Origin of the sequence: Micromonospora citrea (assembly GCF_049629545.1) — a bacterium.
Taxonomy (GTDB): Bacteria; Actinomycetota; Actinomycetes; order Mycobacteriales; family Micromonosporaceae; genus Micromonospora; species Micromonospora citrea_A.
Window position 1 is genome coordinate 132,929 of record NZ_JBNADX010000007.1, and the last position, 55,724, is coordinate 188,652.

The following is a 55,724-nucleotide window of genomic DNA, read 5'->3' on the forward strand; positions in this document are numbered from 1 at the left end:
CAGGCGGCCATGTTGTCGCTGGGTTTGGGCAGCCTGCCGTTCTGCCTGGCCCTCCACCGGCAGCGCTGGGTGCCGCGCCCGCTGGCGATCTGGGGATTCGCCGGGTACGCGCTGCTGGCGACCGGCGCGGTCGCCGAGCTGACGGGGGCCTCGGTCGGGGTCGTGCCGGCGATCCCGGGAGGCCTGTTCGAGGTCGTCTTCGGCGTGCTGTTGCTCGTCCGCGGCTTCGCGCCCGCCACCACCGGGCAGCCGGCCACCCCCGCCGGGCCGCCGGGCGCAGGGGCGGGCGCGGACGGCGACCTCCGGGTGAGTCGGGCGGCGCTGGCCGCCGGGCTCGGCCTGCTGTCGATGGCGGTCCTCGCGGGGCTGGCCATCTTCGGCGTCGTGGATCGGCTGGTCTCCACCGACGCCGTCGAGACCACCACCCGACTGCTGTCGAACCAACGGGCCCTCGTCCTCGCCGTCGTCGCCCTGTTCGCGGTGGCGGGCCTCGACGTGCTGGTCGCCTGGGCGCTGCGGGCGTTCTTCGCGGACACCCACCGCGCCGTCGCGCTGCTCTCGGCCTGGTGCCGCACCGCGTACGCGGTCGTCTTCGCCGTCGCGATCACGCACCTGATCGCCGCCGCCGGTCTCCTGCGTGGCGGTGCGGCGACCGACCGGATCAGCCCCCGGGTGTATGCGCGGATCACCGAATTCGAGGACATCTGGAGCCTGGGGCTGACCATCTTCGGCGTCCACCTGATGCTGGTCGGGTGGCTGGCCTGGCGGTCCTCCACGGTGCCGAGGTGGGTGGCGGTGCTCGTGGCGGTCGCCGGTGCGGGCTACCTCGCCGACTCGGTCGGCGCGCTGGTCTCGGCCGGGTACGCGATCGAGGTCGCCGCGGTCACGTTCGCCGGCGAGGTCGTCCTCATGGTGTGGCTGCTCGTGTTCGCCGCGCGCTCGCCCCACCGGCGCCGGTCCACCCCGGACGGGGACCACGCCCGCCAGGTGCAGCTCGCGTGACGGTCGTCGCCGTAGGCGCCCGGCCCGGGATCGGATGATCCAGGGCCGGCGCTCCCGGCTCATTCGAACGCGGCGGCGAACATGCCCGGCTGGTAGGAACCGCCGCGCTGGTGCACGATCACGGCGAGCCGATTGGCCGCGTTGATCAGGGCGACCAGCGCGACCAGCGCGGCGATCTGGTCGTCGTCGTAGTGCTTGCGTACCCGGGCCCACGTCTCGTCGGACACGCCCTGATGGGCGTCGGCGAGCCGGGTGCCCTCCTCGGCGAGTGCCAGCGCGGCCTGCTCGGCCTCGGTGAAGACGCTGGACTCGCGCCAGGCGGCGACCAGGTGGAGCCTTACCGCGCTCTCGCCGGCCGCCACGGCGTCCTTGGTGTGCATGTCGATGCACCAGCCGCAGCCGTTGATCTGGCTGGCCCGCAGCGACACCAGCTCCTGCGTGGCCCTCGGCAACGGCGACTGCTGGATCGCGAGACCGGCGTTCGCGAACCGCTTGAAGAACTTCATGGCGAGCTCGTTGTCGAGCATGTTGAATCGGGCGTCCATGGCTCGGTCCTTCCCTCTCGGTGTCCGGTGGGACGAACACGAGATGCCGGCCGCCGGGCGCCCGTGACAGCGCCGCCGGGTGACGACTGCCACAGCGTGAGGTGTCACAGAGCGGCCGGGCCCGGCATCTGATGGGTGACGCAGTCGAGCGAACAGGAGCCACCCATGGTGGGTACGCCGCAGACCGCCGCCGACGACCGCCCGGACCCGGCCACCGAGGCGTTCGTCGCCCACCGCAACCTGCTCTTCACCGTCGCGTACGAGATGCTCGGCTCGGCCGCCGACGCGGAGGACGTCCTGCAGGAGACCTGGCTGAAGTGGGCGGGCGTCGACCTCGGCGCGGTCCAGGACCAGCGCGCCTACCTGGTCCGCGTCACCACCCGACAGGCACTCACCCGCCTGCGTACGCTCAGCCGCCGCAAGGAGTCGTACGTCGGCCCCTGGCTGCCCGAGCCGCTGCTCACCGCTCCCGACGTCGCCGAGGACATCGCGCTGGCCGACAGCGTCTCGATGGCGATGCTGCTGGTGCTGGAGACCCTCGCACCGACCGAACGGGCGGTGTTCGTGCTCCGCGAGGTGTTCGACCTCGGGTACGACGAGATCGCCGAAGCCGTCGACAAGAAGCCCGCCGCCGTCCGACAGATCGCCCACCGGGCACGGGCACACGTCGCGGCGCGCCGGCCCCGGCAGGTCGTCTCCGCGACCGAGACCCGATCCGCGCTCGAGGCGTTCCGGCGGGCCGTCGAAACCGGCGACCTGCAGCACCTGCTCGACATCCTCGCGCCGGACGTTGTCCTGCTCGGCGACGGTGGCGGCGTCAAGCAGGCCGTGCCGCGGCCCATCCTCGGAGCCGACAAGGTGGCCCGCCTGCTGACCGGCGGGTGGGACAAGGTCGCGGGCAGCACGTCGTGGCGGCCGGCGCAGGTCAACGGCGTGCCGGCGCTGATCCTGCACCTCGACGGCGAGCTGGACACGGTCCTGGCGCTGCGTGTCGACGACGGCCTCATCACCGGGATCTACGCCGTGCGCAATCCCGAGAAGCTGTCCCACATGGAACGGGAGACCGTCCTGAGCCGGTGAGCCGGCGTGATGTCGTCACGCCACGCGGGGCACCCGTTGCGGTCGGGGCTCGTCAGGGCCGCCGCAGCCACGGCAGACGCCGGGAGCAGGCCGAGGTGTGATCCACCGGCAGCGCACACCGCCCGCCGCCGGGCAGCAGCCGGTCGCAGAACACCCAATGGCGTACGCCCTGCTGGTCCTCGGCCGAGACGGTCACCCCGCCCGGCTCGACGCGGGCGCTGAGCCGGGCCAGCACCCTCGCGGCGGTCCGGGCGAAGATCCGGGCCCGGAGCAGGTCGGGTGCGGTGACCGGCAGGTGGATCACCCAGCGGTCGCTCATCGGAAGCGGTGGCTCGCCGACTGGGCGCTCTGCCAGGCGCGCAGCGCGTTCTTGATCCGTACGTTCTCCTCCTGCACCGCGACCAGGGCGGTCTGCGCGGCGGTGAGTTCGTCGGCGACCCGGTGCAGGAAGGTGCGGATCTCGACGGGGTCGAGGCCGCGTCGGCGTCGGTTGAAGCAGCGTTCCCGCACCTGCCAGGGGCGCAGTGGTCCTTGTGGCGTCAGGTCCGCCGGCGCGGGTGGTTGCGGGGTGCGGGGCCGCCGGGTCAGCCGGCGGAGCAGGTTGCGCACGAGATGACCGCCCTTCGTGGAGGTCGCAGGTCGTGGGGGAGGGGCGATCCCCGCCGCTTGCGACCGGCGGAGACCGCCCCGGCCGCGCCCGGGGGAGCGCGGAAGGTGTGAGGTCTCGACGGCGATGCGAGACCGGTACGAGAGGCGCCAACCGACCGCAGCAGCACCGCATCACCGAGAGCGACGCTATTGCCACCGATTCACCTATGTCAAGCATGTCTCCGAGTCAGTTGCCCACCTATGTCAGCACTGCTACGTGCGTTGCCTCTGCCCGGTCCGTTGATTGATACTGGGCGGGCCAACCGACTGCAAGGGGCCTGACGTGCCTATTCCGCCCACGATGGACGAACTGCTCGACGACCTGCTGAAGAAGATCAAGAACGGGACCTACCCGCCCGGGTCTCAGCTTCCGTCTGGGCGGGAGCTGGCGAATGCGTATGACGTCTCGCAGTCCACGATCAGTCGTGCGGTGGCGAGGCTGCGGGAGCAAGGGGTGCTGATTGGGCGCCCGGGGCGCGGCGTCTTTGTCGCCGAGTCTGGGAGGCTCTGACGTGTAGCCGGCTGGCGCTGGAGGTTGGCCGTAGCAGTATCGCCGCTGGAACCCTGGAGCCGTTGTCCGTCGTGGTCCATCTTGTCTCGTAGAGGTACCTTCAGAGTTCATTGGGCAGGATGGGCGCATCCTTGCAGGCTGCTTGCCGAGACTGCTCTATTCGTAGGGAGAGGGGATGAGTATGGCCGGACTGAACGTAGTGGGCCAGGTCATTGGGGATATTGACCTCGGAGGGTTTGATGCTGAGTCCGATCCTCGCCTTGAGGAAGATTTCATCACGACTCCCTACGCTAAACGAGCCGTGGCTGGCCCCCCGTACATATTTCTTGGACGTAAGGGTTCGGGCAAATCTGCTCTTTTTAGCCAGTTGCCGCGGCTTGCTGTCGAGCAGGGAAAGGGAACTCATGTTGTCGATGTGACGGTGAACGATTATGCCTGGAATGCCCTCAAAAACTACCGAGAGCAGGGCCTGTCGTCAGATCTTTCGCATTCCAACGCTTGGAAGTTGACTCTAGCCATTGAGGTGGCTGCGGCACTGTTGTCTCTAGAAACCAAGCAGTGGTCGGCGGCAACGTACACGAAGGTGGCCGCTATTCATAATTTCATGAGGGACAACTTCGGGGAATTCAAAGCGAAGGAATTGAACTCCGCCACCTCGATACTGAAAGGCTTGGATAGCTTTAATTTAGGTGCTTTCGGTTTCTCCGCCGGTGCGACATGGAAAGATCGTGGCAGGCAGCCCCTAACGCCTCACGTGCTAGAGGTCTTCCTTGATCACTTGAGGGCGCCCCTCGGTGAGCAGAAGGTTATCGTCGAGCTCGATCGCCTCGATGATGCATGGGATGGGACGGAGGACGCAAAGTCTCTCCTTGTGGGCCTCCTGAAAGCCGCAAAGGAGTTGAATGACAGCTTCAGGCGGGCCAAGTCGGGCGGCTTGCGCATTGTGATTTTCTTGCGAACCGATATCTATGACGTTCTGCGCTTCGACGATAAGGACAAGCATAGGCCATATGAAGAGCAGATCTTCTGGGAAGCGGACGATTTGCGTGACCTTGTGAGTCGCCGGCTACCAAAAGATGTGACGGTAGATGAGCTGTTCGAAGACGGCAAGATGCGGGGATCGATCTTGCCTTTTGATCACATATTGAAGCGCACCTTCCTTCGCCCTCGGGAAGTTCTCCAGTTCATGGATCAATGTCTCCGGAGGGCGGACCCCGATGGCACGGAAATTCTTAAGGAGCACGTTCGCGGCTCGGAAAGCATGTTCAGCAACTGGAAGGTTGAAGATCTCAAGCAGGAGTTCTCTAAGGCGATCCCAGAGTTCGAGCCGTTGCTGGAAGCGCTTCGTCAGCAAGTTCATAGGTACGACAGGTTTAGCGAGCTGGAGGCGATCCTGCAGGAGCGGGCACCGGGTGTTGTGGGTGACATTGGAGTGCGGCGGGCGTTGGAAATTCTTTTCGATACATCCGTTATTGGCATCCGAATTGCTGGCGCAGGCTCAACTCGCTACAAGTCTACCGACCCTAGCCTGACATTGCCGGCAAGTGGCGTCCTTTACGTCCATCAAAGTCTTTATAAGGGTCTCAACATCACGGAGACCAGAAAGTCCTTACAAGGAGATGCCGATCCGGCGGATGAGGATGGGCAGTTCGAATAAGCTCAGGCCCGAGTATGGCGGCGCGAGCAACGATAGCGGCAGCCCTCCGGCGGCACTTCTCACCGTCTATCATGGCGGGCAAGAGTGATGCCACAGCGTGCTGACTGATCTCCGTGACCCTGCTGTCCTTATGCTTGTCGGGTGAAGGCGGTGGCAGTAGGGAAGTCGCAGCTCGTGCACGGCGAAATGCTGTCGCCACTGTCCGCCATCCCGGCGAAGTCGATCGAGCACGGCGAGGTCTTCACCCGCCGCTGGGTCGTCGACCTGATCCTCGACCTGGCCGGCTACACGCCTGACCGGGAGCTCGCCGCACTGACGGCGGTCGAGCCGGCGTGCGGTGGTGGGGCTTTCCTGGCCGCAATGGCCACCCGAGTCAGCACCTCGTGTCGGAAGCACGACCGGCCGCTCCTCGACGCCAAGCCTGCGCTGCGCGCCCTCGACCTGCTGGCCTGGAACGTGACCGTCAGCAGGCGGCTCGTACGGGAGGTACTGGTCAACGAGGGTTGGTCGCTTCCCGAAGCACGCGAGGTGGCAGCGGTGTGGGTGCGGCAGGGGGACTACCTGCTCGACCCACACGGCCAGCAGGACTTGGACTTCGTCATCGGCAACCCGCCGTACGTCCGGCTGGAGGATGTGCCCGCGGACCGGATGCTTGCCTATCGCTCCGCATGTCCGACCATGACCGGCAGATCTGACCTCTACGTCGGCTTCTACGAGCGTGGGCTGCGTTCCCTCCGGCCGGGCGGGACGCTCGCCTTCATCTGTGCCGACCGTTGGATGCGTAACCAGTACGGCCGGCAGTTGCGAGAGTTCGTGGCCGGCAGCTACAGCGTCGATGTCACCGTGACCATGCACGACGTTGATGCGTTCGAGGAGCACGTCTCGGCCTATCCGGCCGTCACGGTGCTGCGCCGTGCTGAGCAGGGTGCCGCTGTCGTAGTCGACACCCGGCGAGGCTTCGGGTGGCGGGACGTCCCGGAGCTGGTGGAGTCGATCACTGCTGCGGATCCTTGGGTGCCAGCTGCTGGCCATTTCGAGGTTGCCCGACTGCCTCACTGGTTCAGCGGGGGCGACTCCTGGCCGGCAGAATGAGGGGTAGTCGGCCCCCCGGCGCTGACGTTCAAGGGCTCGCGAAGCGAGGCGCTCGATGTCGGCGATGCGCGGTATCGGAGTGGCCTGACATCGCCATATCGCCGACATGGAGTCGATCAAGCAACCCGCCGACCGGTGCCGGCCACGGAAGCCGCCGACCGGAGTCGATCAAGATGCGTCAGTCGAACGTCGGCAGGGACGGTCCCAGGACGTCGTCGGCGTCCACGATGGTGTACGCGTACCCCTGCTCGGCCAGGAAGCGCTGCCGGTGTGCCGCGTACTCCGTGTCGATCGTGTCGCGGGAGACGACGGTGTAGAAGTGCGCCTGCCGCCCGTCGGCCTTCGGCCGCAGCACCCGCCCCAGCCGCTGCGCCTCCTCCTGGCGCGACCCGAACGTCCCGGACACCTGGATCGCCACCGCCGCCTCCGGCAGGTCGATCGAGAAGTTCCCCACCTTGGAGATCACCAGCGTCCGCAGTGAGCCGGAGCGGAACGCGTCGAAGAGCCGCTCCCGCTCCTTGTTGGTGGTCGAGCCCTGCACGATCGGCGCGTCCAGGTACTCCCCGAGCTGGTGCAACTGGTCGAGGAACCCACCGATCACCAGCACCTGCTCCTGCGGGTGCCGCTCCACTAGGGCGCGCACCACCGGCAGCTTGGTACGAGCCGTCGCCGCCATCCGGTAGCGCTCCTCGGACTCCGCCGTCGCGTAGGACATCCGCTCCGCGTCGGTCAGGGTGACCCGTACCTCGGTGCACTGTGCCGGGGCGATCCAGCCCTGCTGCTCGATGTCCTTCCACGGCGCGTCGTACCGCTTGGGCCCGATCAGGCTGAACACGTCGCCCTCCCGGCCGTCCTCGCGTACCAGAGTCGCCGTGAGGCCGAGCCGGCGGCGGGCCTGGAGGTCCGCGGTGAACCGGAAGATCGGCGCGGGCAGCAGGTGGACCTCGTCGTAGACGACCAGGCCCCAGTCGCGGGCGCCGAACAGGTCCAGGTGAGTGAACGCGCCGCCGCGCCGCGAGGTGAGCACCTGGTACGTGGCGATGGTGACCGGCCGGATCTCCTTGCGCTCGCCCGAGTACTCGCCGATCTCGTCCTCGGTCAGCGAGGTGCGGGCGATCAGCTCCCGCTTCCACTGCCGGCCGGCGACCGTGTTGGTGACCAGGATCAGCGTGGTCGCCTTCGCCTCGGCCATCGCCGCCGCGCCGACCAGCGTCTTGCCGGCGCCGCAGGGGAGCACCACCACGCCCGACCCGCCGGCCCAGAACGCCTCCACGGCCTCCCGCTGGTACGACCGCAGCGTCCACGGCTTCCCGCCGTCCTTGCCGGCCTCGGCCAACTCGATCGGGTGCGCCTCGCCGTCGACGTACCCGGCCAGGTCCTCGGCCGGCCAGCCGAGTTTGAGCAGCGCCTGCTTGAGCCGGCCCCGCTCCGACGGGTGCACCTGGATGGTGTCGTCGTCGATCTTGTTGCCGAGCATACCGGCGAGCTTCTTGCTCTTGGCGACCTCGATCAGCACCATCCGGTCCAGCCCCCGCAGGACGAGGCCGTGCGCGGGGTCGTTGGCGAGCTGGAGCCGGCCGTACCGGTCCATCGTGTCGGCCACGTCGACCAGCAGGGCGTGCGGCACCGGGTAACGCGAGTACTTGATCAGGGAGTCGACCACGCCCTCGGCGTCGTGGCCGGCCGCGCGGGCGTTCCACAGCCCGAGCGGGGTGAGCCGGTAGGTGTGCACGTGCTCGGGGGAACGCTCCAACTCGGCGAAGGGCGCGATCGCCATCCGGCATGCCTGCGCGTCGGGGTGGTCGATCTCCAGCAGCAGGGTCTTGTCCGACTGCACGATCAGTGGTCCACCGCTCACGCCAGCGTCCTCTCCTCGGCCGGGTCGTCGGCACTTCTCGCCGCAGGTGGCACCCGCCGCAGGCCGACCATCCAGTGTTGCACGAGGTCACGTACGTAAAGAAAATTGCCCGAACGACGCAACGTTTCCGGAGCCCCGCACGTCTACCAATGGGACGGCCGATTCGGGAGGGCACCATGAGACACACGGGTTTGACCATCCGAATCGCCGCCCTGGCCGTGGTCACGCTGGTCGGTGCGGGTGGATGCGCGCTCGATCCGCAGGCCGACCCGGGTGGCACTGGAGGAGGGCTCGCCCCGGTCGGCAAGGCGGAGCAGGTAACGGGGGCGAGTGGCGTCTCCCCGACCGACCAGCGGGCCCGTCCGACGCCGTCCGTCGCCCCGACGACGAAGCCGGCGACACCGCGCAAGGCGGCCGCGACGTCGACGCGGACCAAGACCCCGCCGACGCCGGCGCAGAAGCGGCGGGCCCCCAACGCCCCCGCGCCGGCCAACAAGACCCGCTGCGCGCAGGGCGAGTACCAGCGCGAGGTCGAGGCGTACCTCGCCCGCCTCGGTGGCTTCGGCAAGCTCACCGTCGACGGCCGGCAGACCGACGCCGACTGCGCCGCGATCAAGAAGTTCCAGCAGCGGTACGACATCCGCCCCGCCGAGGGTCGCGCCGGACCACTCACGTACGACGTGGCGAAGCGGCTCGCCACCACCGACACCAGCCGGTGCGACGCCGGCTCGGGTATCACCTTCTGCGTGGACCTGACCCGGCAGACGACCTGGGTGATGAAGGGCGGCACGGTGGTGGCCCGCCCGACGGTGACGCGGACCGGGATGGCCGGCTTCGCCACCCCCAGCGGGACATACAAGATCAATTTCCGGAACCTCAAGGAATGGTCGGACCCGTACGACGTCTGGCTGCCGTACTGGCAGCGCTTCAACGGCGGGATCGGGTTCCACGAGACCACCACCTACCTGCACAACTCGTCGATCGGCTCGCACGGCTGCGTCAACCTGCTGCACGCCGACGCGGTCCGCTGGTGGGAACTCGGCTCGGTCGGCTCCCGGGTGGTGCTCGTCGGCCGCCGCCCCGGCACCTGACCCACCGCCCACCCCCGGCCAGGACGGGCCGGGGGCCGGCGACACGGCCGACTCAGGGTCTTATCCCCTGGGCGCTGCGCCCCTGCGGTGTCACCCTGGGAGCACGGGCCGTACGGGCGGGGGAGGCTGGATGAGCGTCGACCAGGAACGGGTCACCGACGACGACGGCCCGGCCGACGAGATCTCGACAGCGACCCTCGTCGGGTACGCCACCGCCGCGTTCGCCCTGCTCGGGTGGTTCCTCTTCGGCTGGCTGGTGCAGCGGCAGGGTTTCGTCGCCTCGGTCGGCGAGACGGCGGGAGCCGCGTTCGGCCTGCTCCTCGCCGTCTCCGTGATCGGCACCTTCCGCCGCGACCGGCGCTGACCGGTCAGTCCTCCCGCACCGCGGCGGTGATCCGGTGCAGCGCGAAGGTGTGCAGCATCTCCGTCCGCTCGTCCTCGGCGCGCAGGTAACCCGCGCCGATCGACACCGGCCGGACCAGCCGGGACGCGGTCGCCCCGTGCGCGTCGACGTACCCGACCCAGACCAGCGCCTTGTCCCGCAGCGCCTGCTGCAGCACCGCCAGCGCGTCGCTGTGACTGTGCGCCGGCATCGGCCCGGCCGCCGCCCGCGCCGCCCCGGCGCGGACCACCGCCGGGGCGCGTCGGGCCGCCCGCGCCGCCGCGTCGCCCCGCCGGATCTGCTCCACCACGCCGAGCAGGCGCGGCATCGCCAGCTTCGGCGCCGCCAGCGGGTCGACGCCCCGGGTGCCCACCGACGCGCGGGCGGGCGCCCGGCGGGTCTTCGGCCGGGCGAGCACCGCCGAGCCGCTGGCGTCCTCCGGCACCGGCGCGTACCCGGCGTCGCGCAACGCGATCAGCATCCGCTGCACCTGGTACGGGGTGACCAGCACCGTCGGGGCCAGCCGGCGGAACGCCAGCGGCTCCAACCGCTTGTCGGCCAGCACCTCCGCGAGCAGCGCCTCGTCGTCACTGCGCACGTACCCGCCGGCGGAGCCGACCCGCAGCCCGCCGTGCTTACGGGCCACGTCGTCCACCAGGTACGTGAGCCCCTGCGGGACCGGGGTACGCGACCGGCGGCGGAACAGGGCGTGCAGGTCCTCGGCGGTGTAGCCCGCGTCCAGGGCCCGCCGGACGCTCGCCGTGGTGACCCGGTGCACGCTGGCCCCACCCGCCGACTCGTGCTCGGCCACCACGTCCAGCTCGGCGGCGAGCGTCGGATCCGGCGGGCCGGGCACCACCACGGACAGGTCGGCCTGCACCAGGAAGTGGTCGACCGGGGCGGGCAGCAGGGCGTCCAGCGCCCGCACCGCGCTCGACGGGTCCCCGCTCTCGGCCTCGGAGCGCAGGCCCAACGGGTCGTCCCCGCCCCGCTCGTCGGCGTCGCTCACGTCGGCCAGCAGCAGCCGCGCGTACGAGGTGAGCGCACCGAGCCCCGTCACGCCGAGCTGCGCCGCCTCGGTCAGCACCTCCCGGTGCGCGGCCTCCCGCCCCCGGCTGCGCCGGGGCGCCCGCCAGTCCAGCAGGGCCAGCACCTCGTCCGGGGTGGGCGCGGTGGCCGGCTCCAGGTCGGCCAGCACCCCGAGCACCGCCCGGCGGGCGGCCGGCGCGCCGGCCCGTTCCGCCTCGGCGGAGAGCACACTGATCGGGCGGTCCCGGTCGTCGCGCTGGCCGACCAGGCCGACCTGGCGGCTCATCGTGAGCCAGGCCCGGGCGAGCTGCTCCCAGCGGTGCGCCAGCGACATCGCCCGCCACACCTCGTACCCGCCGGTGGGCAGCACCTGCTGGTCGGCGCCGTACCGGCCGGTGGTCGCCCCGGGCAGGTCCGCCTCACCGGCCAGCCCCGCCGCGTACGCCACCTCGAGGACCAGCGCGGTGTTCGCCTCCTCCAGCCCCGTCGTGCGGGCCAGCCGGCGCAGGTCACGTACGCCGACGCCGCCCGAGCGCAGCACCGGGGCCGGCTCGGCGGCCAGGCTCTCCAGCAGCGCCTCGGTGTGGCGTACCAGCTCCATGGTCTGCCCGGCCCCGGCGGAGTCGGCCAGCTTCGCCTCGCGGGGCGCGGCGGCCACCGGCGGCGGGCTGGTGCGCAGCGGGCCGAGCGGGCCGCTGTCGCGCCGCAGCAGCAGCCCCACCTCGCGGGGCAGTTCCACGGTGCCGGTGGAGACCCGGACCAGCAGCCGGGCGTCGACCAGCCAGCGCACCGGTGAGCCGGTGGGCGCGCCGCCGTTGGTGGTGTCCGGGGGGAGGTCGTCCTCCGCGCCGACGGCGGGGGCCTGGAGGGCGCCCGGCGGCACGCTGCCCACCGGCGGGCCGGCGGCGAGCCGGTCCAGGACGGCGCGGGCCGACGGGGGAGCGGCGAGCAGCGTCCGGCGCAGCTTCGCGGCGTCCGCGCAGAGCGCCGCCGCCCGCGGGTCCAGCTCCGCGGCCGGTCGCCCCAGCCCCGCCGGGTACGGGGAAACCTCGTCGACGCTGCCGGCGACGCGCAGCGCGTGCTCCGGGCCGTACAGCAGGAAGAGCGCGCGCAGCTTGTCCACCGCGCGCCGGACGGTGGTCGGCGCGGGCGGACGCGGCCCGGCGGTGGCCATCGCCAGCAGGGCCTCGACGGAGGTGGTGCCGTCCTGCGGGTGCCGGGTGAGCCGGGCGGCGTCGAGGACCTGGAGGGTGAACTGGTCCAGCCCGTCCAGCGCGCGGGCCACGGAGACCCGCGACTCGGCCCGGACGGCGAGGGCGGAGACGTCGGCCGGCACCGGCACGACGAGGTCCGGCCGCAGTTGCAGCAGGGCGGCCAGCGACTCGTCGGGCAGGGCGCGCAGGTGGTCGGCGAGTGAGGTGGTCATCGTCGTTCCACGCTAGCCCGCTGCGGGGTGGTCCCGCCCCTCGGACGTCCGGCTGGGTCTCCCGTCGACAGGTACCTTCTCCGGGTGCCCTCTCTGATGGTCGGCTTCGACCTCGACATGACCCTGGTCGACTCACGCCCCGGCATCGCCGCCTGCTACCGGGCCCTGACCGCACGCACCGGTGTGCCGGTCGACGCGGAGCTGGCGGTGTCCCGGCTCGGCCCGCCGCTGCGCACCGAGATCGCGCACTGGTTCCCGCCGGAGCAGGTGGAGGAGGCGGTGACGCTCTACCGCGAGCTCTACCCGGCGTACGCGATCACACCGACGGTGCCGTTGCCGGGCGCCCGGGAGGCGGTGGACGCGGTGCACGCCCGGGGCGGACGGGTGATGGTGGTGACCTCGAAGATCGGCCGGTTGGCCCGGCTGCACCTGGACCACCTGGGGCTGCCCGTCGACGAGCTGGCCGGCGACCTCTTCGCCGAGGAGAAGGCGGCCGCGCTGCGCGCCCACGACGCGACGCTGTACGTGGGCGACCACGTGGCGGACATGGTGGCGGCGGCCGCGGCCGGGGTGCCCGGGTTCGGCGTGGCCACCGGCCCGTGCGACCGCGACGCGTTGCGGGACGCCGGGGCGTACCTGGTGCTGGACGATCTCACCGGATTCCCGGCGGCGCTGGACCGGATCATCGGGCTAGCCTTGGAGCAGTAGACGTTCCGAGCGAAGCAGAGGTTCTTCAGGTGCCGACGGGTCGAGTGAAGTGGTATGACGCGGCCAAGGGATACGGGTTCGTCACCAGCGACGAAGGTGGCGACGTGTTCCTGCCCAAGGGCGCGCTACCGGCGGGTGTCACCGACCTCAAGGGTGGGCAGCGGGTCGACTTCAGCGTGGTGGACAGCCGCCGGGGCGCCCAGGCCATGGGGGTCAAGCTGCTGGAGGCCCCGCCGTCCGTGGCGGAGCTGCGCCGGCGACCGGCCGAGGAGCTGCACGGCCTGGTCGAGGACATGATCAAGGTGCTGGAGGCGAAGGTCCAGCCGGACCTGCGCCGGGGTCGGTTCCCCGACCGCAAGACCGCGCAGAAGATCGCTCAGCTGGTCCACGCGGTGGCGCGCGAGCTGGAGGTCTGAGGTACGAGCCCGGCGTCGGTGGCCCGGCCCAGCAGCGCCTCCACGGCGGCGAACCCCGCGTCCCCCAGGTCGGCGGTGAACTCGTTGACGTAGAGGCCGATGTGCCGGTCCACCACGTCGGGCTCCATCTCCTGCGCGTGCGAGAGCACGTAGTCGCGGCTGGCCTCCGGGTCGGCCCAGGCCTGCCGTACCGACTCGCGGATCCAGCCGGCGGCCTCGACCGGGTCGACCGTGCCCCTGCGGGCCAGGATCGCGCCGAGCGGGATCGGCAGGCCGGTGTCGCCCTCCCACCACTCGCCCAGGTCGACCAGCGCGGTCAGCCCGTGCCGGGGGTAGGTGAACCGGGCCTCGTGGATGACCAGGCCGGCGTCGTACCGCCCGGCGGCCACGGCGGGCATGATCTCGTGGAACGGCACCACCTCGATCCGGGCCGGTGGCCGGCCGGCGGACCAGAGCCGGAAGAGCAGGTACGCCGTGGTCCGGTCGCCCGGCACGGCGACGGTGGCCCCGCTCAGGTCGGTGCGGTCCGGCCCGGTGCCGGAACTGGAGCCGGAGCCGGAGCCGCCCGCGCCCCGGGTGAGGACCAGGGGCCCGCAGCCCCGGCCGAGCGCCCCGCCGCACGGCAGCAGGTGGTAGTCCTCCAGCAGCCAGGGCAGCGCCGCGTAGCTCACCTTCACCAGGTCGAACGCGCCGCGCTCGGCGGCCGTGTTCGTGACGTCCACGTCGGCGTAGGTCACCTCGACCTCCGGTGCGCCGGGCACCCGGCCGTGCACCAGGGCGTGGAAGACGAAGGTGTCGTTGGGGCAGGGCGAGATCGCCAGGGAGAGCGCCACGATCCCCACGGTAGCCCGCTCCCGGGCCGAGGCCCCGCCCGGTGCGCGGTCATCCGGTCGCCTCGCGCGGTGCGGTGCGGTGCGGCGCGGCGCGGTGCGGTGCGGTGCGGTGCGGTGCGGTGCGGTGCGGTGCGGCGTGATCCTGGACCGGAGCCGGGCCGGCGTCACTGCCGGCGTCGGTCGGTCGGATGCTCGGCCCCCCGGCCTCCCACACCACCAGCGGGTGGAGGGTGGAGTACCTGTTCGGGCACTACAGACTTGATCGCACGGATGGATCACGGCGGTGGGTGGGTGCGCTCATCGGCCCCGCGGACTCTGGCGGTCTACGTCCTGCGTGCTGGTGGCCGGTAAGGACGCCCGGTTCATCGCCGAACACCTACGAGCGGGTCCACGTCCTGCGATCACCTACGGGGCGATCCACTCGTGCGATCAGGTCCGTAGCGCGTGAGGGAGACGCTCTGTCCCCAGGCCACCGACTTGTCCACAGGGTTTTCCACAGGCTGGCGGTGGGTGTTGATGACGGCAGTTCGGAGGTCGAGCATGGTCGCCGTGACGTCACCTCCCGCACCCGTCGACCTCGGTGCCACGCTCCGTGCCCTGCGCCGGCGGGCCGACCTGAGCCAGCGTGAGCTGGCCGCGCGGTCGGGGGTGCCGCAGTCGACGATCGGCCGCCTGGAGTCCGGGCAGACCGACGACCCCGGGTTCCGGACGGTCGAGCGGCTGGTACGGGCCGTCTCGGGCTGGCTGGCGATCTGGCTGCCGGGCGCGGAAGACGTGGTCGACGGACGACCCCGCGGCGAGGCGCGCAGTCCTGACGACGGACGCGCCTGCGACGAGGCGCGCAGTCCTGAGGACGGGCAAGGCCGCGACGAGGCGCGTAACCCCGACGGTGGGCGAGGCGGCGACGGCGCGCCGGAGACCTGTTTCCTGCCGGCCGTACCGCACGAAGGGCTGCGGGACGCCGCCGACCGGAACTGCCCGGCCCACCTCGACGCCCGGGAGGTCCGTGAGCCACGGGACTGGCCGGGTGCCTGGTGGACCCCCTGGTTCAACCTGCCGCCCGCGCAGTGGCCGCTGCCGCTGCCCGCGATCACCTACCACCGCGACCGGGAACGGCGGGACCGCCGGCGCAGGTCGGAGCGGGTCCGGCGGAAGTGCGTGGTACGCCGGGTCGAGGACTTTCGGGCACCCACCGGCTGGCGGTTCGTCGCCGAGCTGCCCGATGGTGAGCTGGTGGGTGAACTACGGGCGTACGAGCGAACCCCGCACCTGGCGTACGGGGACGACGAGTCGATGTGGCCGCGTGAGCTGGTGCTCGACGGCATCCTGGTGACGCCTGAGCACCGGGGACTGGGGATCGGGCGGCGCCTGGTGCAGGCGCTGCTCCGGCAGATGGACGAACGGGGTGTCCGGGTGGTGTCCGGAGTCGCCGAGTGGCCGGGGGCGCGGCTGCTGGCGGGCTGCGGCTTCGAGGTCACCCACCGGGCGCCGGTGATGCGGCACGTTCGCCCGTCAGGCCAGCGCCCGGGCCGCCCCGGTCAGGGCCCGGGCCGCCTCGGTCAGGGCGCGGAACGCCTCGGCCATCCGCCACGACCCCCGGTCACGCGGGCCGATCGGGTTGGAGACCGTCCGCAGCTCGACGAAGGGTAGGCCGGCCTGGGCGGCGGCGACGGCCACCCCGTACCCCTCCATCGCCTCGGCGACCGCGGCGGGGTGCCGGTCGGCGAGGGCGCGGGTGCTCGCGGCCGTGCCGGTCACGGTGCTGACGGTCAGGATCTCGCCGGCGGTGGCTGCGGGCAGCGCCGCGCGCAGGGCGGCGAGCAGCTGCGGGTCGGCGTCGACGGCCGGTCCGCCGCCGAGCAGCTCCGGCGGCATGCCCAGCTCGTCGATCGGGATGAAGCCGTCGGGCGACTCCGCGCCCAGATCAGCGGCCACGCTGCGGGTCCCGACGACCATTGCGCCGACGGGTACGCGTCCGGCGAAGCCGCCTGCGATCCCGGTGCTGACCACCGCTCGGTACGGCCGGCCCGCCGCCTCGGCCAGGGTCAGCAGCCGGGCGGTCGCGGCCCCGGCCACCGCCGGACCCACCCCGACCGGCCGGACGGTCACCGCCGGATCGTGCAGACCGGCCCGGACCGCCTCCGCCTCGGCCGGCACGGCGGTCAGCACCAGCAGTCCGGTCACGACACCGGCCCCGGCGACTCCCGCCGCCGTTCGTCGTCAGCGTCACCGGCACGGGGGACGGCCGACGACGGCCGGTAGATGTGGTACCCGGGCGGGGCCAGCCCGGCGTCGTCGGACGGCTGCCCGGTCGGGGCGGGCGAGGTCGGCGCGGCCTGCGCCGCAGCCTCCGCCGCGTCGTCGTCCACCCGGGCCCTGTCCACCAGGGTGTCGCCCCGGCGGTGGCCGTCCCGTTCGGCCTCCTGCGCGGCGGCGGCCCGGTCGGCGGCGGCCTGCGCGGCGGCGGCCCGGTCCGCCTGGGTCGCCTCCCGATCGCGGTCGGCCAACTCCTCGTCGGTGAGCGGCCGGCCCATGAGGCGTTCGGCGCGCAACCGGCCGGCGACCAGCGCACCCCGGGCGGCGGCGAGCACCCCGACCCCGGCGACCACCGCGATGCCGATCCGCCCGTCGAAGGGGACGAGCCCGAGGCCGCCGCCGGCGACGAAGGCGAGCATCAGGGCGGTCTCCGAGTGGGCGAACGAACTGGCCCGCAGCCGCTCCGGGATCCGCTCCTGGATCGAGGCGTCCACGGCCAGCTTGGCGATCCCGCTGCTCGTCGCGGCGACCAGGCAGAGCACCGCCACCATCGGCAGGGAGAACTTCACCGTGGCCAGGACCGCCACGCCCGCCACGATGACCATCGTGCTGGACTGGATGGCCGCCGGCCGGTGGATGCGCAGCCGGGTGCCGAGCGCGGTGGCCAGGAAACTGCCGACGGCCAGGGCCCCGCCGACCAGGCCCAGTGCCACCTGATCGCTCAGTTCCCGGCCGAAGAAGTCGGTGGTCAGGTCGCCCTTCTTCAACGCGAACGCCAGGAAGAGCAGCAGGAAGCCGTAGAGCGCGCGCAGCGCCGCGGCCCCGATCAGGGTGGCGATCACCAGCCGCCCGGCCGGACGGCCCCGGCCCAGCGGACGGTCACCGTCGCGGCGCAACGCCCGCAGCGGTCGGGGCACCCGCTCCGGCGGCTCGGAGTCCGCCTTCGGCGGCAGCCGCAGCGCGATCACCATGCCGACCAGGAAGATCACCGATGCGACCCGGAGCGGCCACTGCGGCCCGAACCAGAACGCGGCCAACCCGATCGGAGCCACCAACGCCCCGGCCACCGTGCCGTAGACGCTGGCCCGGGCCCCGACCTGGGAGAGCCCGAGGCCCTCCGGCAGCAGCCGAGGCACGGCGGCCGAGCGGGCCACGCCGTACGCGCGGGAGAGCGCCAGCACGCCGAACGCGGCCGGGTAGAGCCCGAAGCCGCCGATGTAGTCCGAGATCAGCCAGGCCAGGAAGGCCCGGCCGAGCATGGTGGTGGCCAGGGCGTACCGGCGGCCGTGGCGGAAGTGGTCGAGCAGCGGGCCGACCACCGGCGCGAGCATGGCGAAGGGCACCATCGTGACCAGTAGGTAGAGCGCCACCTTGCTGCGCGCCTCGCCGAGCGGGACGTCGAAGAAGATCGTCCCGGCCAGCCCGATCGCGATCAGCGTGTCGCCCGCGCAGGAGATCGCGTGCAGGTCGAAGAGGCGGACCATGCCGACCTCGTTGCCCGCCCCCTTGGCCCGGGCCGAGCCGGCCCGCCGGGTCATCCAGCGCCCGCCGCTGACCGAGCCGCGGAGCAGCAGACGTACGGCGCGGACGCCCGTGCCCACGGTCCGGCCGAGGACGGACCGCCCGGAGCGGGAGGACAGCGGCATGTGCACCATCCTCGCCCATCCGCTCCACGCGCGTCGCGCCAGTGGCCCAAGAGGCTGCCCGGGGAGTCATCGGGGAGTCCCTGTCGGGCGGCGGCGCGCATGGGGAACAATGGTCGGGTGACCAGGCCCGCCTCCACCCGTGCCGCCCGCCTCGACCAGGTCTGCGCCGCCGCCGTCGAGGTGGCGCGCGACGCCATCACCGAGGTGGAGCCCTCCGACGTCGGCGACCATCTGCGCGCCGTCGCCGAGGGTGATCGGGTCGTCACGCACTATTTCGAATGTCTGCTGGCCGGTTACCGGGGCTGGCGCTGGGCCGTGACCGTCACCCGGGTGGCGCGGAGCAAACACGTCACCGTCTGCGAGACGGTGCTGCTGCCCGGCTCGGACGCGCTGCTCGCCCCCGGCTGGGTGCCCTGGCAGGAGCGGCTCAAGCCGGGCGACCTGGGGCCGGGCGACCTGCTCCCCACCCCGCCGGACGACGAGCGTCTCGCCCCCGGCTACCTGCTCTCCGACGACCCGGCGGTGGAGGAGGTCTCCTGGGAACTCGGCCTCGGCCGGCCCCGGGTGCTGTCCCGCGAGGGGCGTGCCGACACGGCCCAGCGCTGGTACGACGGCGACCACGGCCCGTCGGCGCCGATCTCGGTCGCCGCTCCGGCCGCCGCCCGGTGTGGCACCTGTGGCTTCTACCTGCCGCTCGCCGGCGCGCTGCGGCGGTCCTTCGGCGCCTGCGGCAACTTCTACGCCCCGGACGACGGCCGGGTGGTCAGCGCCGACCACGGCTGCGGCGCGCACTCCGAGACGCTGGTCGAGACCGCCGAGTCCGCGGTCGAGGAGTTGCCGACGGTCTACGACGACAGCGCGGTGGAGGCCATGTCGGTCAGCCGGGCCCCCGGGTCGGTGGAGGCCGCCGAGCCGGGCGAGCCGTACGGCCACCCCTGACCGTCCCGGCCGGCGTCGTGACGCGCCGGCCCTCACGCTCGACGGCTCAGCCCTGACGGGCGCGCGACGGCTCAGTCGCGACGGACGCCCGGCCGGCTCAGCCCTGAAGCGTGGCCTGCCGGCGGCGACGCCGGTTGGCGTCGTGCCGCATCATCACCGCCAGTCCGGGAAAGCCCCACAGGAATCCGGCCAGGCAGGTCCAGAGCCAGTTCTCGTGCCCGTGCTCGGTGAGCCACCCGCGGAAGAAGACCAGCAGGACGAGGCCGGCGACGGCCCAGGCGATCAGCCCGGCGACCGCGAACGGCACCATCGGCGGGTCGAGCGGCTCGGGGCGCGGCGGTTGTTCCTGTGGCACGGGGCAAAGCGTACGCGATCAACTTTTCCTGTCGGCCCCTGATCTGGGACGATGCGCGCGACAACGGAAGATCACCTGCGAGGACCTGATGGCCATTGCGCCGCCGGACAACGGCACCCCGCCCGATCCCGCCCACCCGCGGAGCGGTTTCGACCGATTCTTCGAGATCTCCGCCCGTGGCTCGACGATGAGCCGCGAGGTCCGGGGTGGACTTGCGACCTTCTTCACGATGGCGTACATCGTGGTCCTGAACCCGCTGATCCTGGGCGGCGCCGTCGACGGTGACGGCAAGAAGCTCTCGATCCCCGCGATCGCCGCCGCGACCGCGCTGGTCGCCGGCCTGATGACGATGCTGATGGGTGTCGTCGGCCGGTTCCCGATGGCGCTCGCCGCCGGCCTGGGCGTGAACGCGCTGGTCGCCTACGAGATCGCTCCGGAGATGACCTGGGCCGACGCGATGGGCCTGGTGGTGATCGAGGGTGTGATCATCGCGGTCCTCGTGCTCACCGGCCTGCGGACCGCCGTGTTCCGTTCGGTCCCGACCCAGATGAAGACGGCGATCGGCGTCGGCATCGGCCTGTTCCTCACCATCATCGGCCTGGTCGACGCCGGGTTCGTCCGGCGGATCCCGGACGCGGCCAACACCACCGTGCCGGTCGGGCTGGGCATCAACGGCAAGATCGTCAGCTGGCCGATGCTGGTCTTCGTGGTCGGCCTGCTGGTGACCCTGGTGCTGGTGGTACGCCGGGTGCGCGGCGCGATCCTGATCGGCATCCTCGCCTCCACCGTGCTGGCGATCGTCGTGGAGGCGGTCGCCAACGTCGGCCCGTCGTTCGTGGACGGCAAGCCCAACCCCAAGGGCTGGTCGCTCAACGTGCCGGAGCTGCCCCGGCAGATCGTGGACGTCCCCGACCTGTCCCTGCTGGGCAACTTCAACGTGCTGAACTCGTGGAGCCGGGCCGGCTGGCTGGTGCCGCTGATGTTCGTCTTCACCCTGTTGATCACGGACTTCTTCGACACCATGGGCACGATGGTCGCGATCGGCCAGGAGGGCAGCATGCTCGACGAGCAGGGCACCCCGCCGCGGGCGAAGGAGATCCTGCTGGTCGACTCGATCGCCGCGGCGGCGGGTGGCGCGGCGAGCGTCTCCAGCAACACGTCGTACATCGAGAGCGCCGCCGGTGTGGCGGAGGGCGCCCGGACCGGGGTGGCCAACCTGGTCACCGGCGCCCTGTTCCTGCTGGCGATGTTCCTCGCGCCGCTGTCGTTGGTGGTGCCGTTCGAGGCGGCCTCGACGGCGCTGGTGGTGGTCGGTTTCCTGATGATGACCGCGGTACGCACCATCGACTGGACCGACTACGAGATCGCCATCCCGGCGTTCCTCACCATCACCCTCATGCCGTTCACGTACTCGATCTCCAACGGCATCGGCGCCGGCATCATCTCGTACGTGGTGCTGAAGTTGGCCAAGGGGAAGGCGCGCGACGTCCACCCGCTGCTGTACGGCGTGGCCGTGCTCTTCATCCTGTACTTCCTGCGCGGGCCGATCGAGTCCGTGCTGTAACGCCACCACCCGCTCCGGGCCGGGGAGTCGAACCGGATACCCGGCCCGGAGCAGGGCAAACTTCTCGTGAGCATGGTCATATCGCGTGTCGTTAGCCAGGCTCATTAGTTAAGCTAACGACTGTGACGGAGCGGACGGTGACGGCGAACCGCGTGCCACCGGCGCAGCTGGCACCTCAGCTGCGTGATGCGATAACCCGACTCAACCGGAGGGTCCGGCAGGCCCGCCCGGTGGGAGACCTGACGGTCACCCAGCTCTCCGCGCTCACCAGCCTCAAGCTGGCGGGCGCGTTGACGCCCCGGGAACTGGCCGACATCGAGCGGGTGCAACCGCCGACGATGACGAAGATCGTCGCGAAGTTGGAGGAGCGCGGCCTCGTGCAGCGCACCCCCCATCCGACCGACGGTCGCCAGGTCATCCTCGCGGCGACCGAGGGGGGTCGGGCCGTGCTCGAACAGTTCGAGCGGGCCCGCAACGAGTGGCTGGCCGACCGGCTGGCCGCGCTCACGGAGGGCGAACGGGACACGCTACGGCGGGCCGCCGAGATCCTCCAGCAGCTCGCTCGCGCCTGAGCACCCGTACCGCCGGGTCCGCGCCGTCCGTTGTGGATACGGCGTACGACCCGAGGAGGCGCACCAAGAGTGCAGGCGAAGCTGAGCACGATGTTCCAGTCCCTACAGGTCCGCAACTACCGGCTCTTCGCATCCGGGCAGCTGATCAAGCTGATCGGCGTCTGGATGATGTTCATCGCCCAGGACTGGCTCGTCCTCGAGCTCACCGACGACTCCGCCACCGCGCTCGGCGTGGTCACCGCGCTCCAGTTCACCCCGGTGCTGCTGCTCACCCTCCTCTCCGGCCGGCTCGCCGACCGGTACGACAAGCGCATGCTGCTCTTCGTCGCCAACGCCTTCTGGACGGTGCTGGCGCTGGGCATGGCCGCCCTGGTGATCACCGACCTGGTCCAGCTCTGGCACGTCTTCGCCTTCGCCGCCCTGCTCGGCGTCGCGAACGCGGTGGAGACCCCGGTGCGGCAGGCGTTCGTCAGCGAGCTGGTCGGGACGCCGCTGCTGCCCAACGCGCTCTCCCTCAACGCGGCCACGTTCAACTCGGCGCGGATCGTCGGGCCCGCCGTCGCCGGCCTGGCCATCGCCGCCTTCGACGTCGGGCCGGTCTTCCTGGTCACCGCGCTCAGCTCGATCGCCCCGCTGGTCAACGTGATCAGGATGCGTCCGGCCGAGCTGCACCGGGAGGCGCTGCTGCCGCGCGACGAACGGGCGTCGGCGAAGGTGATCGACGGGCTGCGCTACGTGCGCCGCCGCCCCGACCTGCTGCTGCCGATGGTGATGATCTCGGTGATCGCCACCTCGCTCTTCAACTTCCAGCTCACCCTGGCCGCGTTGGCCAAGACCGTCTTCGACACCGGGGCGGCGTCCTTCGGGCTGTTCAGCAGCGCGCTCGCGGTCGGCGCCCTGGTCGGGGCGCTGGCCGGCACCGGACGGCGCAGCCGCCCCTCGGTGTGGCTCGTGCTCGGCGCGGCGGTCGCCTGTGCCACCTTCGGCACCCTGGTCGGGCTCGCACCGGCGTACTGGCTGGTGGTGGCGCTGCTGCTGCCGACCGGGTTCTTCATGGTCTTCTTCGCCCAGGCGGCCAACCAGCGGATCCAGCTCGGCACCGACGCCGCCTTCCGGGGCCGGGTGATGGCGCTGTGGGTGCTCGTCTTCCTCGGCACCAACCCGGTCGGCGCGCCGCTCATCGGCTGGGTCGCCGAGACGTACGGCGCGGGGGCCAGCATCTGGATCGGCGGGCTGATCTCGCTGGCGACCGCCCTGCTGGCGCTCACCTGGCAGCTTCGGCGCGACGGTGCCCGGCTCCGCTTCCGGGTGCTGCCCATGCCCCGCTTCTACGTCGTCTCCGCCCCGGACTGCTGACCCCGGCCCGCGCCACTCGCGGCGGCGGGATTCCCGGCCGGACTCCGCCATCCGGGAAGGCGGACAGGTTTCGCGTCCGGATAACGGCAATCCGCTGGCGGACACCCGGCGTGGGCCTTAGCGTCGATACGTGGGAGGCGGAAGCGGGGCCCTGACACTGGCACTGATGGTCCTCGCCGTGGCGTGCCTACCGGTCCTGATCGCCCTGCTGTTCTGCTTCGACGAGATCGCCGACCGGGTCGCCTGCGGCTGGGCGGAGTGGCGGGAGCGACGCCGCGAACGGCGTACCATCGCCCGGCTGGACCGCTCCTTCGGCCCGGACGCCTTCGCCCTGGACATCGACCTGAGCCGGCTCGACCGGCCGGACCGGCGGCCACTCGAACTCATCGCCGCCGACCTGCGCCGCCTCGGCGAGCACCGGCTCGCCGCGGGCGGTCGCTCGGTGGTCTGGCACAGCTCGGTCATCGAGGCGTACGACGAGCGGCTCCGGGCCGCGTGCCGGGCGCTGGGCATCGGAGAGCACCTGAGCGAGCTGACCGGGGTCGACCGGGAGATCGAGCGGGTGCGCGTCGAAGGGCTGCTCGCCCTGGCCGGGCTGGACCTGCCGACCACCCGCGCCGGCCGCCGGCCCCGTGACCGGCGGGCGTGAGACTCTTCGTCGCGGTCTACCCACCACCGGCCGCCGTCGCGGACCTGACCGCCCGGATCGCCGGGCTGCGGGTCGGCGCGGCCCGCGCCGCCGGCATCAACGTACGCCTCGCCGACCCGGCGCAGCTGCACGTCACGCTCGCCTTCCTCGGCGAGGTGGAGGCCGACCGCCTGATCGACGTGGAGAGCACCCTGGGCCTCGCCGTCGAGACCGCCCGGCGGAGTTGGCAGAGCGCACCCCGGCTGAGCCTGGGCGGCGGTGGACGCTTCGGGCGCGGCCGGTTCACCGTCCTCTGGGTCGACCTGCTCGGAGAGGTGGAGGCGCTGCACGTGCTGGGCCGGCTGATCCGGTCCGGGCTGCGTTGCAACCGCCTCCCGCACGACGACCGGCCGTTCCGTCCGCACCTGACCGTCGCCCGCCCCGGCGACCGCATCGACCGGTCCGAGGTGGAGGCCGACCGGGCCGCCCTCGACGAGTACCGGGGCCCGGAGTGGCCCGCCACCGAACTGGTCCTGGTCCGCAGCCACCAGGGCCCCCGCCCCACGTACGACCGCCTGGCGGCCTGGCCCCTCTGAGCGGCCCACCGGGAGGGGCGCGAGATGCGGCGAGTCGCGGTGACCCGACATCGGGACACCGCGACTCGCCGCAACTGGTGTCAGGCGAAGGCGGCCGGTCGGCTCACCAGGCCCACGCCTCCGGGCCCGGGCCGCCGTTGCCGACCGGCGGGAACAGCTCGTCGAGCCGCTCCTGCGTCGCCTCGTCGATGTCGACGGTCAGCGCGCCGAGGGTGCGGTCGAGCTGGTCGACGGTGCGCGGGCCGATGATCGGGGCGGTCACCCCGGGCCGGGAGAGCAGCCAGCCGAGCGCCACGTCGGCCGGGTCGTGGCCGAGGTCCGCGCAGAACTTCTCGTACGCCTCGATGGTCGACCGGTGTTCGGCCAGCGCGTCGGCGGCCCGGCCGCTGGTGCCGCGTGCCGCGCCGCCCTCGGCCATCTTCCGGATGACCCCGCTGAGCAGCCCGCCGTGCAGCGGCGACCAGGGGATGACACCCAGCCCGTGGTGCTGCGCGGCGGGGATCACCTCAAGCTCGACGTGCCGGGTCAGCAGGTTGTAGATCGACTGCTCGGCGACGAGGCCGAGGAAGTTGCGCTTCGCGGCGGCGGCCTGCGCCTGGGCGATGTGCCAACCGGCGAAGTTGGACGATCCGACGTAGATCACCTTGCCCTGGGCGACCAGCGTCTCCATCGCCTGCCAGATCTCCTCCCACGGGGTGCTCCGGGAGACGTGGTGCATCTGGTAGAGGTCGATCACGTCGGTCTGGAGCCGGCGCAGCGAGTCCTCGCAGGCCCGGACGATGTGCCGGGCGCTCAGGCCCTGCTCGTTCGGCCAGTCGCCCATCTTGCCGTACACCTTGGTGGCGAGGACGACCTTGTCGCGCCGCCCGCCGCCCTGGGCGAACCAACGGCCGATGATCTGTTCGGTGATTCCCTCACCGGTCTGCCAGCCGTAGACGTTGGCGGTGTCGAAGAAGTTGATGCCGTGTTCCAGCGCGCGGTCCATGATGGCGAAGCTGTCCGGCTCGCTGGTCTGCGGCCCGAAGTTCATCGTGCCGAGGCAGAGCCGGCTCACCGAGAGACCGGTGCGTCCCAGATTCGTGTACTCCATGGATCCACCCTGGCACGCGGGCACTTAGAGTGCCTCACGACAACTCCGGTTCGGTGCGGCTGACGCCGCGCCGCGACCCGGAGCCGTCGCGTGCCAGGGTGGGCCGTGGATCAGGAGGACTCGCGGGCCGCCGGACCGCTGCCGAAGAGGACGTCGTCCCAGCTCGGCAGCCGCTTGCGCGGCTTGCCACCGGCCTCGGCGGTCTCGCCACCGGCGGCGGCCGCCGCGGCGCCCGTGCGGCGCGGCCGCAGCACCGCCAGCGACGGTACGGCCGGGACCTCCTTGGGCGCGTCCGAGTCGTCGTCGAAGGCGGAACCCTGACCGCCGCCGAGCAGCGCCGCCGCGCCCCCGCCGACGGCCCGCTGCCGGGGCGCCTCGGGGCCGGCCATCGCGGCCGGGGAGCGCGGGTCGAGCCCACGGCCGGAGGTGCCGCCGAGCGGCCGGTCGAGGGAGGCGAGCAGGGCGTCACGCCCGGCCCGGATCGGGTCCCGGCCCGGACGCGGCTCGGTGGCCGCCGGCAGGCCGTGCCCGCCCCGGCTCGGCTCGCCGCGCGACGGGCCGGGCAGCGCGTGGCCGCCCCGTTCCGGCGCGGGCTCCTGGCCGAGGATCGGCGTCGGACGCTCGGCGCACAGATACTGCGCCATGTCGTCGTGCGGGGCGACGTTCTGCCGGGTCTTGTCGAGGTCCCAGACCGCCTGCGCGGTGGCCTTGCCCGACGGCCAGGTGGCGATGATCCGCCAGGTGCCGTCGTCGCGCCGGTAGGCGTCCCAGGAGATCTTCTCGGTGTCGATCCCGTGCTGGGCCAGCCGGCCGTTGACCACCTCGGCGAGCGGGGTGGGCTTCTCGGCGCCCTTGAGCCGGGTGCGCCGGGCGTGCTGGGCGAGCATGGCCCGCTCCTGGAGCACCGGGCCGGCGTACCGCAGGACACGGTCGACCGGGACGCCGGCGATCCGCGCGACGTCCTCGGCGGACTCGCCGGAGCGGATCCGGGCCTGGATGTCCCGCGGGGAGAGCGACGGGGTCGGGTCGGCGGCGGCCGGCACCACGGAGAGTGGTGCGGCACCGGGCTCGGCGTGCAGCGCCGAGGCGATGCGGTCGTCGATGGGGAGGGCGAGCAGACGCCCGACCTCGTCGGCGAGAACCAGAGCCTGGCCGTCCTCGGAGAGGGCGACGAAGCGTACTGGGCGCATGGCGTTGCCTCCGTCCCGCTTCGCTGGCCGTCACGCCACGAGCCGGCCACCCGGGCGTCTCGCACCACCGTACGCTCATCTACCCGAAGGTGGGGGATGCGACACCCGCATGTCGCGACTGAGCTGCGGCGATCGTCACGGTGGGTGGCAACGGGAGCCTTCCCGGCCACCCACCGTGACGGTTGGTCAGAGTCGCTCGACCACGTAGTCGATGGAGGCGGTCAGCGCCTCCACGTCGGCCGGCTCGACCGCAGGGAAGAGCGCCACCCGCAGCTGGTTGCGGCCCAGCTTCCGGTACGGCTCGGTGTCCACGATGCCGTTGGCGCGCAGCGCCTTGGCGATCGCCGTGGCGTCCACCCCGTCGGCGAAGTCGATGGTGGCGACCACGTTGGAGCGCAGCGCCGGGTCGGTGACGAACGGCGTGGCCACCTCGGAGCGCTCCGCCCAGCCGTACACGATGCCCGCGCTCTCGGCGGTGCGCTTGGCCGCCCAGGCCAGGCCGCCCTGCGAGTTCATCCAGTCGGTCTGCTCCGCGGCCAGGAAGATGGTGGCCAGCGCCGGCGTGTTGTACGTCTGCTCCAGCCGCGAGTTGTCGATCGCGGTGACCAGGTCGAGGAAGGCCGGGATGTAACGGCCCGAGGACTTGATCTCGGTGGCCCGCTCCAGCGCGGCCGGCGACATCAGGGCCAGCCAGAGACCGCCGTCGGAGCCGAAGCACTTCTGCGGGGCGAAGTAGTAGACGTCGGTCTCGCCGACGTTGACGTCCAGCCCGCCCGCGCCGGAGGTGGCGTCGACCAGCAGCAGCGAGCCCTCGTCGGCGCCCGGCACCCGGCTGATCGGCACCGCCACGCCGGTGGAGGTCTCGTTGTGCGGGGTGGCGTAGACGTCCACCCCGGCCTCGGCGACCAGGGTCGGGGCGCTGCCCGCCGCCGACTTGCGCACGGTCGGCTCGCCCAGGAACGGCGCGTCGGAGACCGACTTGGCGAACTTGGCGCCGAACTCGCCGAAGCTGGCGAACTGGGCCCGGTCGCGGACCAGGCCGAAGGTGGCGACCTCCCAGAAGGCGGTGGTGCCACCGTTGCCGATGATCACCTCGTAGCCCTCGGGCAGGGAGAAGAACTCGGCGATGCCCCGGCGCAGCCGGGCCACCTCGTCGCGGACGGTCTTCTGCCGGTGCGAGGTGCCCAGGTAGCTGGTCGCCACGTCGGCGAGGGCGGAGACGGCCGCCGGACGGACCTTGGACGGCCCGCAGCCGAACCGCCCGTCGGCGGGCTTGATGTCGTCAGGGATCCGGATGGTCGGTGCGTCAGCCACGGTTGTCTCGATCCTTCCGCATGGGCGAGGGCGGGCCCGTACAACGGGCACGGATCGACGGCGGCCTCGCGCGCCTCGACGCGCGGGGCCCGTGGTCCGAGCCCGTTCCGGCGGCACTGCCGTGCCCTCATCCTCGCACCCGGTCCGGGCCGGCCGGTGGTCGGTCCCGGCCCGGGTGCTGAGGGATGCGCCACAGGCTGAGGCACACGCCACACCGACACGCACAGGAGCCCCGTCCGTGCGGACGGGGCTCCTGGGGGTACGTGGGTCAGACGCCGTGCGGGATGGCGTCCCAGCCCTCGACCTCCTGCGGCTTGCGGGTGCCCGGCCCGACGTAGCGGGCGGACGGGCGGACCAGCCGCTGGAGCTTCTTCTGCTCCAGGATGTGCGCGCTCCAGCCGCCCATCCGGGCGCAGGTGAACATCGAGGTGAACATGTGCGCCGGCACCTCGGCGAAGTCCAGCACCACGGCCGACCAGAACTCGACGTTGGTGGCGAGCACCCGGTCCGGGCGGCGGGCCTGGAGCTCGGCCAGCGCGGCCTTCTCCAGCGCCTCGGCGACCTCGAAGCGCGGTGCGCCCAGCTCACGGGCGGTACGGCGGAGCACCCGGGCGCGCGGGTCCTCGGCCCGGTAGACCCGGTGGCCGAAACCCATCAGCCGCTCGCCGCGGTCGAGGACGCCCTTGACGTACCCCTCGGCGTCGCCGCTGCGCTCGACGGCCTCCAGCATGGTGAGCACCCGGGACGGGGCGCCGCCGTGCAGCGGGCCGGAGAGGGCGCCGATGCCGGAGGAGATGCAGGCCGCGGCGTCGGCGCCGGTGGAGGCGACGATCCGGGTGGTGAAGGTGGAGGCGTTCAGGCCGTGCTCGGCGGCCGAGATGAAGTACGCGTCGACGGCCTTGACGTGCCGCGGGTCGGGCTCACCGCGCCAGCGCTTCATGAAGCGCTCGACGATCGTCTCCGCCTTGTCGATCTCCTTCTGCGGCACGGCCGGCAGGCCCAGGCCGCGGGCGGACTGGGCGACGAAGGAGAGCGCGGTGACCGACACCCGGGCCAGGTCCTCGCGGGCCTGCTCGTCGGAGATGTCCAGCAGCTGGTCGAGCCCCCAGTACGGGGCCAGCATGGCGACCGCGGACTGCACGTCGACGCGGATGTCGCCGGAGTGCACCGGCACCGGGAACGGCTCGGCCGGCGGCAGGCCCGGGCCGAACCGCCCGTCGACCAGCAGCGCCCAGACGTTGCCGAAGGAGACCTGACCGATCAGATCCTCGATGTCCACGCCCCGGTAGCGCAGCGCGCCACCCTCGCGGTCCGGTTCGGCGATCTCGGTCTCGAAGGCTACGACGCCCTCCAGACCCGGTTTGAAGTCGGACATGTCGTCTCCTGGCTTCTGGCTCGGTGCGCCCCGCCGCGGGCTCGTACTGCCCGGTACCTAAGGCGACCCTCAGGGATGTGTTCGTGACATCTTGCCTGCTGGGTAACCGAGCGCGCGACCCAGTGCGACTGTGCCGCACACGACATCCCCGGAGGTGGAGCCCGGCACGGGCTCGGCGAGACTGGATGCCGAGGGCTGGCCAGCGCCGAAGGGCGCGGCCACCCCGACGAGGGGGAGAGGGAACGTGACCGGCGACACACCCGTCCCGGCGGCCATGCGTAACGAGTACGCCGCCGACCTGGGCCTTTCCGAGACCGATCTGGCCGCCGACTGGTACACCCAGTTCGACCGGTGGTTCGCCGACGCGGTCGCCGCCGGGCTGCCCGAGCCGAACGCGATGGTGGTCGGCACCGCCGACGCCGCCGGTCGCCCGAGCGGCCGCACCGTGCTGCTGAAGGGGTACGACCCGGAGGGCTTCGTCTTCTACACCAACCACTCCTCGCGCAAGGGCGCCGAGGCTGCCGCCAACCCGTGGGCCAGCCTGGTCTTCCCCTGGTTCCCGATGCAGCGGCAGGTGGTGGTCGGCGGGCGCGTCGAGCGGGTGGACCGGGCCGAGACGGAGGCGTACTTCGCCAGCCGCCCGCGCGGGTCCCAGCTCGGCGCCTGGGCCAGCACCCAGTCCCGGGTCATCCCCGACCGGGCCGCGCTGGACGCGGCGTACGAGGCGGTGGCGGCGCGCTTCGCCGACGTCGGGCAGATCCCCGCCCCGCCGCACTGGGGCGGGCTGCGGGTACGCCCCGAGACGGTGGAGTTCTGGCAGGGGCGGTCCAGCCGGCTGCACGACCGGCTGCGGTTCCGGCGTACCGACGGCGGCGGCTGGGTCGTGGAGCGGCTGGCCCCGTGACCGGCGCGAACAGGGCCCGGCGGCGCGGATCGCGTCACTGGGCCATCGACCTGCGCCCGCTGGCGGTCCCGGCGTACCGCCGGATCTGGCTCGGCAACACGCTCGCCATGTTCGGCTTCCAGCTCACCGCCGTGGCGGTGCCGGTGGAGATGTACGCGCTCACCGGGGACTCGTTCTGGGTCGGGCTGCTCGGCGTCGCCGGCTTCGTACCGCTGCTGGTCTTCGGGCTGTGGGGCGGCGCGGTGGCCGACGCCCGGGACCGTCGCCGGGTGCTGCTCGCCGGCTCGGCGCTGCTCTGGGCCTCGATGCTGGGCCTGCTGGTGCACGCGCTGCTCGGCGACGGCCACCCGGTGGTGCTGCTGGCCCTGGTCACCGTGCACTCGATCGCCTTCGCGATCAGCTCGCCGGCCCGCTCGGCGATCCTGCCCCGGCTGCTGCCGCTGGAACTGGTGCCGGCCGGGAGCACGTTGAACTACACCACGTTCACCGCCGCCTCGGTGGTCGGGCCGTTGGCCGCCGGTCTGATCATCGCGGCCTTCGGCGCCGACGCGGGCCTGCCGATCGCCTACGCGCTGGACGCGGTCCTCTTCACCGGGCTGGTGGTGGCCACCGTCCGGCTGCCCGCCATGCCGCCGGAGCCGCCCGCCGAGGGAGAGGTGCCCCGGGGCGGTCTCGCCGGCATCGCCGACGGGTTCCGTTACCTGGCCACCACGCCGGTGCTGCTGCTGTCCTTCGCGATCGACCTGATCGCGATGATCCTGGCCATGCCCCGGGCGCTCTTCCCCGAGGTGGCGCAGGAGCGGTTCGGCGGTGGGGCGGCGGTCGGCTGGCTCTACAGCGCCATCGCGATCGGCGCGATGCTGGGCGGCCTCACCTCCGGCTGGATCGGCCGGCTGCGCCGGCAGGGGCTGGTGCTGGTGGCGGCCGTGGTCGGCTGGGGGGTGGCGATCGCGCTGGCCGGGCTGGCCGGCCAGCTCTGGCTGGTGGTGGTGCTGCTCGCCCTCGCCGGGATGGCCGACCTGATCAGCGCGGTGCTCCGGCAGTCGATGCTGCTGATGTACGCACCGGACCGGATGCGGGGCCGGCTCCAGGGCGTGAACACGGTGGTGGTCGCCGGCGGCCCGCGTCTGGGCGACCTGCGCGCCGGTACGGTCGCCGCCGGGTTCGGCACCGGGGTCGCCTGGGTCGGGGGCGGTCTGCTCTCCGCCGTGCTGGCGATCGCGCTGGCCGTGGCCTTCCCGGCGCTGATCCGCTACCGCGCCGCCACGGCGACGGCCCGGGACCGGGCGGTCGGGACCTCGGCCGGGTGAGGCGACACCATGTCGAGCGCGGCCACCACCACGCCCCGGTGACCGCCGACCGGGAGCACGGGCGGCGGGTCCGGCACGGGCCGAGCGGGGCGACTAAGGTCGCCGGCATGGAGAACGCCGTGCCGCGCCCGCCCTCGGGTACACAGTGGACCATTGCCGCCGACGGCCACGAGGCGGTCATCGTCGAGGTGGGCGGTGGGCTGCGGTCGTACCGGCACGACGGCGTGGACTACCTCGACGGGTACGAGGAGGACGAGCTGTGCCCGGGCTCGGCCGGCCAGGTGCTCGCGCCGTGGCCGAACCGGATCCGGGACGGGGCGTACACGTTCGGCGAGCGGTCCCTTCAGCTCGACCTCTCCGAGCCGGCCCGGAACAACGCCATGCACGGCCTGGTCAACTGGGTCTCCTGGCACCTGGTCGAGGAGGCGGCGGACGCGGTCACCGTCGGCTACGATCTGCCGCCGCGCCCCGGCTACCCGTGGCCGCTGCGGTTGCGTACCCGGTTCAGCGTCGGCGCGGACGGGCTGCGGGCCGAGCACGAGGCGACCAACCTCGGCGACGAGCCGGCGCCGTTCGGCTTCTCGATGCACCCGTACCTGCGGCTGCCCGACGTGCCGGTCGACCAGATCTCGCTGCGCGTGCCGGGGCGTACCCGGGTGCTGCTGGACGGCCGGCTGCTGCCGGTCGGCGCGACCTCGGTCGCCGGCACCGAGTACGACTTCACCGCGCTCCGCCCGATCGGCGACGCGGTGCTCGACGTGGCCTTCGGTGACGTGGTCCGGGGCGACGACGGCGGCTCGGCGGTGACCCTGGCCGCCGGAGACGGCACGACCGCCGTGCACGTCTGGGCGGACCGCGAGTTCGGCTGGTGGCAGGTCTTCACCGGGGACACCCTGACCGGGCAGCGGCAGCGCCGCTCGGTGGCGGTGGAGCCGATGACCTGTCCGGCGGACGCGTTCCGCTCCGGCAAGGACGTGATCACGTTGAAGCCGGGCGCGACCTGGCGGGGCGCCTGGGGCGTCCGGCCGGGGGCCTGAGCGGCATGGAGTTCGCCGAGGTCGTCCGACGCCGTCGGATGGTGCGCAACTACGACCCGGACCGACCGGTCCCGCCCGACGTGGTGGACCGGCTGCTCGACCACGCCGTCCGGGCACCCTCGGCCGGATTCGCGCAGGGCTGGGGCTTCCTGGTGCTGGAGGCCCCGGAGGACCGGGAGCGGTTCTGGACGGCGGCCACCCCGGCCGGCGGCGGTCGGGAGCGCTGGCTGGCCGGGATGCGCCGGGCGCCGTTGATCGTGGTGCCGCACGCGAACCGCTCGGCGTACCTGGAGCGCTATGCCGAGCCGGACAAGGGCTGGGCGGACCGTTCGGCCGAGCGCTGGCCGATGCCGTACTGGTACGTGGACACCGGTTTCGCCGCGCTGCTGATGCTGCTCACCGCCGTCGACGAGGGGTTGGGGGCATGCTTCTTCGGCATCCCGCCGCAGCGGCTGGACGCCTACCGGGAGGCGTTCGGGGTGCCCGAGGAGTACCAGCCGATCGGCGCGGTGACCGTGGGTTACCGCGCCCCCGACCACCGGTCACCGTCGCTGCGCCGGGGTCGTAAGCCGGTCGGTGAGGTGGTCCGGCGCGGCCGGTGGAGTTGAGTGTGATTCGGGTGGTCCCGGCCGGGTATCGGCGGTAGCGAAACCGACATGAGGGAGTAAAACGCGGTGTGGCGGTGGCGGATAGGCTGGCACGGACATCAGTGCCGCGCCGTGCGGCGCCACGGCGTGACCCGGCTCCGCGCCGTCGGTCGGCCCGGCCACGGGGAGGGGAGCATGCCGTGATCTTCAGAGCGGTCCGGGACGGGCGTCCCTACCCGGAGCACAACCTCACGCTCAAGCAGTGGGCGGAGATCCCGCCGCGCCCGCTGCGGTTGGACCAGCTCATCACCACCAAGCGCGAACTGGCGTTGGACAAGCTCCTCGCCGAGGACTCGACCTTCTACGGCGACCTGTTCCCGCACGTGGTGCAGTGGAACGGCGGGCTCTACCTGGAGGACGGCCTGCACCGGGCGCTGCGTGCCGCGTTGCAGCAGCGCAACCAGATCCACGCCCGGGTGCTGGTGCTCGGCGGTCAGGGCGAGTGACCACCGGCCTGAAGACTCGTTAGGGTGGCCCCCATGAGCCCTCTCGACCTGCTCGACGTCGACGCCTCGCTGAGCGAGGAGGAGCGCCAGATCCGCGCCGTCGTGCGCCGGCTCGTCGACGACCGGGTACGCCCGCACGTCGCCGGCTGGTACGAGCAGGGCCAGGTGCCCGCCCGCGAGTTGGCCCGCGAGTTCGGCAAGCTCGGCCTGCTCGGCATGCACCTGACCGGGTACGGCTGCGCCGGCTCCTCGGCCGTCGCGTACGGGCTGGCCTGCCTGGAGCTGGAGGCCGGCGACTCCGGCGTACGCTCGCTGGTCTCGGTGCAGGGCTCGCTGGCCATGTACGCCATCTGGCGCTACGGCAGCGAGGAGCAGAAGCAGCGCTGGCTGCCCGCGATGGCGGCCGGCGAGGCGATCGGCTCCTTCGGGCTGACCGAGCCGGACCACGGCTCCGACCCGGCCTCGATGGCCACCCGGGCCCGCCGCGACGGCGACGACTGGATCCTCGACGGCGCCAAGATGTGGATCACCAACGCGCCGATCGCCGACGTCGCGGTGATCTGGGCGCGCACCGACGAGGGAGTTCGCGGGTTCGCCGTACCGATGGACACGCCGGGGGTGACGGCGCGCGAGATCCGGCACAAGATGTCGCTGCGCGCCTCCCTGACCGGTGAGATCGCCCTCGACGGCGTCCGGCTGCCGGCGGATGCCCGGCTGCCCGAGGCGGTCGGGCTGAAGGCGCCGCTGAGCTGCCTGACCGAGGCCCGGCACGGCATCGTCTGGGGCGCGCTCGGCGCGGCCCGCGACTGCCTGGAGACCGCCCTGGACTACGCCACCACCCGCACCCAGTTCGGCCGACCCCTCGCGGGCTTCCAGCTCACCCAGGCCAAGCTCGCCGACATGGCCGTCGAGTGGAACAAGGGCCTGCTGCTCGCGCTGCACCTGGGCCGGCTCGCCGACGCCGGCCGGCTGCGCCCCGCGCAGGTCAGCCTCGGCAAGCTCAACAACGTCCGGGAGGCGCTGGACATCGCCCGGCAGTGCCGCACGATCCTCGGCGCGAACGGCGTCTCCGGCGAGTACCCGGTGATGCGGCACGCCAACAACCTGGAGAGCGTGCTGACCTACGAGGGCACCTCCGAGATCCACCAGTTGGTCATCGGTCAGCAGCTCACCGGCCTCTCCGCCTTCGCCTGACCTGCGGGTTCACCCGTTCGGGCCGCTCACCGAGCGGGTGTCGCACCAGGCACGTACCGTCATCGGAAGACGACGTGTCTGACGAGGACGGTGAGGGCGATGGCCCGCGACGGTGACATCAACGAGCCCACGAGGGAGTTCCCCGGCTACCCGACCGCCGACACACTTCCGGCCCGGTCGGACGATCCGGCCGGGCCGCCGGCCGGCGGGCGCGGATCCGCCGGCGGGCCGGTGAAGGGCCTGCTCTGGGTGCTGGGTGCGGCGGCGCTGGCGGTGGTGGTGCTGCTCGGCGCCCAGACCACCGGCATCTTCCCCGACTTCCGCAACCCCTTCGCCAAGGAGCAGACCGACCGCAGCCAGCCGCCGCTGCTCAAGTCGATCCAGGACCTCAGCCGCTACGTCGCCGCCGAGGGCAACTTCCAGGTCGTCGTCGACCTGCAGAACGACCGCAACAACGTCCCCGACTGGCTGCTCAACCAGCGCACCCTCTTCGTCGGGGCGGGCAGCGTCGAGGCGTACGTGGACTTCTCGACGATCGCCGAGGGGGCGGTGGTGGAGTCGGCGGACGGGAAGTCCGTGGAGATCAAGCTGCCCGCGCCGCAGCTCGGCAAGACCAACCTCGACCTGGAGTCCAGCTACGTCTTCGCCGAGGAGCGGGGCCTGCTCAACCGGGTCGGCGACCTGGTCAAGGGTGACCCCAACCGGCAGCAGCAGGTCTACCGGCTCGCCGAGGAGCGGATCACCACGGCGGCGCGGGACAGCGGGCTGCACCAGCGCGCCGAGGAGAACACCCGCAAGATGCTGGAGGGGCTGCTGCGCTCCCTCGGCTACGAGAAGGTGACGATCACCTACACCACGCCCTGACCCGACGACGGCGGGGGCGGACGCGCTCCCGCGTCCGCCCCCGCCCGCGTCGACCTACGGCCAGTCGTAGCGCGAGGTGGGCCGCTTCGGCTCCCGCTCCTGCGGGTACGGGTGCGCCCGGAACTGCTCGCTGTGCAGCCCGAACGAGCGGTCCAGCTTCGGCATCCAGTACGCGTCGTCGTGCCGGCCGGGGCCGCCCTGGTAGTCGTGCCGGACGCCCTTCGCGGCCAGCGCCAGGCTCATCTGCTTCGCCGCCTCACCGAACCGGTACTCGTCGGAGTCGCCCCCGTCGAAGTAGTAGCGGTACCGGTTGAGCTGCTCGCTCGTCCGCGCGTTGACCATGGCGATCGGCTGCTGCGAGGCGTTCGCCGCCCGCTCGGCCGGGGTGCCGATGAGCGGCGGGAAGCTCAACGCGCCCATGTGGCTGGCGATCGAGCCGAACAGCTCCGGGTGGCTCAGGCCGACGGTGAACGCGCCGTGGCCGCCCATCGAGACGCCGCTGAGGCCGCGGTGCTCCCGGTCGGCGATGGTCCGGTACTCCCGGTCCACCAGGGGCACGATCTCCTTGACGATCATGCTGCGGTAGTTGCCGACGGAGGTGTCCACGTACCAGCCGCTCTGGCCGTCGGGGAACACCACGACCGACTCCTCCAGGTCGTTGTCGGCGACGAGCCGGTCGAGCACCGCGTCCATGTCGCGGGCCTCCCACTCGATGTTGCTGCCGTTGAAGCCGTTGAGCATGTAGACGACCGGGAACCGCTTGTCGACCGTGCGGGTGTAGCTCTTCGGGAGGTAGACGTTGAACTGCACCCGGCGACCCATCGCCGTCGACTCGTAGTCGTCCCGGAAGAAGCGGGCGTGGTCACCGAGTTCGACGGCGCGGCGCGGGTCGAGGTGCAGCAGCTCCCGGGTCGGCGGCAGCAGAGTCGTACCGTCGGCGGCCACCCAGCTGCGGATGGTGTCGACGACCAGGCGGCCCTGCGAGTCCACGACGACCTCGGCCTGCGCGTCGCGCAGGGTGAGCGCCGGGGTGCGACCCAGCAGCGCCCGCAGCTCGGCGAGCCGCCGGGGGATGGTGTCGCCCTGGTGGAAGAAGTCCCGGTCCAGGGTCCGGGCGTACGCCCGCACGTCGCCGGCCGCGACGGCCCGATGCTGCCGGTCCAGCACCGCGCAGGCGTGCGCGAGCTGCTTCGGGCTGGCCGGGGTGCCGGTCAACCCGGACAGCTCCCGCAGCCGGGACTTGGAGTACAGCCCGACCGGGCCCTGGTGGAAGCCGCCACCCCCGGTGCCGTCGTACATCCGCACGGCGAGGACGTTGGTGGCGCCCCAGCGCAACAGCCCGTCCGGCGGGTAGTACTCGCGGGGCACCTCCCAGGTCGAGTCGAAGTTCGGCGGGAACGCCCCGGTGCGGCCGATCTCGGTGCCGTTGAGGAAGGTCTGGTCGGCGTCGTCGATCAGGCCGATCGCGGCGACCACGGCGGAGTCGGTGACGCCCTCGGGGCGGGCGGGCAGGGTGAAGGTGCGCCGGTACCAGGCGAAGCCGTCGTACGTCGACAGCTCGGTCTGGCCCCAGTTGTCCGGCACCGACCAGGTCCGCCAGCCGGCGTCGGAGAAGGCGGGGTCCGCCCAGGCGAGGTCGTCGCCGGTGCGGAACCGCCAGCCCTCGCCGGTCAGGTCGACGCCGAAGTCGGGGGAGGCGGTGGTGGCGCAGCTGGTGGGCGTCGGGCGGGGGCTCGCGGAAGCGGGGGCGACGACGGCCCCGCCCAGAAGGGCGGTCAGCGCGAGGACCAGGCCGGCGCGACCGAGGGGGCGGTGTTCAGAGGTGGCGGTGTGCGGCACGTTCCGTTCCTTCCGGATGCCGGGGGACGGTGGTGGAGGAACGTTCGCAACCTGTTGGCACACTGTCAATGCCGCAGTGTGCGAAGTTGTGCCATCAAATAGCAGCAAAAGCCGCGCCGCGTGTGGGAAAAACTGTGCTCGTGTGGATTTTTGTCGCGATGGCCGGGGTGGTGCGCGTCGGCCGCGCGTGCTCGGGCGGTGGCCGGTCGGGGTGGCCGGTCGGGCGGTGGCCGCCGCAGGGCTGCGCGCGGCGGCCACGCCGACGACGTCGTCAGTAGCGGGTGGTGGCGTAGCGGTCCTCGTTCGGCATCAGGATCCACAGGACCAGGTAGACGATCACCTGCGTGCCGGGCAGCAGCAGCGACAGCAGGAACAGCAGCCGGATCAGGTTCGGCGAGGTGTTGAACCGGCGGGCCAGACCCGCGCAGACACCGGCGAGCATGCGCCCCTCGCGGGGCCGGACCAGTTTGCGACTCATCGTCGTACTCCCACTCTGCGGCGATCCGCCGCTCTGAGTTCCACGGTAGGAAGGGGCGGCCACCGTGCCCTCCGTCCCGAGAGGGATCCGGCGGCCCCGTACCCGTAGGTGGTTACCCGAGTCGGCCTCGGCCGATGCCTCCGCGCCGCCTCCCCGACATCCGCGCCCCGCGCCGCCCGCGCCGTGCCGGGCACCCACCTCCTCCGCTTTCAAGATCGCGCTCGATCCTGGTTGTAGTGGCCTCGACCGCGCTGGGAAGCCACCACGTCCAGGAAGTAGCGCGTAGCGCGGAGCGCGGTGCCCGGGGCGCGGGGCGAGGGGCGAGGGCTTGCCGGAATGTGCAGGGGAAAGCCGTCGGCGGCGGGCGGTGAGCTGGGCGGGTAGGCTCGCCGGTCGGACGCCGTCGACAACCCGGACGGCGTCCGACGGCCGCCCCGACCGGGACGGTCCCCCACCCGGACCGGCCCCCGCACCACCGGGGGACGACGGCGAGGAAGTGCAGCCATGATCAGTGTCTTCGACCTCTTCAGCGTCGGCATCGGGCCGTCCAGCTCACACACCGTCGGCCCGATGCGGGCCGCCCGTACCTTCGTCGCCGGACTGAAGGCCGAGGGGCTGCTCGCCGACGTGACGCAGGTCCGGGCGGAGCTGTTCGGGTCGCTCGGCGCGACCGGGCACGGGCACGGCAGTGATCGGGCCGTACTGCTCGGGTTGGAGGGTGAGTCCCCGGAGACGGTCGACACCGACACCGTCGGGCGCCGGGTCGCCGCGATCCGGGAGACCCGGCGGCTGAGCCTGCTCGGCGCCCAGGAGATCGACTTCGACCCGGACCGGGACCTGGTGCTGCACCGCCGCCGCTCGCTGCCGTACCACCCGAACGGGATGACCTTCGCCGCGTACGACGGCACCGGCGCGCAGGTCCGCGCCCGGACGTACTACTCGGTGGGTGGCGGGTTCGTGGTGGACGAGGAGGCCGCCGGGGCGGACCGGATCAAGCCGGACACCACCCGGGTCCGGTACCCGTTCTACACCGGCGCGGAACTGCTGGAGGTCACCGCCGCCACCGGCCTGTCGATCAGCGAGGTGATGCTCGCCAACGAGCTGTCCTGGCGCGGCGAGGCGGACGTGCGGGCCGGCCTGCTGGAGATCTGGCGGGTGATGCGGGAGTGCGTCGCGGCGGGCTGCGCGCGCGACGGCGTGCTGCCGGGCGGGCTGAAGGTCCGCCGTCGGGCGGCGGAGCTGCGCCGCAGCCTGGAGGCGGAGAGCGAGGCCGACCCGCTGCGCGCGATGGACTGGGTGACGCTGTTCGCCCTCGCGGTCAACGAGGAGAACGCGGCCGGCGGCCGGGTGGTCACCGCGCCCACCAACGGTGCGGCCGGGATCATCCCGGCGGTGCTGCACTACTACACCCGCTTCGTGCCGGACGCCTCCGAGGAGGGGGTGGTCCGGTTCCTGCTGGCCGCCGGGGCGATCGGGGTGCTGTTCAAGGAGAACGCCTCGATCTCCGGGGCGGAGGTGGGCTGCCAGGGGGAGGTCGGCTCGGCCTGTTCGATGGCCGCCGCCGGGCTGGCCGAGGCGCTCGGTGGCACCCCGGCGCAGGTGGAGAACGCCGCCGAGATCGGCATGGAGCACAACCTGGGGCTGACCTGCGACCCGGTCGGGGGGCTGGTGCAGATCCCCTGCATCGAGCGGAACGCGGTGGCTAGCATCAAGGCGATCACGGCCGCGCGGCTGGCGCTGCGCGGGGACGGAGTGCACGCCGTCTCGCTGGACAAGGTCATCAAGACCATGCGGGAGACGGGCGCAGACATGAAGGTCAAGTACAAGGAGACGGCACGCGGCGGCCTGGCCGTCAACGTGATCGAGTGCTGAGCGGGCGTTCGTTCACCGACTGCTAACCTGTCGTCCGTCGGTGAGGCGGGAGGCGACGGTGACCGCTGGCGTCGCGGCCTTGTGGTCGCACCGCAACTCGCTGCGCATCCTGGTCAAGCGCGACCTGGCGGTGAAGTACCAGCAGTCGGTGCTCGGCTACTTCTGGTCGCTGATCGAGCCGCTCGGCATGGGCGCGATCTACTTCTTCGTCTTCGGCGTGCTCTACTCCGGCGACACCAGCCGGCACCTGGGGCAGGCGGCCCAGTCGTACCCGCTGTTCCTGATCACCGGCATCTTCGCCTGGATGTGGACCAGTTCGGCGCTGAGCGAGGCGACCAACGCGCTGACCGGGCAGTCCCGCCTGATCACCACGATGAACGTGCCCCGGCAGGTCTTCCCGATCGGCCGGGTCACCGGCCGCTTCGCCGAGTACGTCGCCGGCCTGCCGATCCTGGTCGCGGTCGCCGCCGTCTATTTCGCCCACGGGCGGATCGACCCCGGCTGGTCGCTGCTCGCGCTGCCGCTGGCGGTGCTGGTGCAGGCGACGCTGCTGGTCGGCCTGTCGCTGCTGTTGTCCGCGGTCAACGTGCTGATGCGCGACGTCGAGCGGTTCATGCGGCTGATCATCCGGGTGCTCTTCTACGCCACGCCGATCATCTACCCGCTGAGCCTGGTCCGGGAGTCCGGCCTGCCGGGCTGGGTGAAGGTGGCGTACGAGCTGAACCCGCTGGTCGGGATCTTCCAGCTCCAGCACGCCATCTGGTACCCGGACGAGTTCCCGGACGCCCGGCTGCTGGCCACCACCGTCGCCGGCAGCCTGCTGGCGCTGGTCGCCGGCTGGTGGGCGTTCCGCCGGCTCGAACCGGCCGTGCTCAAGGAGCTGTGACGGTGGCCCCGATCATCGAGGCGAAGGGCCTCGGCATCCGGTTCGTCCGCAACCGCCGCCGGCAGTTGCGGCTGCGTGAGCTGTTCATCCACCGGGGTGGGCGCGGGGCGGCGGCCGGACAGTTCTGGCCGTTGCGCGACGTCTCGTTCACCGTGGAGGCGGGCGACACGGTCGGGGTGATCGGGCGCAACGGCACCGGCAAGAGCACCCTGCTGCGGCTGATCGCCGGTGTGCTCATCCCCGACGAGGGGCGGATCCGGGTGTCCGGTGACGTCGCGCCGCTGCTGGAGCTCTCCGCCGGCTTCTCCAACGACCTCACCGGGCGGGAGAACCTCTACCTGGTCGGCGGGCTGCACGGGCTGTCGTCGGCGTACCTGAAGCGGCACTTCGACGACATCGTGTCGTTCGCCGGTGAGCAGGTGGAGCGGGCCATCGACACGTCGGTGCGGCACTACTCGTCCGGGATGAAGGTCCGGCTGGGTTTCGCGATCATCTCGCACCTGCCGCACCCGATCCTGCTGATGGACGAGGTGACCGCGGTGGGCGACGCGGAGTTCCGCAAGAAGTGCTATTCGACGATCGACCGACTGCTCGCGGAGGGGCGCACCTTGGTGCTGGTGTCACACAACGAGAAGGACCTGACCCGGTTCTGCCGTCGGGGGCTCTACCTCGACGGCGGGCGGCTGACCGTGGACGGCACGGTCGCCGAGGCGCTCGACGCGTACCACGCCGCGGTCCCGCGGTGACGCTCGCGATCGTGCTCGCCGCCGGTGCGCCGGCCGCGGGCCTGCCCACCTCGACCGGGGAGCACCTCGACGTCCGGCTCGCCGACCAGTGGCGCCGCGCCGGGGCGGACACCGTCCGTACCGTCGCCGACCTGGGTGAGTTGGCCGACCTGCTGGACGCCGTCACCGGACCGGTGGTGGTGAGCGGGGCGGACCTGGTCGCGCACACCGCCGTACTCAAGCACCTGCGGACCAGCCCGGTCGGGCCGACGGTGGCCCTGGTGCTGACCGACCCGCCGGCCGACGGCCGGGTCGCGGTGCGCGAGGAGCGCGGTCAGGTGGTCGACGCCGGGCCGGGGCTCGCCGACGCCACCGGCGTGTTCGGCGGCGCGCTGCGGGTCGGCGCGGGCGACCTGCCGGCGCTGGCGGCCGCCGCCCGGGCCGCCGCCACGCAGCCGGCGGCCGGGCCCGCGGTGGACCGGCTCTTCGCCGCCCTCACCGCGCTGGGCACGCTGACCTTCGCCCACCGGGTACGCCTGCTCGTGGCGCACCGCGTCGGCGACACCGACGGGCTGCGCGCCGCCGAGACGGAGCTGTCGGGGGTGGACGAGGACCGCACCGAGCTGCGGCTCTCGGTCAAGGAACGGGACGACTTCTTCACCACCTACTTCGTCAGCACCTGGTCGCCGTACGTGACGAAGGCGTGTGCCCGGATCGGGCTCGGCCCGACCGCGGTCACCATGGTCTCGGTGCTCTTCGCCGCCGCCGCGGCGGTGCTTTTCGCCGTCGGTGGCCGGCCCGCCCTGGTGGCCGGCGGTGTCCTGCTCTACCTGGGTTTCGTGCTGGACTGCGTGGACGGCCAGTTGGCCCGCTACACCCGGCACTTCAGCGCCTGGGGCGGCTGGTTGGACACGATGGCCGACCGGGCCAAGGAGTACCTGGTCTACGCCGGTCTCGGCTTCGGGGCGACGGCTGCCGGCTTCCGGTACGGCTGGGCCCTGGCGATCGCCGCGATGACCCTGCAGACCGTCCGGCACATGACCGACGCCTGGTACGGGGTGCTGCACGACGAGGCGGCCCGGCGTCCCCGCCCGGCGGCGGGCGCGGGCAGCGGCATCGGCGGGATGCTCAACGCCGCCTCCACGAAGGTGCAGGCGGACACCGGTTCGGTGTCGTACTGGCTGAAGCGGACGGTGGTCTTCCCGATCGGTGAGCGGTGGGCGTTGATCGCGCTGACCGCGGCGCTGTTCGGCCCGACGGTGAGCCTGGTCGCGGTGCTGGTCTGGGGAACGCTGGCCTTCGCGTACACGGGCGCGTTGCGTACCCTGCGGGCCCGCTGGATGTGGGTGCCGGTGCTGGACACCGTCGACGCCACCCTGCACCGCGACGACGGCCCGCTGGCGGCCCGGCTGCCGGTCCTGCGGCCGGTGGGGCCGCTGACGCTGGCGGTGTTCGGGGCGCTCGGGCCGGCGGTGCTGCTGGTGGTCGCGCTGGTCGCGGCGGACGGCGGGGACGCGGGCGGGCTGCGCCGGTGGCTGCCGGTGGCGCTGCTGGTGCTGCTGGTCGGCGGGCTGGGGGCCGGTGCGGCGCACAACGGGCCGCTGGACTGGCTGGTGCCGGCGGCGCTGCGGGCCGGCGAGTACCTCTTCGCGATCACCGTCGGGGTGATCGGCGGGGCGCCCGCCTGGCTGGTCTTCGGGTACGTCTTCGTGCTCACCCTGCACCACTACGACCTGACCGCCCGGCTGGAGAAGCGGCAGGCCGCGCCGCCGCTGCACGCCTGGACGCTGGGCTGGGAGGGGCGCTCGGTGCTGCTGGCGCTCGCGGCGATCGCCGGTTTTGCGGGCATAGGTCTGGCTACACTCGGTACGTACCTTCTCGTGGTTTTCGTGGCGAGTGTCGTCCTGACCTGGGTCGTCCTGCCGGCCCGCGCCGCGCGGGCGACGGCCGTGCCGGTCGGGGGTGGCTCGCCGGGCTGACGGAGGGCGGCCGGGATGACCCTGATCAGCTTCGTCGTCCCGGCCCACCGGGTGCAGGGCTACCTGCGCGAATGCCTGGACTCGCTGCTCGGGCAGCCGTTCGGCGACATCGAGGTGGTGGGCGTCGACGACGCCTCACCGGACGCCGTCGGCGACATCCTCGACGAGTACGCCGCCCGCGACCCCCGGGTCCGGGCGGTCCGGCTCACCGAGAACGTCGGCCTCGGCCCGGCCCGCAACACCGGGCTGGACCGGGCCGTCGGGGAGTACGTCTGGTTCCTCGACGGCGACGACTGGCTCGCCCCCGACTGCCTGCCCGAGGTGGCCGACCGGCTCCGCGCCACCCGTCCGGACGTCCTCGTCGTCGACCACGTCCGGGTGCACTGGACCGGCACCGCCACCCGCAGCGCCATGGCGGAGGTGTTCCCGGAGCCGCCCGGCGAGGCGACCTTCCGGCTGGCCGACCGGCCGGAGGCCCTGCACCTGCTGCACACCGCCTGGAACCGGCTGGTCCGTCGGGAGTTCCTGACCGACCTGGGGCTGCGCTTCGCCCCCGGCTGGTACGAGGACGTCTCGTTCAGCTACCCGGTGCTGCTGGCCGCCGAGCGGATCGGTGTGCTCGACCGGGTCTGCGTCAACTACCGGCAGCGGCGGGCCGGGGCGATCACCCGCACCCGGGGCGACCGGCACTTCGAGGTCTTCGCGCAGTGGCACCGGGTGTTCCGGTTCCTCGACGCCCGGCCGGACCTGGCCCCGCTGCGTCCGGCGGTCTTCGAGCGGATGGTCTGGCACCACCTGACGGTGCTCGGCAACGGCGAGCGGATCGCCCCCGAGCTGCGGCCGGCCTTCTTCGCCCGGATCACCGCCGACTACCGGCGTTACCTGCCACCGGGCGGCGTTCCGTTGCCCGACGGTGTGGAAGGGCTCAAGCACCGGCTCGTCGCGGCGGGACGCTGGCGCACGTTCAGCGCGTTGCGCGGCGTCAACCAGGCCAGGGCGACCGCCCGGGGCGCGGCCCGGCGTGCCCTGCCGGTGGCCCGGCGAGCCGCCCGGTCGACCCGGGACGCGGTGCTGCGCGAGTACTACCGGGCCGAGCTGCGCCGGCCGATCGATCCGACGCTGGCCGTCTACGCGGCCTACTGGTACCGCGGCCACGCCTGCAACCCGGCCGCGGTCCACGCCGCCGCCCGGCGGCTCGCGCCGCACGTCCGTGGGGTGTGGATCGTCCGGCGGGACCGGGTGGACACCCTGCCGCCGGGCACCGAGTACGTGGTGGCCGGGACCCGCGCCTACTACCGGGCGCTGGCCCGGGCGCGGTGGCTGGTCAACAACGTCAACTTCCCCGACTTCGTCCGTAAGCGGCCCGGCTCCGTGCACGTGCAGACGCACCACGGCACGCCGGTCAAGGTGATGGGGCTGGACCAGCAGCGGTACCCGTTGGGCGCGGTCGGGATGGACTTCGCCGGGCTGCTGCGCCGGGTGGACCGCTGGGACTTCAGCGTCACCTCGAACAGCTTCTCCACCCAGATGTGGGATCGGGCGTATCCGGCGTCGTACACCACCCTGGAGGTCGGGTACCCGCGCAACGACCGGCTGGTCACCGCCACCGCCGAGGAGGTGCGCGAGGTCCGCGACCGGCTCGGTGTCGCCCCCGGCGAGCGGGTGGTGCTGTACGCGCCGACACACCGGGAACACCTGCCGCACTACCGTCCGCCGTTCGACCCGCGGCGACTGCTGGACGTGCTCGGGCCGGCCGCTCGGCTGCTGATCCGCAGCCACTACTTCCAGGACCGGCAGGGCCGGGCCCGGCGGCATACCCGGGGACGGGCGATGGACGTCAGCGACCACCGGAGCGTGGAGGAGCTGTACCTGGCTGCCGACGTGCTGGTCACCGACTACTCGTCGGCGATGTTCGACTACGCGGTCCTGGACCGGCCGATCGTCGTGTACGCCCCGGACCGGGAGGCGTACGCCCTGGCCCGGGGCGTCTACTTCGACGTGACGGCCGAGCCGCCGGGGGCGGTGGCGCTCACCTTCGACGACCTGCTGGAGGTGTTCCGTTCCGGCGCGGAGACGGCGGCGGAGGCGGAGCGGGCCCGGGGGCGGTTCCGGGACCGGTTCTGCGCGCTGGACGACGGCCACGCGGCGGAGCGGGTGGTCCGGCGGGTCTTCCTGGGCGAGCCGGCGTGACCGGCGGTGACCTGGCGTGACGCGCTGTCACGCCGTTCTCACTACTGACCGGTTAATAGTCCTGTCATAACCCGAACATGGCACGTTTACCCGATGTGCTGGGTCGGTGATCCTGGCGACAGTCAAGCGGGGTTCGGCCGAGCTGGGGGAGGAGACGGTGACCACCGTCGCGCTCAAGGATGTGACCAAGGTGTTCCAGGACGGGACACTCGCGGTCGACAGCGTCAATCTCGACGTCAACGACGGCGAGTTCATGGTGCTGCTCGGGCCGTCCGGCTGTGGGAAGTCGACAGTGCTGCGGATGGTCGCGGGGCTGGAGGACCCGACCTCCGGCGCGGTGATGCTCGACGGCGAGGTGGCCAACGACCTGCCGCCCCGGGAGCGCAAGATCGCCATGGTCTTCCAGGACTTCGCGCTCTACCCGCACATGACCGTGGGGGACAACATCGGGTTCCCGCTTCGGCTCTCCGGCGTCGAACCGCTTCCGCGCGGGGAGCGGATCCAGGACGTGGCCAGCGCGCTCGGCATCGGCGACGTGCTCGGCCGCAAGCCGAGCCAGCTCTCCGGCGGCCAGCGCCAACGGGTCGCGATGGGGCGGGCGATAGTGCGCCGGCCGGGCCTGTTCCTGATGGACGAGCCGCTCTCCAACCTCGACAGCGGGCTGCGCGCCGAGCTGCGCGCGGAGATCTCCGGGCTGACCCGCGAGCTGGGCGTCACCACCATCTACGTCACGCACGACCAGGCCGAGGCGCTGACCATGGCCGACCGGGTCGCCATCATGCGCAAGGGCGTGCTCCAGGACGTGGGCACGCCCACCCAGGTGTACGGCCGTCCGGCCACCCTCTACGTCGCGGCCTTCCTGGGCAGCCCCCGGATGAACCTGCTGGAGGCGTCGGTCTACGTCCACCTCGACCGGTACATCACGCTGACCCTCGGCGACCAGGCGCTCTACCTGCCCTGGGACGACATCCGCAGCCGGGCCGTGGCGCACTACCACGGCGAGCGGATCGTGGTCGGCATGCGGGCCGAGGCGCTCACCCCGGTCGCCCCGGACACCCCCGGCGACGTGCTCCAGGGCCGGGTCCGGTACCTGGAGCACCACGGGCACGAGTCGCTCGCCTTCCTCGACATCGGCGCCACCGCGATCGTGGTGGACGAGATGGGCGCCCCGGCCGAGGACGGCCCCTCCGGCCAGCGTGGGCTGCGCCGCTTCGGGCAGGTCATGCAGCGGCTCGCCGGCCGGGCCGTCGACCCCGCGCCGGCCGCTGCGACGCCTGCCCCGGCCGGCAACCGGACCAGCGTGCTCAACGACCCGGGTCGGCACCACCGTCGCCCCGCCGAGTTGGCCGTGCGGCTCGCCCCGTACCCGGCGATCGCCGCGGGCCACCCGATGTCGGTCGCGGTGCGGATGGACGCCCTGCACTTCTTCGACGAGCGCGGCGACCGGATCGACGTCGGCTGGCGCTGACCGACCGTCTTGATCGACTCGGCTTGCGGCGAGTCGGGGTGTCCACGTCGGCTGACACCGCAACTCGCCGCGAACGGTGCGCGGGATGCTCTATGAATGTCAGTCGGCGACGGCGGGACGGCGGTACGGGCCCCACGCGACGAAGCGGGCGAACAGCTCGCGCGGGCTCGGGCCGTCGTCCGGGTGGAGTCGGTACAGGTCCCGGGCCGCCTCGTGGAGCAGGCCGCACAGGTAGATCGACAGGGCGATCTGATCGGTCGCGTACTCGGCCTTCAGCAGCAGCCGGGCCTGTGCGCACGGCCACGGCCGGCCGCAGGCGCGGCAGCACCAGATCGGGCGCAGCGGGGTGTGCGGCGTGGCGTGCGCCGGGTACGCCCGGGGCCGGTCGGCGGCCGGTCCGTCGCCGGGCTGCGGGAGTCGACGGCTGATCACGGATGACCGTCCGGTGTGGTCGGCGGGGACATGCGCGTCTCCTTCGTGGTGAGGCGGGCCCGCCCGGCCGGGGGGAGTGGCGGGCGGGCCCCGGAGCCGTACCCGTCGAGGCTCGGGCGGCTCCGCTGCGTGACAGTCTGGTCACTGCCGCACTAGGGTCGGAAGCCGTTCCGCCCCCACCGTCCGGCCGTGCGCCCGGCCGTCCCCCGCGTGCAGAGGTGTGCAGAGGTGTGCAGATGAGCCGGATGCCGATGATGGAACTCTTCGCCGGTGAGCTGCGCCGGCTGCGCGCCGACGCGGGGTTGTCCCAGGAGGCGCTCGGCGAGCGGGTGAACTACTCGGCGTCGCTGGTGGCGGCGGTCGAGCAGTGCCGTCGCGCGCCTCGCGACGAGTTCACCCAGCGCTGCGACGACGTGCTCGGGGCGGGCGGTCTGCTGCTCCGGATCCGGGAGGCGCTCCTGCGGGAGAGCCTGATGCCGTGGTTCCGCGAGTGGGTGACCATCGAGCAGGAGGCGAACACCCTGCGCAACTTCCAGCCGCTGGTGGTGCCGGGCCTGCTCCAGACCGAGGACTACGCCAGGGCGCTCTACGAAGGAGCCGCCCAGTTCGTGGGCGAGGTGATGGAGCAGCAGGTCGCCGCCCGGCTTGCCCGGCAGGCGGTGCTTGACCGCACTGCGCCGCCGCAGCTCGTGGTGGTGCTCGACCAGAGTGTGCTGGACCGCCCGGTCGGCGGGCCGAAGGTGATGCGGGAGCAGTTGCGGCACCTGGTCGAGATGGGCCGCCGCACCCGCGTCCACCTGCACCTGGTGCCGCGCGAGGTCGGGGCCTACCCCGGAGTGAACGGCGCGTTCGTGCTCGCCACACTGTCGGAAGGCGACGACGTCTGCTACCTGGACAACCAGTTGCAGGGCACCATCGTCGAGCGGACAGTCGACGTAAACTCCCTGCGGCAGATTTGGGAGTCCGTGCGGGCCGAGGCGATGCCGCACGGGGCGACCCTGGCGGCGATCTCGGAGGCGGCGGAGCAATGGACCTGAGCGCGGCGATCTGGCGCAAGAGCACCCGTAGCAGCGGCAACGGCGGCGACTGCGTGGAGGTGGCGGACAACCTGCCCGGGGTGGTCGGGGTGCGGGACAGCAAGGACCGGCAGGGGCCGGTGCTGACGTTCGCCCCGGCGAGTTGGGCCGCGTTCGTGCGGTCCGTCCGGCGCGGCTGACGGGCCTTGCCCCGGAAGTTACTGGCTAGTAACGTCGGAGCATGTCCATCGACTCGCGCCAGGTGGCGTCCGCGCTGCTGGAAGCCGTGCCCTTCGCCCGTACGCTCGACCTGGAGGTCGTCGAGGTCGCGCCGGAAGCAGGCGGCGGTGTCCGCGCCGTCGTCCGGCTGCCCGACTCGCCGGCCACCCACAACCACGTCGGCGGCCCGCACGCCGGGGCGATGTTCACCCTCGGCGAGACGGCCTCCGGGGCGGTGGTGATGGCCGCCTTCGGTCACCTGCTCGACCGCGCGGTGCCGCTGGCCGTCCGGGCGGAGATCGGGTACCGCAAGGTGGCGATGGGGCCGGTGCTGGCCACCGCCCGGCTCGGTCGCACCCCCGCCGACGTCATCGCCGAACTGGACGCCGGGCAGCGCCCCGAGTTCGACGTCGAGATCGAGATCCGCACCGAGGACGGCACCCCCACGTCGGCGATGACCGTGCTCTGGACCCTGCGCCCGCACCGCTGACACCGGCCGCCGCGCCCCGAAAGCGGTTTGTCCGGGCGATTCGCTGGATAGATTCCTCAGTGTGCTGGGTCTACCCGCTCACGTGACCGCCTGCCTCTTCGATCTCGACGGTGTGCTGACGCAGACCGCCAAGGTGCACAACGCCGCCTGGAAACAGACCTTCGACGCCTTCCTGGCGCGGCGGGCGGCGGCCACCGGCGAACCGTACCGCCCGTTCGACCCCGGCCCGGACTACAACCGGTACGTCGACGGCCGACCCCGCGCGGACGGCGTCCGCACCTTCCTCGCCTCACGCGGCATCGTGCTGCCCGAGGGGAGCCCCGACGACCCGCCGGACGCCGACACCGTCCACGGCATCGGCAACCGGAAGAACGTCGTCCTGCTGGACCGCATCCACCACGACGGGGTCGACGTCTACCCCGGCTCGGTGACGTACCTGCGGGCGGCGGTCGCGGCCGGACTGCGCCGCGCGGTCGTCTCGGCCAGCGCCAACTGCCGGGACGTGGTGGCCTCGGCCGGCCTGGAACCGCTGCTGGAGGCCCGGGTCGACGGCCTGGTCGCCCGCGCCGAGGGGCTGCGCGGCAAGCCGCACCCGGACACCTTCCTGGCCGGCGCGGCGCTGCTCGGCGTCGAACCGGCCGCCGCCGCCGTCTTCGAGGACGCCCTCGCCGGGGTGGCCGCCGGCCGGGCCGGCGGCTTCGGGTACGTGATCGGTGTCGACCGCGTCGGCCAGGCCGACGAGCTGCGCGCCCACGGGGCCGACATCGTGGTCACCGACCTCGCCGACCTGCTGAAGGGAGTGGCGGCATGATCCGCGAGCGCGCCTATCCGGTCGAGCCCTGGCACGTCCGGGAGACCCGGCTCGACATGGACGTGCTGGCCCAGTCCGAGTCGGTCTTCGCGCTCACCAACGGGCACGTCGGCCTGCGCGGCAACCTCGACGAGGGCGAGCCGCACGGCCTGCCCGGCACCTACCTCAACTCCTTCTACGAGCTGCGCCCGCTGCCGTACGCGGAGGCCGGCTTCGGCTTCCCCGAGTCGGGGCAGACCGTCGTCAACGTCACCAACGGCAAGCTGATCCGGCTGCTGGTCGACGACGAGCCGCTCGACGTCCGGTACGGCGAACTGCTCGCCCACGAGCGCATCCTCGACCTGCGCGCCGGCACCCTGCACCGCGAGATGCACTGGCGCTCCCCGGCCGGCCGCGAGGTGAAGGTGCGCAGCACCCGGCTGGTCTCCTTCACCCAGCGGGCGGTCGCCGCCATCAACTACGAGGTCGAAGCGGTGGACGGGCCGCTGCGGCTGATCCTCCAGTCCGAGCTGGTCGCCAACGAGACCCTGCCGGCGCAGAGCCGCGACCCCCGGGTGGCGGCCGTGCTGGAGTCGCCCTTGCAGGCCGAGGAGGAGCTGACCACCGACGACGGCGGGCTGCTCATCCACCGCACCAAGGTCAGCGGGCTGCGGGTGGCCGCGACCATGGGCCACGACATGCACGCCCCGGGCAAGACCACCATCGAGTCCGAGGGGTACGAGGACTGGGTCCGCACCACCATCGGCTGCGTGCTCCAGCCCGGCGAGAAGCTGCGGGTCGTCAAGTACCTCACGTACGGCTGGTCGAGCCGGCGGTCGCTGCCGGCGCTGCGCGACCAGGTCGGCGCGGCGCTCGCCGCGGCCCGGCTGGACGGCTGGGAAGGGTTGCGCCGCGAGCAGCGGCAGTACCTCGACGAGTTCTGGGACGCCGCCGACGTGCGCGTCGAGGGTGACCCGGAGGTGCAGCAGGCGGTGCGCTTCGGGCTGTTCCACGTGCTCCAGGCCGGCGCCCGGGCCGAACGGCGACCCATCGCGGCCAAGGGCCTGACCGGTCCCGGGTACGACGGGCACGCCTTCTGGGACACCGAGATGTTCGTGCTGCCGGTGCTCACCTACACCCAGCCGTCCGCCGTTCGGGACGCCCTGTACTGGCGGCACGCCACCCTGGAGCAGGCCCACGAGCGGGCCCGGACGTTGAACCTGCGGGGCGCGGCCTTCCCGTGGCGCACCATCGAGGGCCCGGAGTCGTCGGCGTACTGGCCGGCCGGGACCGCCGCCTTCCACGTCGCCGCCGGCGTCGCCGACGCGCTGCGCCGCTACGTGCTGATCACCGGCGACGAGCAGCTGGAGCGGGAGATCGGGCTGGAACTGCTGGTCGAGACGGCCCGGCTGTGGCGGTCGCTGGGCCACCACGACCGGCACGGCCGGTTCCACATCGACGGGGTGACCGGTCCGGACGAGTACACCGCGGTCAAGGACGACAACATCTACACCAACCTGATGGCGCAGCGGAACCTGCTCACCGCCGCCGAGTGCGCGATGCGCTTCCGGGACGAGGCGATTGACCTCGGGGTGACCGAGGAGGAGGCGGCCGAGTGGCGGGACGCGGCCAACGCCATGCATCTGCCGTACGACGAGGGCCTGGACGTCCACGAGCAGGTCGAGGGCTTCACCCGGTTGCAGGAGTGGGACTTCGGGCACACCCCGCCGGAGAAGTACCCGCTGCTGCTGCACTACCCGTACTTCGACCTGTACCGCAAGCAGGTGGTCAAGCAGGCCGACCTGGTGCTCGCCATGCACTGGCGCGGGGACGCCTTCACCCATGTCGAGAAGCTGCGCAACTTCCTCTACTACGAGCGGCGCACCGTCCGGGACTCGTCGCTGTCGGCGTGCACCCAGGCCGTGGTGGCCGCCGAGGTCGGCCATCCCGAGCTGGCCCATCGCTACCTGCGCGAGGCCGCGCTGATGGACCTGCACGACCTGAACGAGAACACCCGCGACGGCGTGCACATGGCCTCGCTGGCCGGGGCGTGGATCGCGCTGGTCGCCGGGTTCGGCGGGTTGCGCGACCACGACGGGACGCTGTCCTTCTCACCCCGGCTGCCCAGCCGGCTGAGTCGGCTGGAGTTCTCGTTGCAGTGGCGGTCGATCCGGCTGAAGGTGGACGTCCGCCCGCACCAGACCACGTACTCGGTGCGCAACGGCGGTCCGGACACGGCGGTCGAGCTGCGCCACCACGGCGAGCTGGTCCGGGTGACCTCCGCGCTCCCGGTCACCCTCCCGGTCCCCACCCCGGATCCACCCGGCCCGGCACCCGAGCAGCCCCTCGGCCGAGCCCCCCTGATGCACCTCCCGGAAACCCGCGCCTGACAGCCCCGCCCGCCACCGCGGTCGATCATGAAGTTGGCGGCGGTGTGGATCTCTCCGGCTGCCGCCAACTTCATGATCAACGCATGTGGTGGGCGGTGGGTCAGAACTGGCGGCCGTTCGAGGGGCGGCCGGCGGCGTCACGCGGGGTCATCGCGCGCGGGTCGTCGGCCGTACGGGCCTGGGCCGCCTCGTCCGCCCAGTCACGGTTGCGCTCGGCGTCCTGTTCGTGACGTTCCTGCTCGGCGGTACGGGTCTGCTGGCGGGACTTCCGCTCGGCCATGGCGATCCTCGCGATCCGTCGGGGCGCGGCTGCGCCGGTGCTGAGGTCACCCCGGGCCTTCCCGCTCGCCCCGCACGCAAACGACGCCGGTCACGGCTGGAGGTGGCGCGCGAAGGCGAGCCGCAGGTGGTTCTTCGGCCGGGACCCGACGATCGACCCGACCACCTCGCCGCCGGCGAAGATCAGCAGGGTGGGCAGTGACATCACCCCGTACGCCCGGGTGGTCGCCGGGTTCTCGTCGGTGTTCAGGGTGGCCACCAGCAACTGGTCGCCGAACTCACCGGCCAACTCGGTGAGGCTGCGGGAGACCGCCACGCATGGCGGGCACCACTGCGCCCAGAAGTCCACCACCACCGGCCGGTCGGCGGCCAGCACCGTGTCGGCGAAGGTGGCGTCCGTGACGACGGTCAGCCGTCGACCTTCCGTTTCCTGAAGCATGTGTCCTCCCGATCCGCGATGGCCTGGGCGAGTTGGTCGTGCAGTTGCCGCCGTACCGCCCCCAGCCGGTCGAGGTAGGCGTCCACCTCGGCGAGCTTGCGGCGCAGCACGGCGACCGAGTCGGGGCAGACGTCGCCGGAGGCGTGCCCGGCGCGCAGGCACGCCACGAACGGGCGGATGTCGTCCAGGTCGAAACCGACCGCCAGCAAGGCGCGGATCTCGTGGACGACCCGCAGCTCAGCCTCGTCGTAGACCCGGTAGCCGTTGGCCGACCGCCGGGGCCGGACCAGCCCACGCGTCTCGTAGTACCGCAGCGTGCGGGTGCTCGTACCGGCCCGTTCCGCCAGCTCACCGATCAGCATCCGACCTCCTCGCCCCCCCCGGTCCCGGCCGTCACGCTAGACCTTGTCGCCGGTGTCAGGGCAAGGGATAACGCGCCGCCCCGGCGGGTAACCGCAGCGGGCCGTCACCCGGGTGGCGGGCCCGTCACCAGGTGGTGGGACAGCGGACGGAGTGGAGGCACGGCATGGCTACTCGCGGGCAGGTGACCATCCCGGTCGGCGCGGCCGGTCTGCCGGCCGACATCGACGGACCGGACGACGCCACGGGGGTGGTGCTCTTCGCCCACGGCAGCGGCAGCTCCCGGCACAGCCCGCGCAACGTGGCGGTGGCCCGGACGCTCCAGCGCCGCGGGTCGGCCACCGTCCTGGTGGACCTGCTCACCCCCGAGGAGGACGAGGTCGACGCGGTCACCGCCGAGCTGCGGTTCGACATCGGCATGCTCGCCGAGCGGCTCGCCGGGATCGTCGACTGGCTCGGCGCCGAGCCGTCGCTGGGACGGCTGCCGGTGGGCCTCTTCGGCGCGAGCACCGGCGCGGCGGCGGCGCTGGTCGCAGCGGCGGCCCGTCCCGAGCGGGTGGCTGCGGTGGTCTCCCGGGGCGGCCGTCCGGACCTGGCCGGGTCGGCCCTGTCGGCGGTACGCGCGCCCACGCTGATGCTGGTCGGCGGCCTCGACGAGCAGGTGATCACCCTGAACGAGCAGGCCGCCGCCGCGCTGACCGCCCCGCACGAGCTGCGGATCGTGCCCGGCGCCACGCACCTCTTCGAGGAGCCCGGCACCCTGGAACAGGTCGCCGACGCGGCCGGCGACTGGTTCACCACCCACCACACCCTCCCCGCCTGATCCCACCCGCAGCCCCGTCCCATGCCGCCGCCCCGCATCCCCCTCCCCTCCCCTCCCCGGGACACCTGGCGCGCAACTGCGCGCCACCTGCCCGTCCGACGTGCAGTTTCAGAGAAAGAGTGGCCATTCCACGCGGAATGGCCACTCTTTCTCTGAAACTGCGCCCCCAGGGGCGGGGGGGTTAGGCGGGGGGTGGGGTGGTGGCGCGGCGTTCGCGGTGGCGTTGGACGGTGTCGACCACCCGGTAGGTGACCGCGGCGATCGGCACCGAGACGAAGGCGCCGGCGATGCCGGCGATCAGCGTGCCGGCGGTGACCACCACCAGGATCACCGCGGGGTGCAGCTGGACCTGCCGCTTCATGACCAGCGGTTCCAGCAGGTTGCCCTCGATCTGCTGTACGGCGATCACCGCGGCCAGGACCAGCAGCGCCGTGGCCGGGCCCTTCGCGGCCAGCGCCACCAGCACGGCGATCGTCCCGGCCACCGTCGCCCCGATGATCGGCACGAAGCCACCGAGGAACGTGATCAGGGCCAGCGGCAGGGCCAGCGGCACCCGGAGCACCACCAGGGCCAGTCCGATGCCGATCGCGTCGATCGCCGCGATGATCATCGTGCCCCGGCTGTACGCGCCGAGCGTGTGCCAGCCGGCCCGCCCCGCCTCGGCGGTCACCTCGTGGTTCGGGCCGGTCAGCCGGCGCAGCACCCAGCGCCACATGGTGCGGCCGTCCTTGAGCAGGAAGAACAGCAGCACCAGGGCGAGCAGTGTGGAGCCGGCCACCTCGGCGGCCGTCCGGGCCCCGCCGACCGGGTCGAAGCTGCCGCCGAAGCCGGAGCGCACCTGCTGGATGAGCTTGTCCAGTTGGGCGTCGCTGATCGGCAGCGTGGTGGTGACGAAGTCGCGGCTGCGCTGAAGGCCCTTGCCGAGCTCCTGGCTCAGCTCTTCGAACTGCGCGGCGGTCAGGTTCCACACCAGCACGCCGACGCCGACCAGGATGCCGAGCAGCAGCAGGAGGGTGAGCAGCGCGGCCAGTGCCGCCGGCACCCGCAGCCGACGCAGGCCCGACCGTACCGGGTCGAGCAGCGCGGTCAGGAAGAGCGTCACCGCCAGGGCGATGGCCAGCGGCGCGAGCAGCACCGCCACCTTGCCCAGCAGGTAGAGCCCCGCCACCACGACCACCAGGCAGGCGCTCCACACCACGGCGCTGCGGACCAGCCAGGGCAGCGCCGCCCACGCCTGTCGCGGCTCCGGCCGGGCACCCGCCGCGCTCACCTCGGGCGTACGCCCGTCACCGTTCTCGACCACGTCGGCCCTCCTTGGTGTCGCCGGGTCGATACCCGACGGTGACCGTAGCGACACCCGTCACGCCGGGTGGGCGAATCCGGGCGAGAGGGCGGCGCGACCTCGAGCGTCGGTGTTTGCGCCACCGACCCGAGGGAAGGCAGATACGTGACGAGATGAGGAGGACGCCCGTGAGTGACTTCATGGAC

At 72.5% G+C, this 55,724-nt stretch carries 55 protein-coding genes and 1 pseudogene (2 of these 56 running past the window's edge); 36 read left to right on the top strand and 20 right to left on the bottom strand.

Annotation, left to right across the window (positions count from 1 at the left end):
- On the top strand, nt 1–1,002 hold the 3' portion of the coding sequence (locus tag ACPFP2_RS10485) for a DUF4386 domain-containing protein (RefSeq protein WP_424088453.1). It extends 288 nt beyond the left edge of the window; only the last 1,002 of its 1,290 coding nucleotides appear in the window; the start codon falls outside the window, past its left edge; it ends in the stop codon at nt 1,000–1,002.
- A 59-nt stretch (nt 1,003–1,061) separates the two neighbouring features.
- On the opposite strand, the gene ACPFP2_RS10490 is transcribed toward ACPFP2_RS10485, so the two are convergent.
- Entirely contained in the window at nt 1,062–1,547 is a 486-nt protein-coding gene (locus ACPFP2_RS10490; RefSeq protein ID WP_424088455.1) for a carboxymuconolactone decarboxylase family protein, read from the bottom strand.
- Nucleotides 1,548–1,712: 165 nt separating this feature from the next.
- Here ACPFP2_RS10490 and ACPFP2_RS10495 point away from each other — a divergent pair, with 165 nt between their 5' ends.
- Entirely contained in the window at nt 1,713–2,627 is a 915-nt protein-coding gene (locus ACPFP2_RS10495; protein ID WP_424088457.1) for an RNA polymerase sigma-70 factor, read from the top strand.
- 52 nt (nt 2,628–2,679) lie between these two features.
- Here the strand turns inward: ACPFP2_RS10495 and ACPFP2_RS10500 are convergent, their stop codons facing one another.
- Both ACPFP2_RS10500 and ACPFP2_RS10505 read right to left on the bottom strand, forming a co-directional pair.
- Nucleotides 2,680–2,946, bottom strand: a complete 267-nt coding sequence (locus tag ACPFP2_RS10500) for a hypothetical protein (RefSeq protein WP_424088459.1) — start codon at nt 2,944–2,946, stop codon at nt 2,680–2,682.
- Nucleotides 2,943–3,236, bottom strand: coding sequence for a DivIVA domain-containing protein (locus tag ACPFP2_RS10505; RefSeq protein ID WP_424088461.1), 294 nt, complete (start codon nt 3,234–3,236; stop codon nt 2,943–2,945). Before ACPFP2_RS10505 ends, ACPFP2_RS10500 begins: the two co-directional genes overlap by 4 nt.
- Nucleotides 3,237–3,576: 340 nt before the next feature.
- Between ACPFP2_RS10505 and ACPFP2_RS10510 the strand changes: the two genes are divergently transcribed.
- The 3 genes from ACPFP2_RS10510 (at nt 3,577) to ACPFP2_RS10520 (ending at nt 6,535) form a co-directional block, all read left to right on the top strand.
- Nucleotides 3,577–3,786: a winged helix-turn-helix domain-containing protein gene (locus ACPFP2_RS10510; RefSeq protein ID WP_424088462.1), complete on the top strand. Its 210-nt coding sequence runs from the start codon at nt 3,577–3,579 to the stop codon at nt 3,784–3,786.
- 175 nt (nt 3,787–3,961) lie between these two features.
- Nucleotides 3,962–5,443: a P-loop ATPase, Sll1717 family gene (locus ACPFP2_RS10515; RefSeq protein WP_424088463.1), complete on the top strand. Its 1,482-nt coding sequence runs from the start codon at nt 3,962–3,964 to the stop codon at nt 5,441–5,443.
- 141 nt (nt 5,444–5,584) lie between these two features.
- Nucleotides 5,585–6,535: an Eco57I restriction-modification methylase domain-containing protein gene (locus ACPFP2_RS10520; RefSeq protein ID WP_424088464.1), complete on the top strand. Its 951-nt coding sequence runs from the start codon at nt 5,585–5,587 to the stop codon at nt 6,533–6,535.
- Between the two features lie 178 nt (nt 6,536–6,713).
- On the opposite strand, the gene ACPFP2_RS10525 is transcribed toward ACPFP2_RS10520, so the two are convergent.
- Nucleotides 6,714–8,393, bottom strand: coding sequence for a DNA repair helicase XPB (locus ACPFP2_RS10525; protein WP_424088465.1), 1,680 nt, complete (start codon nt 8,391–8,393; stop codon nt 6,714–6,716).
- Between the two features lie 176 nt (nt 8,394–8,569).
- Between ACPFP2_RS10525 and ACPFP2_RS10530 the strand changes: the two genes are divergently transcribed.
- On the top strand, nt 8,570–9,484 hold the full coding sequence (locus tag ACPFP2_RS10530; RefSeq protein ID WP_424088466.1) for a L,D-transpeptidase family protein: 915 nt from the start codon (nt 8,570–8,572) through the stop codon (nt 9,482–9,484).
- Nucleotides 9,485–9,614: 130 nt separating this feature from the next.
- Nucleotides 9,615–9,848, top strand: a complete 234-nt coding sequence (locus ACPFP2_RS10535) for a hypothetical protein (protein ID WP_424088467.1) — start codon at nt 9,615–9,617, stop codon at nt 9,846–9,848.
- Between the two features lie 4 nt (nt 9,849–9,852).
- On the opposite strand, the gene ACPFP2_RS10540 is transcribed toward ACPFP2_RS10535, so the two are convergent.
- Nucleotides 9,853–12,321, bottom strand: a complete 2,469-nt coding sequence (locus ACPFP2_RS10540; RefSeq protein ID WP_424088468.1) for a helicase-associated domain-containing protein — start codon at nt 12,319–12,321, stop codon at nt 9,853–9,855.
- An 84-nt stretch (nt 12,322–12,405) separates the two neighbouring features.
- On the opposite strand from ACPFP2_RS10540, the gene ACPFP2_RS10545 reads away from it, so the two are divergent.
- Both ACPFP2_RS10545 and ACPFP2_RS10550 read left to right on the top strand, forming a co-directional pair.
- The gene (locus ACPFP2_RS10545; protein ID WP_424088469.1) at nt 12,406–13,029 is read left to right on the top strand and encodes an HAD family hydrolase; all 624 of its coding nucleotides are present in this window, start codon (nt 12,406–12,408) and stop codon (nt 13,027–13,029) included.
- A gap of 29 nt (nt 13,030–13,058) precedes the next feature.
- The gene (locus ACPFP2_RS10550; RefSeq protein WP_088997128.1) at nt 13,059–13,445 is read left to right on the top strand and encodes a cold-shock protein; all 387 of its coding nucleotides are present in this window, start codon (nt 13,059–13,061) and stop codon (nt 13,443–13,445) included.
- Here the strand turns inward: ACPFP2_RS10550 and ACPFP2_RS10555 are convergent.
- Nucleotides 13,406–14,278, bottom strand: a complete 873-nt coding sequence (locus ACPFP2_RS10555; protein WP_424088471.1) for a 1,4-dihydroxy-6-naphthoate synthase — start codon at nt 14,276–14,278, stop codon at nt 13,406–13,408. The genes ACPFP2_RS10550 and ACPFP2_RS10555 overlap by 40 nt on opposite strands.
- A 540-nt stretch (nt 14,279–14,818) precedes the next feature.
- Here ACPFP2_RS10555 and ACPFP2_RS10560 point away from each other — a divergent pair.
- Nucleotides 14,819–15,745 (top strand): annotated as a pseudogene (locus ACPFP2_RS10560) (GNAT family N-acetyltransferase); the annotation flags it as partial.
- 45 nt (nt 15,746–15,790) lie between these two features.
- On the opposite strand, the gene ACPFP2_RS10565 reads toward ACPFP2_RS10560, so the two are convergent.
- Nucleotides 15,791–16,462 carry a futalosine hydrolase gene (locus ACPFP2_RS10565; RefSeq protein WP_424088472.1) on the bottom strand — a complete coding sequence of 224 codons (672 nt, stop codon included), beginning with the start codon at nt 16,460–16,462 and terminating at the stop codon, nt 15,791–15,793.
- The gene (locus ACPFP2_RS10570) at nt 16,459–18,180 is read right to left on the bottom strand and encodes an MFS transporter (protein WP_424088473.1); all 1,722 of its coding nucleotides are present in this window, start codon (nt 18,178–18,180) and stop codon (nt 16,459–16,461) included. The genes ACPFP2_RS10565 and ACPFP2_RS10570 overlap by 4 nt, the downstream gene beginning before the upstream one ends.
- Before the next feature lie 99 nt (nt 18,181–18,279).
- Between ACPFP2_RS10570 and ACPFP2_RS10575 the strand changes: the two genes are divergently transcribed.
- Nucleotides 18,280–19,119, top strand: coding sequence for a DUF3027 domain-containing protein (locus ACPFP2_RS10575; protein ID WP_424088474.1), 840 nt, complete (start codon nt 18,280–18,282; stop codon nt 19,117–19,119).
- Between the two features lie 97 nt (nt 19,120–19,216).
- Here the strand turns inward: ACPFP2_RS10575 and ACPFP2_RS10580 are convergent, their stop codons facing one another.
- Nucleotides 19,217–19,474, bottom strand: a complete 258-nt coding sequence (locus ACPFP2_RS10580) for a DUF2530 domain-containing protein (RefSeq protein ID WP_424088475.1) — start codon at nt 19,472–19,474, stop codon at nt 19,217–19,219.
- Between the two features lie 88 nt (nt 19,475–19,562).
- Between ACPFP2_RS10580 and ACPFP2_RS10585 the strand changes: the two genes are divergently transcribed.
- From ACPFP2_RS10585 to thpR, 5 genes are all read left to right on the top strand, one after another.
- Nucleotides 19,563–21,038 carry an NCS2 family permease gene (locus tag ACPFP2_RS10585; RefSeq protein WP_424088476.1) on the top strand — a complete coding sequence of 492 codons (1,476 nt, stop codon included), beginning with the start codon at nt 19,563–19,565 and terminating at the stop codon, nt 21,036–21,038.
- A gap of 122 nt (nt 21,039–21,160) precedes the next feature.
- Nucleotides 21,161–21,610, top strand: coding sequence for a MarR family winged helix-turn-helix transcriptional regulator (locus ACPFP2_RS10590; RefSeq protein ID WP_172892462.1), 450 nt, complete (start codon nt 21,161–21,163; stop codon nt 21,608–21,610).
- Between the two features lie 69 nt (nt 21,611–21,679).
- On the top strand, nt 21,680–22,966 hold the full coding sequence (locus ACPFP2_RS10595; protein ID WP_424088477.1) for an MFS transporter: 1,287 nt from the start codon (nt 21,680–21,682) through the stop codon (nt 22,964–22,966).
- Between the two features lie 166 nt (nt 22,967–23,132).
- On the top strand, nt 23,133–23,615 hold the full coding sequence (locus ACPFP2_RS10600) for a hypothetical protein (protein WP_424088478.1): 483 nt from the start codon (nt 23,133–23,135) through the stop codon (nt 23,613–23,615).
- The gene (gene thpR / locus ACPFP2_RS10605) at nt 23,612–24,190 is read left to right on the top strand and encodes an RNA 2',3'-cyclic phosphodiesterase (RefSeq protein ID WP_424088479.1); all 579 of its coding nucleotides are present in this window, start codon (nt 23,612–23,614) and stop codon (nt 24,188–24,190) included. The genes ACPFP2_RS10600 and thpR overlap by 4 nt, the downstream gene beginning before the upstream one ends.
- A 103-nt stretch (nt 24,191–24,293) precedes the next feature.
- Here thpR and ACPFP2_RS10610 read toward each other — a convergent pair whose 3' ends face one another.
- From ACPFP2_RS10610 to ACPFP2_RS10625, 4 genes are all read right to left on the bottom strand, one after another.
- Nucleotides 24,294–25,280, bottom strand: coding sequence for an aldo/keto reductase (locus ACPFP2_RS10610; RefSeq protein ID WP_424088480.1), 987 nt, complete (start codon nt 25,278–25,280; stop codon nt 24,294–24,296).
- A gap of 110 nt (nt 25,281–25,390) precedes the next feature.
- Nucleotides 25,391–26,470 carry a septation protein SepH gene (sepH, locus tag ACPFP2_RS10615; protein ID WP_424088481.1) on the bottom strand — a complete coding sequence of 360 codons (1,080 nt, stop codon included), beginning with the start codon at nt 26,468–26,470 and terminating at the stop codon, nt 25,391–25,393.
- Nucleotides 26,471–26,656: 186 nt separating this feature from the next.
- The gene (gene serC, locus ACPFP2_RS10620) at nt 26,657–27,784 is read right to left on the bottom strand and encodes a phosphoserine transaminase (RefSeq protein WP_424088482.1); all 1,128 of its coding nucleotides are present in this window, start codon (nt 27,782–27,784) and stop codon (nt 26,657–26,659) included.
- A gap of 268 nt (nt 27,785–28,052) precedes the next feature.
- Nucleotides 28,053–29,159 (bottom strand): citrate synthase 2, encoded by a 1,107-nt coding sequence (locus tag ACPFP2_RS10625; protein ID WP_088977147.1) that lies wholly within the window; start codon nt 29,157–29,159, stop codon nt 28,053–28,055.
- A 274-nt stretch (nt 29,160–29,433) separates the two neighbouring features.
- On the opposite strand from ACPFP2_RS10625, the gene pdxH reads away from it, so the two are divergent.
- The 7 genes from pdxH (at nt 29,434) to ACPFP2_RS10660 (ending at nt 35,561) form a co-directional block, all read left to right on the top strand.
- On the top strand, nt 29,434–30,063 hold the full coding sequence (gene pdxH, locus ACPFP2_RS10630; RefSeq protein ID WP_424088639.1) for a pyridoxamine 5'-phosphate oxidase: 630 nt from the start codon (nt 29,434–29,436) through the stop codon (nt 30,061–30,063).
- Nucleotides 30,060–31,373, top strand: coding sequence for an MFS transporter (locus tag ACPFP2_RS10635; protein ID WP_424088483.1), 1,314 nt, complete (start codon nt 30,060–30,062; stop codon nt 31,371–31,373). The genes pdxH and ACPFP2_RS10635 overlap by 4 nt, the downstream gene beginning before the upstream one ends.
- A 107-nt stretch (nt 31,374–31,480) precedes the next feature.
- On the top strand, nt 31,481–32,410 hold the full coding sequence (locus ACPFP2_RS10640; RefSeq protein ID WP_424088484.1) for an aldose 1-epimerase family protein: 930 nt from the start codon (nt 31,481–31,483) through the stop codon (nt 32,408–32,410).
- A 5-nt stretch (nt 32,411–32,415) separates the two neighbouring features.
- Complete coding sequence (locus ACPFP2_RS10645; RefSeq protein ID WP_424088485.1) at nt 32,416–33,018, top strand: nitroreductase family protein; 603 nt, start codon at nt 32,416–32,418, stop codon at nt 33,016–33,018.
- 179 nt (nt 33,019–33,197) lie between these two features.
- On the top strand, nt 33,198–33,503 hold the full coding sequence (locus ACPFP2_RS10650; RefSeq protein ID WP_132185724.1) for a type II toxin-antitoxin system VapB family antitoxin: 306 nt from the start codon (nt 33,198–33,200) through the stop codon (nt 33,501–33,503).
- 33 nt (nt 33,504–33,536) lie between these two features.
- Complete coding sequence (locus ACPFP2_RS10655; RefSeq protein ID WP_424088487.1) at nt 33,537–34,697, top strand: acyl-CoA dehydrogenase family protein; 1,161 nt, start codon at nt 33,537–33,539, stop codon at nt 34,695–34,697.
- Nucleotides 34,698–34,796: 99 nt separating this feature from the next.
- On the top strand, nt 34,797–35,561 hold the full coding sequence (locus ACPFP2_RS10660; RefSeq protein WP_424088488.1) for a DUF4230 domain-containing protein: 765 nt from the start codon (nt 34,797–34,799) through the stop codon (nt 35,559–35,561).
- Nucleotides 35,562–35,615: 54 nt separating this feature from the next.
- On the opposite strand, the gene ACPFP2_RS10665 is transcribed toward ACPFP2_RS10660, so the two are convergent.
- Entirely contained in the window at nt 35,616–37,400 is a 1,785-nt protein-coding gene (locus ACPFP2_RS10665) for an alpha/beta hydrolase-fold protein (RefSeq protein WP_424088490.1), read from the bottom strand.
- 271 nt (nt 37,401–37,671) lie between these two features.
- Complete coding sequence (locus ACPFP2_RS10670; RefSeq protein ID WP_088977153.1) at nt 37,672–37,878, bottom strand: PspC domain-containing protein; 207 nt, start codon at nt 37,876–37,878, stop codon at nt 37,672–37,674.
- Nucleotides 37,879–38,382: 504 nt separating this feature from the next.
- On the opposite strand from ACPFP2_RS10670, the gene ACPFP2_RS10675 reads away from it, so the two are divergent.
- The 6 genes from ACPFP2_RS10675 to ACPFP2_RS10700 all read left to right on the top strand — a co-directional run bounded on the left by ACPFP2_RS10675 (nt 38,383) and on the right by ACPFP2_RS10700 (nt 46,998).
- Nucleotides 38,383–39,750 (top strand): L-serine ammonia-lyase, encoded by a 1,368-nt coding sequence (locus ACPFP2_RS10675; protein WP_424088491.1) that lies wholly within the window; start codon nt 38,383–38,385, stop codon nt 39,748–39,750.
- Nucleotides 39,751–39,808: 58 nt separating this feature from the next.
- Complete coding sequence (locus ACPFP2_RS10680) at nt 39,809–40,636, top strand: ABC transporter permease (RefSeq protein WP_424088492.1); 828 nt, start codon at nt 39,809–39,811, stop codon at nt 40,634–40,636.
- Nucleotides 40,637–40,638: 2 nt separating this feature from the next.
- Nucleotides 40,639–41,382: an ABC transporter ATP-binding protein gene (locus ACPFP2_RS10685; protein WP_424088494.1), complete on the top strand. Its 744-nt coding sequence runs from the start codon at nt 40,639–40,641 to the stop codon at nt 41,380–41,382.
- Nucleotides 41,379–43,340: a DUF5941 domain-containing protein gene (locus ACPFP2_RS10690; protein WP_424088496.1), complete on the top strand. Its 1,962-nt coding sequence runs from the start codon at nt 41,379–41,381 to the stop codon at nt 43,338–43,340. The genes ACPFP2_RS10685 and ACPFP2_RS10690 overlap by 4 nt, the downstream gene beginning before the upstream one ends.
- A 15-nt stretch (nt 43,341–43,355) precedes the next feature.
- On the top strand, nt 43,356–45,530 hold the full coding sequence (locus tag ACPFP2_RS10695) for a bifunctional glycosyltransferase/CDP-glycerol:glycerophosphate glycerophosphotransferase (RefSeq protein WP_424088498.1): 2,175 nt from the start codon (nt 43,356–43,358) through the stop codon (nt 45,528–45,530).
- 157 nt (nt 45,531–45,687) lie between these two features.
- Entirely contained in the window at nt 45,688–46,998 is a 1,311-nt protein-coding gene (locus tag ACPFP2_RS10700) for an ABC transporter ATP-binding protein (protein ID WP_424088640.1), read from the top strand.
- A 99-nt stretch (nt 46,999–47,097) separates the two neighbouring features.
- Here ACPFP2_RS10700 and ACPFP2_RS10705 read toward each other — a convergent pair whose 3' ends face one another.
- Nucleotides 47,098–47,430, bottom strand: coding sequence for a hypothetical protein (locus ACPFP2_RS10705; protein WP_424088500.1), 333 nt, complete (start codon nt 47,428–47,430; stop codon nt 47,098–47,100).
- A gap of 236 nt (nt 47,431–47,666) precedes the next feature.
- Between ACPFP2_RS10705 and ACPFP2_RS10710 the strand changes: the two genes are divergently transcribed.
- The 5 genes from ACPFP2_RS10710 to ACPFP2_RS10730 all read left to right on the top strand — a co-directional run bounded on the left by ACPFP2_RS10710 (nt 47,667) and on the right by ACPFP2_RS10730 (nt 52,335).
- A complete protein-coding gene (locus ACPFP2_RS10710; RefSeq protein ID WP_424088501.1) occupies nt 47,667–48,467 on the top strand; it encodes a helix-turn-helix domain-containing protein in 801 nt (266 codons plus the stop codon).
- Entirely contained in the window at nt 48,458–48,646 is a 189-nt protein-coding gene (locus ACPFP2_RS10715) for a DUF397 domain-containing protein (RefSeq protein WP_424088503.1), read from the top strand. The genes ACPFP2_RS10710 and ACPFP2_RS10715 overlap by 10 nt, the downstream gene beginning before the upstream one ends.
- 41 nt (nt 48,647–48,687) lie before the next feature.
- Nucleotides 48,688–49,155, top strand: a complete 468-nt coding sequence (locus ACPFP2_RS10720; protein WP_424088505.1) for a DUF4442 domain-containing protein — start codon at nt 48,688–48,690, stop codon at nt 49,153–49,155.
- Nucleotides 49,156–49,216: 61 nt separating this feature from the next.
- Nucleotides 49,217–49,966: a beta-phosphoglucomutase family hydrolase gene (locus ACPFP2_RS10725; protein WP_424088507.1), complete on the top strand. Its 750-nt coding sequence runs from the start codon at nt 49,217–49,219 to the stop codon at nt 49,964–49,966.
- The gene (locus tag ACPFP2_RS10730; RefSeq protein WP_424088509.1) at nt 49,963–52,335 is read left to right on the top strand and encodes a glycoside hydrolase family 65 protein; all 2,373 of its coding nucleotides are present in this window, start codon (nt 49,963–49,965) and stop codon (nt 52,333–52,335) included. Before ACPFP2_RS10725 ends, ACPFP2_RS10730 begins: the two co-directional genes overlap by 4 nt.
- Before the next feature lie 100 nt (nt 52,336–52,435).
- Here the strand turns inward: ACPFP2_RS10730 and ACPFP2_RS10735 are convergent, their stop codons facing one another.
- The 3 genes from ACPFP2_RS10735 to ACPFP2_RS10745 form a co-directional block, all read right to left on the bottom strand.
- Nucleotides 52,436–52,615, bottom strand: coding sequence for a hypothetical protein (locus ACPFP2_RS10735; protein WP_088977161.1), 180 nt, complete (start codon nt 52,613–52,615; stop codon nt 52,436–52,438).
- Nucleotides 52,616–52,705: 90 nt separating this feature from the next.
- Complete coding sequence (locus ACPFP2_RS10740) at nt 52,706–53,053, bottom strand: thioredoxin family protein (RefSeq protein WP_424088511.1); 348 nt, start codon at nt 53,051–53,053, stop codon at nt 52,706–52,708.
- Nucleotides 53,023–53,415 carry a MerR family transcriptional regulator gene (locus tag ACPFP2_RS10745; protein WP_424088513.1) on the bottom strand — a complete coding sequence of 131 codons (393 nt, stop codon included), beginning with the start codon at nt 53,413–53,415 and terminating at the stop codon, nt 53,023–53,025. The genes ACPFP2_RS10740 and ACPFP2_RS10745 overlap by 31 nt, the downstream gene beginning before the upstream one ends.
- A gap of 164 nt (nt 53,416–53,579) precedes the next feature.
- On the opposite strand from ACPFP2_RS10745, the gene ACPFP2_RS10750 reads away from it, so the two are divergent.
- The gene (locus ACPFP2_RS10750; protein WP_424088515.1) at nt 53,580–54,236 is read left to right on the top strand and encodes a dienelactone hydrolase family protein; all 657 of its coding nucleotides are present in this window, start codon (nt 53,580–53,582) and stop codon (nt 54,234–54,236) included.
- A gap of 181 nt (nt 54,237–54,417) precedes the next feature.
- On the opposite strand, the gene ACPFP2_RS10755 is transcribed toward ACPFP2_RS10750, so the two are convergent.
- Complete coding sequence (locus ACPFP2_RS10755) at nt 54,418–55,539, bottom strand: AI-2E family transporter (RefSeq protein WP_424088517.1); 1,122 nt, start codon at nt 55,537–55,539, stop codon at nt 54,418–54,420.
- 167 nt (nt 55,540–55,706) lie between these two features.
- On the opposite strand from ACPFP2_RS10755, the gene ACPFP2_RS10760 reads away from it, so the two are divergent.
- A protein-coding gene (locus ACPFP2_RS10760; protein ID WP_424088519.1) for an antitoxin crosses the window boundary here: on the top strand, nt 55,707–55,724 show its 5' portion. Its footprint extends 165 nt past the window's final position; only the first 18 of its 183 coding nucleotides appear in the window; the start codon lies at nt 55,707–55,709; its stop codon lies beyond the right edge, outside the window.

Bases quoted from the DNA above. Each gene is read 5' to 3' on its own strand.
- ACPFP2_RS10490 (WP_424088455.1), bottom strand. From the start codon at position 1,547: ATGGACGCCCGATTCAACATGCTCGACAACGAGCTCGCCATGAAGTTC.
- ACPFP2_RS10495 (WP_424088457.1), top strand. From the start codon at position 1,713: ATGGTGGGTACGCCGCAGACCGCCGCCGACGACCGCCCGGACCCGGCC.
- ACPFP2_RS10500 (WP_424088459.1), bottom strand. From the start codon at position 2,946: ATGAGCGACCGCTGGGTGATCCACCTGCCGGTCACCGCACCCGACCTG.
- ACPFP2_RS10510 (WP_424088462.1), top strand. From the start codon at position 3,577: ATGGACGAACTGCTCGACGACCTGCTGAAGAAGATCAAGAACGGGACC.
- ACPFP2_RS10515 (WP_424088463.1), top strand. From the start codon at position 3,962: ATGAGTATGGCCGGACTGAACGTAGTGGGCCAGGTCATTGGGGATATT.
- ACPFP2_RS10530 (WP_424088466.1), top strand. From the start codon at position 8,570: ATGAGACACACGGGTTTGACCATCCGAATCGCCGCCCTGGCCGTGGTC.
- ACPFP2_RS10535 (WP_424088467.1), top strand. From the start codon at position 9,615: ATGAGCGTCGACCAGGAACGGGTCACCGACGACGACGGCCCGGCCGAC.
- ACPFP2_RS10540 (WP_424088468.1), bottom strand. From the start codon at position 12,321: ATGACCACCTCACTCGCCGACCACCTGCGCGCCCTGCCCGACGAGTCG.
- ACPFP2_RS10570 (WP_424088473.1), bottom strand. From the start codon at position 18,180: ATGCCGCTGTCCTCCCGCTCCGGGCGGTCCGTCCTCGGCCGGACCGTG.
- ACPFP2_RS10575 (WP_424088474.1), top strand. From the start codon at position 18,280: ATGGGGAACAATGGTCGGGTGACCAGGCCCGCCTCCACCCGTGCCGCC.
- ACPFP2_RS10585 (WP_424088476.1), top strand. From the start codon at position 19,563: ATGGCCATTGCGCCGCCGGACAACGGCACCCCGCCCGATCCCGCCCAC.
- ACPFP2_RS10600 (WP_424088478.1), top strand. From the start codon at position 23,133: ATGGTCCTCGCCGTGGCGTGCCTACCGGTCCTGATCGCCCTGCTGTTC.
- ACPFP2_RS10610 (WP_424088480.1), bottom strand. From the start codon at position 25,280: ATGGAGTACACGAATCTGGGACGCACCGGTCTCTCGGTGAGCCGGCTC.
- sepH (WP_424088481.1), bottom strand. From the start codon at position 26,470: ATGCGCCCAGTACGCTTCGTCGCCCTCTCCGAGGACGGCCAGGCTCTG.
- ACPFP2_RS10625 (WP_088977147.1), bottom strand. From the start codon at position 29,159: ATGTCCGACTTCAAACCGGGTCTGGAGGGCGTCGTAGCCTTCGAGACC.
- pdxH (WP_424088639.1), top strand. From the start codon at position 29,434: ATGCGTAACGAGTACGCCGCCGACCTGGGCCTTTCCGAGACCGATCTG.
- ACPFP2_RS10640 (WP_424088484.1), top strand. From the start codon at position 31,481: ATGGAGAACGCCGTGCCGCGCCCGCCCTCGGGTACACAGTGGACCATT.
- ACPFP2_RS10645 (WP_424088485.1), top strand. From the start codon at position 32,416: ATGGAGTTCGCCGAGGTCGTCCGACGCCGTCGGATGGTGCGCAACTAC.
- ACPFP2_RS10655 (WP_424088487.1), top strand. From the start codon at position 33,537: ATGAGCCCTCTCGACCTGCTCGACGTCGACGCCTCGCTGAGCGAGGAG.
- ACPFP2_RS10660 (WP_424088488.1), top strand. From the start codon at position 34,797: ATGGCCCGCGACGGTGACATCAACGAGCCCACGAGGGAGTTCCCCGGC.
- ACPFP2_RS10670 (WP_088977153.1), bottom strand. From the start codon at position 37,878: ATGAGTCGCAAACTGGTCCGGCCCCGCGAGGGGCGCATGCTCGCCGGT.
- ACPFP2_RS10675 (WP_424088491.1), top strand. From the start codon at position 38,383: ATGATCAGTGTCTTCGACCTCTTCAGCGTCGGCATCGGGCCGTCCAGC.
- ACPFP2_RS10695 (WP_424088498.1), top strand. From the start codon at position 43,356: ATGACCCTGATCAGCTTCGTCGTCCCGGCCCACCGGGTGCAGGGCTAC.
- ACPFP2_RS10710 (WP_424088501.1), top strand. From the start codon at position 47,667: ATGAGCCGGATGCCGATGATGGAACTCTTCGCCGGTGAGCTGCGCCGG.
- ACPFP2_RS10715 (WP_424088503.1), top strand. From the start codon at position 48,458: ATGGACCTGAGCGCGGCGATCTGGCGCAAGAGCACCCGTAGCAGCGGC.
- ACPFP2_RS10720 (WP_424088505.1), top strand. From the start codon at position 48,688: ATGTCCATCGACTCGCGCCAGGTGGCGTCCGCGCTGCTGGAAGCCGTG.
- ACPFP2_RS10730 (WP_424088509.1), top strand. From the start codon at position 49,963: ATGATCCGCGAGCGCGCCTATCCGGTCGAGCCCTGGCACGTCCGGGAG.
- ACPFP2_RS10735 (WP_088977161.1), bottom strand. From the start codon at position 52,615: ATGGCCGAGCGGAAGTCCCGCCAGCAGACCCGTACCGCCGAGCAGGAA.
- ACPFP2_RS10740 (WP_424088511.1), bottom strand. From the start codon at position 53,053: ATGCTTCAGGAAACGGAAGGTCGACGGCTGACCGTCGTCACGGACGCC.
- ACPFP2_RS10745 (WP_424088513.1), bottom strand. From the start codon at position 53,415: ATGCTGATCGGTGAGCTGGCGGAACGGGCCGGTACGAGCACCCGCACG.
- ACPFP2_RS10750 (WP_424088515.1), top strand. From the start codon at position 53,580: ATGGCTACTCGCGGGCAGGTGACCATCCCGGTCGGCGCGGCCGGTCTG.